General features: G+C 66.4%; 38 protein-coding genes, 6 tRNA genes, 3 rRNA genes and 8 pseudogenes (2 of these 55 only partly in view). 27 read left to right on the forward strand and 28 right to left on the reverse strand.

Going from position 1 to position 57,671, the window contains the following annotated elements:
• From gspF to gspG, 12 genes and pseudogenes are all read right to left on the reverse strand, one after another.
• Nucleotides 1-1,144, reverse strand: the 5' portion of a protein-coding gene (gene gspF / locus OJJOAM_RS10095) for a type II secretion system inner membrane protein GspF (RefSeq protein ID WP_422647884.1). The gene continues 77 nt to the left of window position 1, outside the view; 1,144 of the gene's 1,221 nt are visible here — the first part of the coding sequence; the start codon lies at nucleotides 1,142-1,144; its stop codon lies beyond the left edge, outside the window.
• Between the two features lie 171 nt (nucleotides 1,145-1,315).
• Nucleotides 1,316-2,803, reverse strand: coding sequence for a type II secretion system ATPase GspE (gene gspE / locus OJJOAM_RS10100; RefSeq protein WP_422649563.1), 1,488 nt, complete (start codon nucleotides 2,801-2,803; stop codon nucleotides 1,316-1,318).
• 179 nt (nucleotides 2,804-2,982) lie between these two features.
• Nucleotides 2,983-5,368: pseudogene (gene gspD, locus OJJOAM_RS10105) on the reverse strand (type II secretion system secretin GspD).
• A 52-nt stretch (nucleotides 5,369-5,420) separates the two neighbouring features.
• Nucleotides 5,421-6,251, reverse strand: a complete 831-nt coding sequence (locus tag OJJOAM_RS10110; protein WP_422647885.1) for a type II secretion system protein N — start codon at nucleotides 6,249-6,251, stop codon at nucleotides 5,421-5,423.
• Complete coding sequence (locus OJJOAM_RS10115; RefSeq protein ID WP_422647886.1) at nucleotides 6,251-6,877, reverse strand: type II secretion system protein M; 627 nt, start codon at nucleotides 6,875-6,877, stop codon at nucleotides 6,251-6,253. Before OJJOAM_RS10115 ends, OJJOAM_RS10110 begins: the two co-directional genes overlap by 1 nt.
• 157 nt (nucleotides 6,878-7,034) lie before the next feature.
• Nucleotides 7,035-8,538 (reverse strand): annotated as a pseudogene (gene gspL / locus OJJOAM_RS10120) (type II secretion system protein GspL).
• Nucleotides 8,535-8,930 carry a hypothetical protein gene (locus OJJOAM_RS10125; protein WP_422647887.1) on the reverse strand — a complete coding sequence of 132 codons (396 nt, stop codon included), beginning with the start codon at nucleotides 8,928-8,930 and terminating at the stop codon, nucleotides 8,535-8,537. The pseudogene gspL and the gene OJJOAM_RS10125 overlap by 4 nt, the downstream one beginning before the upstream one ends.
• Entirely contained in the window at nucleotides 8,927-9,946 is a 1,020-nt protein-coding gene (gene gspK / locus OJJOAM_RS10130; protein WP_422647888.1) for a type II secretion system minor pseudopilin GspK, read from the reverse strand. Before gspK ends, OJJOAM_RS10125 begins: the two co-directional genes overlap by 4 nt.
• A 7-nt stretch (nucleotides 9,947-9,953) precedes the next feature.
• Nucleotides 9,954-10,638 (reverse strand): annotated as a pseudogene (locus tag OJJOAM_RS10135) (PulJ/GspJ family protein).
• Nucleotides 10,616-10,975, reverse strand: coding sequence for a type II secretion system minor pseudopilin GspI (gspI, locus tag OJJOAM_RS10140; RefSeq protein ID WP_422649564.1), 360 nt, complete (start codon nucleotides 10,973-10,975; stop codon nucleotides 10,616-10,618). The pseudogene OJJOAM_RS10135 and the gene gspI overlap by 23 nt, the downstream one beginning before the upstream one ends.
• Before the next feature lie 63 nt (nucleotides 10,976-11,038).
• Nucleotides 11,039-11,578, reverse strand: a complete 540-nt coding sequence (locus OJJOAM_RS10145) for a prepilin-type N-terminal cleavage/methylation domain-containing protein (RefSeq protein WP_422647889.1) — start codon at nucleotides 11,576-11,578, stop codon at nucleotides 11,039-11,041.
• A gap of 33 nt (nucleotides 11,579-11,611) precedes the next feature.
• Nucleotides 11,612-12,100 carry a type II secretion system major pseudopilin GspG gene (gene gspG / locus OJJOAM_RS10150; RefSeq protein WP_149317569.1) on the reverse strand — a complete coding sequence of 163 codons (489 nt, stop codon included), beginning with the start codon at nucleotides 12,098-12,100 and terminating at the stop codon, nucleotides 11,612-11,614.
• 414 nt (nucleotides 12,101-12,514) lie between these two features.
• On the opposite strand from gspG, the gene OJJOAM_RS10155 reads away from it, so the two are divergent.
• The 3 genes from OJJOAM_RS10155 (at nucleotide 12,515) to OJJOAM_RS10165 (ending at nucleotide 15,077) form a co-directional block, all read left to right on the forward strand.
• A complete protein-coding gene (locus OJJOAM_RS10155) occupies nucleotides 12,515-13,330 on the forward strand; it encodes a hypothetical protein (RefSeq protein WP_422647890.1) in 816 nt (271 codons plus the stop codon).
• 235 nt (nucleotides 13,331-13,565) lie between these two features.
• Nucleotides 13,566-14,288: an EF-hand domain-containing protein gene (locus OJJOAM_RS10160; protein WP_422647891.1), complete on the forward strand. Its 723-nt coding sequence runs from the start codon at nucleotides 13,566-13,568 to the stop codon at nucleotides 14,286-14,288.
• Between the two features lie 297 nt (nucleotides 14,289-14,585).
• The gene (locus OJJOAM_RS10165) at nucleotides 14,586-15,077 is read left to right on the forward strand and encodes an Lrp/AsnC family transcriptional regulator (RefSeq protein WP_150082551.1); all 492 of its coding nucleotides are present in this window, start codon (nucleotides 14,586-14,588) and stop codon (nucleotides 15,075-15,077) included.
• A 198-nt stretch (nucleotides 15,078-15,275) separates the two neighbouring features.
• Here the strand turns inward: OJJOAM_RS10165 and OJJOAM_RS10170 are convergent, their stop codons facing one another.
• The gene (locus OJJOAM_RS10170; RefSeq protein WP_422647892.1) at nucleotides 15,276-15,974 is read right to left on the reverse strand and encodes a GNAT family N-acetyltransferase; all 699 of its coding nucleotides are present in this window, start codon (nucleotides 15,972-15,974) and stop codon (nucleotides 15,276-15,278) included.
• A gap of 334 nt (nucleotides 15,975-16,308) precedes the next feature.
• Between OJJOAM_RS10170 and OJJOAM_RS10175 the strand changes: the two genes are divergently transcribed.
• Nucleotides 16,309-16,911, forward strand: coding sequence for an NAD(P)H-dependent oxidoreductase (locus tag OJJOAM_RS10175; protein WP_422647893.1), 603 nt, complete (start codon nucleotides 16,309-16,311; stop codon nucleotides 16,909-16,911).
• On the forward strand, nucleotides 16,908-18,716 hold the full coding sequence (gene kefC / locus OJJOAM_RS10180; protein ID WP_422647894.1) for a glutathione-regulated potassium-efflux system protein KefC: 1,809 nt from the start codon (nucleotides 16,908-16,910) through the stop codon (nucleotides 18,714-18,716). The genes OJJOAM_RS10175 and kefC overlap by 4 nt, the downstream gene beginning before the upstream one ends.
• 93 nt (nucleotides 18,717-18,809) lie before the next feature.
• Here kefC and sugE read toward each other — a convergent pair whose 3' ends face one another.
• The 8 genes from sugE to paaA all read right to left on the reverse strand — a co-directional run bounded on the left by sugE (nucleotide 18,810) and on the right by paaA (nucleotide 25,113).
• Entirely contained in the window at nucleotides 18,810-19,124 is a 315-nt protein-coding gene (sugE, locus tag OJJOAM_RS10185; protein WP_006578904.1) for a quaternary ammonium compound efflux SMR transporter SugE, read from the reverse strand.
• Between the two features lie 148 nt (nucleotides 19,125-19,272).
• Nucleotides 19,273-19,884 carry a TetR/AcrR family transcriptional regulator gene (locus tag OJJOAM_RS10190; RefSeq protein ID WP_422647895.1) on the reverse strand — a complete coding sequence of 204 codons (612 nt, stop codon included), beginning with the start codon at nucleotides 19,882-19,884 and terminating at the stop codon, nucleotides 19,273-19,275.
• Nucleotides 19,884-20,675: a DUF1835 domain-containing protein gene (locus tag OJJOAM_RS10195; RefSeq protein ID WP_149317576.1), complete on the reverse strand. Its 792-nt coding sequence runs from the start codon at nucleotides 20,673-20,675 to the stop codon at nucleotides 19,884-19,886. Before OJJOAM_RS10195 ends, OJJOAM_RS10190 begins: the two co-directional genes overlap by 1 nt.
• A gap of 316 nt (nucleotides 20,676-20,991) precedes the next feature.
• On the reverse strand, nucleotides 20,992-22,080 hold the full coding sequence (gene paaE, locus OJJOAM_RS10200; RefSeq protein WP_422647896.1) for a 1,2-phenylacetyl-CoA epoxidase subunit PaaE: 1,089 nt from the start codon (nucleotides 22,078-22,080) through the stop codon (nucleotides 20,992-20,994).
• Between the two features lie 57 nt (nucleotides 22,081-22,137).
• Nucleotides 22,138-22,830 carry a 1,2-phenylacetyl-CoA epoxidase subunit PaaD gene (gene paaD / locus OJJOAM_RS10205; RefSeq protein WP_422647897.1) on the reverse strand — a complete coding sequence of 231 codons (693 nt, stop codon included), beginning with the start codon at nucleotides 22,828-22,830 and terminating at the stop codon, nucleotides 22,138-22,140.
• A 32-nt stretch (nucleotides 22,831-22,862) separates the two neighbouring features.
• Nucleotides 22,863-23,714, reverse strand: coding sequence for a 1,2-phenylacetyl-CoA epoxidase subunit PaaC (paaC, locus tag OJJOAM_RS10210; RefSeq protein WP_422647898.1), 852 nt, complete (start codon nucleotides 23,712-23,714; stop codon nucleotides 22,863-22,865).
• A gap of 12 nt (nucleotides 23,715-23,726) precedes the next feature.
• A complete protein-coding gene (paaB, locus tag OJJOAM_RS10215; RefSeq protein WP_006579224.1) occupies nucleotides 23,727-24,014 on the reverse strand; it encodes a 1,2-phenylacetyl-CoA epoxidase subunit PaaB in 288 nt (95 codons plus the stop codon).
• Between the two features lie 61 nt (nucleotides 24,015-24,075).
• The gene (gene paaA, locus OJJOAM_RS10220; protein ID WP_422647899.1) at nucleotides 24,076-25,113 is read right to left on the reverse strand and encodes a 1,2-phenylacetyl-CoA epoxidase subunit PaaA; all 1,038 of its coding nucleotides are present in this window, start codon (nucleotides 25,111-25,113) and stop codon (nucleotides 24,076-24,078) included.
• Nucleotides 25,114-25,568: 455 nt separating this feature from the next.
• Between paaA and OJJOAM_RS10225 the strand changes: the two are divergent.
• Nucleotides 25,569-26,503 (forward strand): annotated as a pseudogene (locus OJJOAM_RS10225) (MBL fold metallo-hydrolase).
• Nucleotides 26,504-26,656: 153 nt separating this feature from the next.
• Here the strand turns inward: OJJOAM_RS10225 and OJJOAM_RS10230 are convergent.
• Nucleotides 26,657-27,406, reverse strand: a complete 750-nt coding sequence (locus OJJOAM_RS10230) for an SDR family NAD(P)-dependent oxidoreductase (RefSeq protein WP_422647900.1) — start codon at nucleotides 27,404-27,406, stop codon at nucleotides 26,657-26,659.
• 104 nt (nucleotides 27,407-27,510) lie between these two features.
• On the opposite strand from OJJOAM_RS10230, the gene OJJOAM_RS10235 reads away from it, so the two are divergent.
• The gene (locus OJJOAM_RS10235; RefSeq protein ID WP_422647901.1) at nucleotides 27,511-28,425 is read left to right on the forward strand and encodes a LysR family transcriptional regulator; all 915 of its coding nucleotides are present in this window, start codon (nucleotides 27,511-27,513) and stop codon (nucleotides 28,423-28,425) included.
• Nucleotides 28,426-28,549: 124 nt separating this feature from the next.
• Here OJJOAM_RS10235 and OJJOAM_RS10240 read toward each other — a convergent pair whose 3' ends face one another.
• Nucleotides 28,550-29,380 (reverse strand): alpha/beta fold hydrolase, encoded by an 831-nt coding sequence (locus OJJOAM_RS10240; protein WP_422647902.1) that lies wholly within the window; start codon nucleotides 29,378-29,380, stop codon nucleotides 28,550-28,552.
• Here OJJOAM_RS10240 and OJJOAM_RS10245 point away from each other — a divergent pair.
• The gene (locus tag OJJOAM_RS10245; RefSeq protein WP_422647903.1) at nucleotides 29,379-29,597 is read left to right on the forward strand and encodes a hypothetical protein; all 219 of its coding nucleotides are present in this window, start codon (nucleotides 29,379-29,381) and stop codon (nucleotides 29,595-29,597) included. The genes OJJOAM_RS10240 and OJJOAM_RS10245 overlap by 2 nt on opposite strands.
• 522 nt (nucleotides 29,598-30,119) lie before the next feature.
• Here the strand turns inward: OJJOAM_RS10245 and OJJOAM_RS10250 are convergent.
• The 5 genes and pseudogenes from OJJOAM_RS10250 to OJJOAM_RS10270 all read right to left on the reverse strand — a co-directional run bounded on the left by OJJOAM_RS10250 (nucleotide 30,120) and on the right by OJJOAM_RS10270 (nucleotide 35,058).
• Nucleotides 30,120-30,404: a DUF1488 domain-containing protein gene (locus OJJOAM_RS10250; protein ID WP_053822693.1), complete on the reverse strand. Its 285-nt coding sequence runs from the start codon at nucleotides 30,402-30,404 to the stop codon at nucleotides 30,120-30,122.
• A 406-nt stretch (nucleotides 30,405-30,810) separates the two neighbouring features.
• The gene (locus OJJOAM_RS10255) at nucleotides 30,811-32,058 is read right to left on the reverse strand and encodes a nucleoside recognition domain-containing protein (RefSeq protein ID WP_422647904.1); all 1,248 of its coding nucleotides are present in this window, start codon (nucleotides 32,056-32,058) and stop codon (nucleotides 30,811-30,813) included.
• A gap of 397 nt (nucleotides 32,059-32,455) precedes the next feature.
• Nucleotides 32,456-32,852: pseudogene (locus tag OJJOAM_RS10260) on the reverse strand (DUF488 domain-containing protein).
• 92 nt (nucleotides 32,853-32,944) lie between these two features.
• Nucleotides 32,945-34,636, reverse strand: a complete 1,692-nt coding sequence (locus tag OJJOAM_RS10265; protein ID WP_422647905.1) for an AMP-binding protein — start codon at nucleotides 34,634-34,636, stop codon at nucleotides 32,945-32,947.
• A 185-nt stretch (nucleotides 34,637-34,821) separates the two neighbouring features.
• Nucleotides 34,822-35,058: a hypothetical protein gene (locus OJJOAM_RS10270; RefSeq protein WP_422647906.1), complete on the reverse strand. Its 237-nt coding sequence runs from the start codon at nucleotides 35,056-35,058 to the stop codon at nucleotides 34,822-34,824.
• Nucleotides 35,059-35,213: 155 nt separating this feature from the next.
• Between OJJOAM_RS10270 and OJJOAM_RS10275 the strand changes: the two genes are divergently transcribed.
• The 19 genes and pseudogenes from OJJOAM_RS10275 to recQ form a co-directional block, all read left to right on the forward strand.
• A 16S ribosomal RNA gene (locus OJJOAM_RS10275) occupies nucleotides 35,214-36,747 on the forward strand.
• A gap of 63 nt (nucleotides 36,748-36,810) precedes the next feature.
• Nucleotides 36,811-36,888, forward strand: a tRNA-Ile gene (locus OJJOAM_RS10280).
• A gap of 12 nt (nucleotides 36,889-36,900) precedes the next feature.
• Nucleotides 36,901-36,976, forward strand: a tRNA-Ala gene (locus OJJOAM_RS10285).
• 320 nt (nucleotides 36,977-37,296) lie between these two features.
• Nucleotides 37,297-40,180: ribosomal RNA gene (locus tag OJJOAM_RS10290) — 23S ribosomal RNA — on the forward strand.
• Nucleotides 40,181-40,294: 114 nt separating this feature from the next.
• Nucleotides 40,295-40,408 (forward strand): 5S ribosomal RNA (gene rrf, locus OJJOAM_RS10295).
• The 16S, 23S and 5S rRNA genes sit together here with 5 tRNA genes alongside, the layout of an rRNA operon.
• Nucleotides 40,409-40,720: 312 nt before the next feature.
• Nucleotides 40,721-40,807, forward strand: a tRNA-Tyr gene (locus OJJOAM_RS10300).
• A gap of 51 nt (nucleotides 40,808-40,858) precedes the next feature.
• Nucleotides 40,859-40,932: transfer RNA gene (locus OJJOAM_RS10305), tRNA-Gly, on the forward strand.
• Nucleotides 40,933-40,964: 32 nt separating this feature from the next.
• Nucleotides 40,965-41,039, forward strand: a tRNA-Thr gene (locus tag OJJOAM_RS10310).
• 43 nt (nucleotides 41,040-41,082) lie between these two features.
• Nucleotides 41,083-42,273, forward strand: a complete 1,191-nt coding sequence (gene tuf, locus OJJOAM_RS10315; RefSeq protein ID WP_238512233.1) for an elongation factor Tu — start codon at nucleotides 41,083-41,085, stop codon at nucleotides 42,271-42,273.
• Nucleotides 42,274-42,355: 82 nt separating this feature from the next.
• Nucleotides 42,356-42,431, forward strand: a tRNA-Trp gene (locus tag OJJOAM_RS10320).
• Nucleotides 42,432-42,501: 70 nt separating this feature from the next.
• Nucleotides 42,502-42,883 (forward strand): annotated as a pseudogene (gene secE, locus OJJOAM_RS10325) (preprotein translocase subunit SecE).
• A gap of 10 nt (nucleotides 42,884-42,893) precedes the next feature.
• Nucleotides 42,894-43,473 (forward strand): annotated as a pseudogene (gene nusG, locus OJJOAM_RS10330) (transcription termination/antitermination protein NusG).
• A 170-nt stretch (nucleotides 43,474-43,643) separates the two neighbouring features.
• Nucleotides 43,644-44,075, forward strand: coding sequence for a 50S ribosomal protein L11 (gene rplK, locus OJJOAM_RS10335; protein ID WP_053822688.1), 432 nt, complete (start codon nucleotides 43,644-43,646; stop codon nucleotides 44,073-44,075).
• Entirely contained in the window at nucleotides 44,076-44,771 is a 696-nt protein-coding gene (gene rplA / locus OJJOAM_RS10340; protein WP_422647907.1) for a 50S ribosomal protein L1, read from the forward strand.
• Between the two features lie 394 nt (nucleotides 44,772-45,165).
• Nucleotides 45,166-45,684, forward strand: a complete 519-nt coding sequence (gene rplJ / locus OJJOAM_RS10345; protein WP_023264956.1) for a 50S ribosomal protein L10 — start codon at nucleotides 45,166-45,168, stop codon at nucleotides 45,682-45,684.
• Between the two features lie 58 nt (nucleotides 45,685-45,742).
• The gene (gene rplL / locus OJJOAM_RS10350) at nucleotides 45,743-46,120 is read left to right on the forward strand and encodes a 50S ribosomal protein L7/L12 (RefSeq protein ID WP_149319753.1); all 378 of its coding nucleotides are present in this window, start codon (nucleotides 45,743-45,745) and stop codon (nucleotides 46,118-46,120) included.
• A 408-nt stretch (nucleotides 46,121-46,528) separates the two neighbouring features.
• A pseudogene (gene rpoB, locus OJJOAM_RS10355) lies at nucleotides 46,529-50,636 on the forward strand (DNA-directed RNA polymerase subunit beta).
• 105 nt (nucleotides 50,637-50,741) lie between these two features.
• Nucleotides 50,742-54,992 (forward strand): DNA-directed RNA polymerase subunit beta', encoded by a 4,251-nt coding sequence (gene rpoC / locus OJJOAM_RS10360; protein WP_149319751.1) that lies wholly within the window; start codon nucleotides 50,742-50,744, stop codon nucleotides 54,990-54,992.
• 1,082 nt (nucleotides 54,993-56,074) lie between these two features.
• On the forward strand, nucleotides 56,075-57,671 hold the 5' portion of the coding sequence (gene recQ, locus OJJOAM_RS10365; protein ID WP_422647908.1) for a DNA helicase RecQ. It continues 254 nt past the right edge of the window; only the first 1,597 of its 1,851 coding nucleotides appear in the window; the start codon lies at nucleotides 56,075-56,077; its stop codon lies off the right edge, out of view.

The following is a 57,671-nucleotide window of genomic DNA, read 5'->3' on the forward strand; positions in this document are numbered from 1 at the left end:
CCAGGATCAGCAGCGGTTCGAGCAGGCTGGTCAGGAACAGCGTGCGCCGTTCCAGTTCCTGCGCCTCGCCCTGCGCGGCGCGCTCCAGCATCGTCGGCAGATTGCCGGTGGCCTCGCCTGAACGGATCAGGTGCACCAGCACCGGCGGAAACTGGTTCTGCGCGGCCAGCGCGCGGGCCAGCGACGAGCCTTCGCGCACGCGCGTGGTGGCGTCCTCGACGTTGGCGCGCAGCGCCTCGTTGCCCAGTGTCTCGCCCGCGGCCTGCAGGCTGCGCAGGATCGGCACGCCGGCCGACACCAGGATCGCCAGCGTGCTGGCAAAGCGCGCGGTGTTGTAGCCGCGGATCAGCTTGCCGGCCAGCGGCGCGGTCAGCAGCCAGCGATGCCATTCGAGCCGCACGCCCGGCTGGCGCAGCAGCGCGCGGATCGCCATCACCGCCAGCGCCAGCACGATCAGCGCGGCCCACCACCATTGCCGCACGAAGTCCGACAGCGCCAGCATCACCACCGTCAGCATCGGCAGCTTCTGCTTGGTGTTGGCGAACACGCTGACGACCTGCGGCACCACGTACGACAGCAGGAAGATCACGATCGCGAACGCCACCACCGTGACGATGGCCGGATAGGTGAAGGCCAGCCGGATCTTGGCGGTCAGCGTGTTGCGGGTTTCGATATAGCCGGCCAGCCGCTCCAGCACCAGGCCCAGATGGCCCGAGTGCTCGCCGGCCGAGACCAGCGCGCGATAGATATCGGGAAAGTCGCGCGGATGCTGCATCAGCGCGACCGATAGCGAACTGCCGCCCATGACCTCGGCGCGCACGCCGGCCAGCAACTCGTGCACATAGGCGCGCTCGGCCTGGTCGGCCAGCGCCGCCAGTGCCTCGTCCAGCGGCAGGCCGGCGACGATCAGGCTGGCCAGCTGGCGCGTGAACAGCGCCAGCTCCTGCGTCGACAGCCGGCGGCCGAAGCCGACCGCGCTGCCGCCGCGCGCGGCCTGCGCCGCGCTGCCCAGCGCGTCGACGGTCAGCGGGGTCAGCCCGCGGGTGCGCAGATGCGTGCGGGCCTGCTTCGGGCTGTCGGCCTCGATCACGCCGCGGTCGGTCTTGCCGGCGGCGTCGACGGCTTCGTAGCGATAGGCTGGCATGGCTCAGGTCACGGGGCTCGGTGGCGCGGAGTCCGGCACGAAACTCGACGGCACGTGGATCGAGGGCACGGAGGTCGAAGGCAGGGGGGTCGAAGCCACGGAGGTCGAAGCACGGAGGTCGAAGGCACGGAACCCGGCACGGGGCGCGATCGCAAGCGTTCCATCCCGGCTTCAATCGCGGGTCACGCGCAGCACCTCTTCCAGCGAGGTCGCGCCGCTGTCGATCCAGCGCTGCGCATCGCCGCGCATCGTGTGCATGCCGTTGGCGAGCGCCGTCTGCTTGATTTCCGATTCGGGCGTCTGGCGATGGATCATCGTGCGGATGCGGTCGTCGACCACCAGCAGCTCGTAGACCCCCATCCGCCCCTGGTAGCCCGATTGCCCGCACTTGTCGCAGCCGACCGGGTGCCACAGCTTCTGCAGCGGCTTGCCCTCGGCCAGCAGTGTGTCGGCCTCGGCGGGTGTCACCGCGATGGTCTCCTCGCGCTTGCAGTGCGGGCACAGCCGGCGCACCAGCCGCTGCGCCAGCACGCCCAGCAGCGACGAGGACAGCAGGAACGGTTCGATCCCCATATCGACCAGGCGCGTGACCGCCGAGGCGGAGTCGTTGGTGTGCAGCGTCGCCAGCACCAGGTGGCCGGTCAGCGAGGCCTGCACCGCGATCTGCGCGGTCTCCAGGTCGCGGATTTCGCCGATCATCACCACGTCCGGGTCCTGCCGCAGGATCGCGCGCAGCGCCTTGGCGAAGGTCATGTCGATGCGCGCGTTGACCTGGGTCTGGCCGATGCCGTCGAGGTCGTACTCGATCGGGTCCTCGACCGTCATGATGTTGGTGGTGCGCGCATCGAGCCGCGACAGCGCCGCGTACAGCGTGGTGGTCTTGCCCGAGCCGGTCGGGCCGGTCACCAGCACGATGCCGTGCGGCTGGCGGATCAGGTCGTCGAACGCGGTCAGCGTGCCGGGCGCCATGCCGAGCTTGGCCAGGTCGAGCCGGCCGGCCTCCTTGTCGAGCAGACGCAGCACCGCGCGCTCGCCGTGGCCAGTCGGCAGCGTCGACACGCGCACGTCCACCGGCCGGCCGCCGACGCGCAGCGTGATGCGGCCATCCTGCGGCAGCCGCTTCTCGGCGATATCGAGCTGCGCCATGATCTTGATGCGCGAGATCAGCGCGCCATGCAGCGCCTTCTTCGGCCGCACCACGTCGCGCAGCGTGCCGTCGACGCGAAAGCGCACCACCGAGGCCGATTCGAACGGCTCGATGTGGATGTCGGAGGCGCCTTCGCGCGCGGCCTGCGTCAGCAGCGCGTTGATCATGCGGATGATCGGCGCGTCGTCTTCCGATTCGAGCAGGTCCTCGACCGCGGGGATGTCCTGCATCAGCCGTGACAGGTCGACCTCGCCCTCGACTTCGCCGACCACCTGCGCGGCGGTGCCGTCCTGGCGGTTGTACGCGTCGGACATCGCGTGTTCCAGCGCCTGCGGGTCGAGCACGCGCAGGTGCAGCGGCCCGTGCACGCGCGCCAGCTCGGCCAGCGCCGCCGGCGAGGTCGAACGGCTGACCCAGACCTCGAGCCCGTCGGCGCGCTGGTGCGCGACCAGCAGCTTGGCCTCGCGCGCGAAGCCGTAGGGCACCAGGCGCGCGGCGATCGGCGAGGACAGCGGCGCGTCGGCGACGGCAGCGGCACCCGCACCGGCACCGCCACCGGCTAGGCTGTCGCCGACCGTGCCGGCCGGGGGGCGCGCCGAGGATATCGGCGGTAGCTGCGCCGGAAGTTGCGCCGGGAGCGGAGGAGGGCAGCGTCGCCATCGTGGTTTGCCTCTGTGGTCGAGCCCGCCGCTCAGGCGCCCTCGCCCTGGTTGGGCGCGCGCGAGGTCGGGCCCGGCGGCGGCAGCGTCTGCTCGAGCGGCAGCGGACCGGGCACCGGGCCGTTGTTGCGCGGGTCGACGAACGGCGCGGTGGGCGCCTCGGCCGGCGGCAGCACCGGCGTCTGCGTGTCGCGCATCATCATGTTCGGCGAGACGAAGCCCTGCTGCTCGCCGCGGATATAGCCATAGCGGTCCTGCGTGATGCGGTCGGTCGCGCCGGAGGTGCGCATCACGTAGGGGCGCAGGAACACCAGCAGGTTGGTCTTCGCACGCGACTTGTTCTCGTAGCGGAACAGCCCGCCGATCCACGGCAGGTCGCCCAGGCCCGGCACCTTCTGCACGCCGTCGCCGTAGTTGTCCTCGATCAGGCCGCCCAGCACGATGATCTGCCCGTCATTGACCAGCACATTGGTCTCGATCGAACGCACATTGGTGGTCGGCCCCTGGATCAGGTTGGTCGTGCCCGGCACCACCGAAGACGACTCCTGGTAGATCTGCAGCTTGACCAGCCCGCCGTCGGTGATCTGCGGCTTGACCCGCAGCGTGATGCCGACATCCTTGCGGTCGAACGTGTTGAACGGCGTGCCGCCGCCGACCGCGTTGTTCTGCGCGTACGAGCCGGTGGTGATCGGAATGTTCTGGCCGATCAGGATCTTGGCTTCCTCGTTCTCCAGCGTGATCAGGTTCGGGGTCGACAGCAGGTTGACGCTGCCCTGGCTGCCCAGCGCGCGCAGCAGCGCGCCCAGGCCCAGCGCGCGGTTGACCACGCCCAGGTTCAGGCCGCCGATGTCGGGCACCAGTTGGGCCGCCCGTTCGATCCCCGCCGCGCCGTTCTGCGAGATGTCGTAGACCGCGCCGCTCAGGTTGATGATGTTGCTGCCGCCGGTGCCGAAGTTGGTGCCGGCGAAGAAGTTGTTGTTGCCGCCGGAGGAGCTGAGGATGCCTTGCCACTGGATGCCGAGCTCGGCCGCCTGGGTCGAGGTCACCTCGACGATCATCGATTCGATGTAGACCTGCGCGCGGCGCGCGTCGAGGTCGTCGATCACCGCGCGCAGGCTGCGGTAGACCGCCTCGCTGGCGGTGATGATCAGCGAATTGGTCGACGGATCGGCCTGGATGATGCCGCCGGTGGTCGGAATCTGGTTCGGCGCGAACGAGGCCGAGAAGGCCGAGCCGGTGCCGCCGGTGCCGCCGCCGAAGCCGCCGCCGGTGCTGCCGGTGCGGCCGTAGCCGCCCATGCCGGTGGTGCCGCCGGTGAACTGGCCGGTCGGCGCCGCGATGTTCTGCGCGCCGGCCATGCCCGCCGCGCCACCGGCCGCGCCGGCGATGCCGCCGATGCCGCCCTGGCCCTGCTGCGCGACATTGAAGCTGGCGTCGGCGGCGACGATCGCGCGCAGCGTCGGCGCCAGCTTGACCGCGTCGGCGTTCTTCAGCGGCACCACCCAGATGTTGCCGGGGCGCGCGTGGGGCTGGTCCAGCTTCTCGATCAGCTGGCGCGCCTGCTGCAGGCGCGCCCGGCTGGTGGCGCGCACCAGCAGCGCGTTGCTGCGCGGCTCGGCGACCACCGAGGTGCGCAGGCTGGCATCGACGGCGGGACCCGCCGCGCCGCCCGGCGCGCCGCCGGCCGCGCCCGGATCGAGCAGGCGCTGCAGCACCACCGCGGCGTCGCTCGCGATCGCGTACTTCAGCGGGATCAGCTCGACCTCGCCCGACGCGGGGGGCGTCGATCGCCGCGATGATCCGCGCGATGCGGCGCAGGTTGTCGGCATAGTCGGTGATCACCAGCGTGTTGTTGGCCGGATAGGCGGTGATGGTGTTGTTCGGCGCGATCATCGGGCGCAGCACCGGCACCAGTGCGTTGGCCGACTCGTAGTTCAGCCGGAACACCTGCGTCACCACCTGGCCGCCGCGGCTGGCGCCCGCGCCGACCACGGTCGGCGAGCCCTGCAGCTTGGCGTCGGCCTCGGGCACGACCTTGGTGAAGCCGTTGGCCTCGACCATCGCATAGCCCTGCATCCGCAGCACCGAGCCCAGCGTCTCGAGCGCCTGGGCGCGCGACACCGGGGCCTCGGTGACCAGGTTGACGGTGCCCTTGACGCGCGGGTCGATCACGAAGTTCTTGCCGGTGGCCTGGCCCACTGCGCGCACCACCGCCTCCAGATCGGCGTTGACGAAATTGAGCACGACCTGATCACGGTTGCGCGGCGTGACGTCGGGCGGCGCCGGCACGGCGGGGCTCGCCTGTCCGGGTGCCTGCGCCCAGAGCGGGGCCGGCGCCATCAGCGACAGGGCGCACAGCGCCGTGACGGCGCGCGCGCAGGCGTTGGGCAGGATGGGGCGTCGGTCTGTTGTCGTCATAAGCGTCGGTTGGTTGCGCGGTCCGGTGCTTGGCGCGGTGCCTTGCGCCGGATCAGAAGCGCAGCCTGGTCACATTGTTCTCACGTCTTCCCAGCAGGCTCAATAGGGAGGCCAACTGATTGGCGGCGTCCGGGTCCGCGTGGGCGGTGCCCTCGAAGCGCGCCTGGCGGCCGATCGGTCCGCCGCCCTCCAGGTGCAGCGGGCCCGCCACGGTCGACAGCCTGAGCATGCCGGTGGGGCCGGTCCAGTCGATTTCGGCGCGGTAGCTGCCGAGCGGCCGCAGCCGGCTGACGGCCGATGATACTTGGTCGATGCGAAGCGTCAGGTGGCCGTACATCCCCGCCGGCCGGCCGCCGTCGGACTTGTCCCCTCGAAAGCGGCCCTCCAGCGCGCTCCAGTCCAGCCGCATCGCGCCGTCCGGGCGCAGCGTGTTGAACGGCGCGCCGATGCCCTCGAGCAGCGAGGCCGGCAGCCGCATCGAGCCCGACTGGGCGCGCCAGCCGGACGGCGTCACGGTGACCGTGACCGGGGCGGGCATCGCCTCGGTGTGTTGCGCGACCAGCCGCAGCGAGCCGGTCAGCAGCGGCCAGAACGCGACCTGCCACTGCAGGCGCCCGGGCAGCACCGTGGCGGTGCGGCTGCCGGCGCCGGCTGACAGCGCCAGCGTGGCGCTGCCGCGCCAGAGCGAGCCGGCGGCATCGGCCAGCAGCACGCGGCCCTCGGTCCGGCTGGCGACGGTGTCGGCGATCCAGGCCGCCGGCAGCGCGGCGATTACCGTCACCGCGACCGTGGCCAGGCCGAGCAGCGCCCAGCGCAGCAAGCCGCGGCGGCGGGCGGGCCGCGGCTGGCGTCGCCGCAGGCGCAAGGCTTCCAGGCGCGCCATCAGCCACGTCCACCCGGACGTTCGGGCCCGGCGGCGGGTCCCTGCAAGGTGGCGGTGACGTTGACGACGGCGGTGGCGCCGACGTAGACGATGCGGGCGTCGGTGACCTTCAGCCGCTGCTGCTGCCGCACGTCCGAGAGCCAGGCGGCCACCGCGCCGAACGGCACCTTGTCGAGCTGGACCTGCACCGTGTTGTCGCCGGTCGGCGCGACCCGGCTGGCGGTCAGGCCATGCTGGGACAGGCCGTCGCGCAGCGCCTGCACCAGCGCCTCGCCGCGCAACGCCGGCGCGGGGCTTGCCGACAGGCCGCGCGCCTCCTGCGCCAGCGTTTCCATCTCGGCCAGCTCGGCGCGCAGTTGCGGCAGGCTCTTCTGCAGCCGCTCGCGGCCTTCGGCGGCCGGTTCCCACAGCACGCTGTAGCCGATCGTCAGCGCCAGCAGCGCGCCGCCGACCGCCAGCAGGGTCTGCTCGCGCGGATTGCGGGCGGTCCAGAAGGCCTCGGCCTGCTCGCGCCAGCGGGCGGGCACGCGCGGGCGCAGCTTGCCGAGCCGCGCGGCCAGGCCGGCGGCGGAGCGGGTCCGCGAGGCGGCGGCGGACGCGGGCCGATCGTGCGCGCGGTCGTTCATGGGGTTGCCTGGTGAGCGGACATGGTCGCCATGGCCGGGACGGCCGCCACGGCGCGGAGGCCGGGCAAGGCGCGGAGGCGGGACATGGCGCGGAGGGCGGCCATGGCGCGGAGGCCGGGCATGGCGGACATGGGAGGGAGGGAGCAAATGGCGCGCATCACGACAGCGCTCCCGGCTTGATGATCCAGCGCGAGCCGGCGGGCGCGGGGCCGCCGCCGGAGCGGCCCGTGTCGGCCGGCGCGCGGTCCTCTTCCATCGACAGTCCCGCCTGGCGCGCGGCCTGGCGCAGCGCATTGGTATCGGTGCCCGGCTTGAGCGTCGCGTGCAGCGCGCGGCCGCGGTATTCGAGCGCCAGCAGCGCGTCGGGCGGCAACTGGCGGCCGGCCTGGGCGAAACGGTCGGCCAGCGGCAGGAAATCGTCGGGCGTGCTGCGGCCGCTGGCCAGCCGCAGCTGTTCGACCTGGCGGCGCATCTGCAGCGGTGGGTCGACCACCACCGGCATGCGCGGGAAGGCGCTGCGCAGCAGCTGGGTCTGGGCCTGCTGCAGCCGCGCCTGTTCGCCGCGCAGCATCAGCCAGTGGATGTTCAGCGCGACCAGATGGACGACCAGCAGCGCGGCGGCCAGCGCCAGCGGCGCGCGCCAGGCGCGCAGGTTCCAGCGGTCGGCGCGGCCCTGCGCGAAGTCGAACTGCGCCAGATCGAGCGAGGGTTCGCGCAAGCTCGCCTGCGCCCCTTCGATCCAGACCGGCCAGCCGAGCGGGCGTACCGAGGTCAGCGTCGGCAAGGCGGCCGCCTCGCGGTCGCCGTACCAGATGCCGGCCGGCGCCAGCGCCTGCCACGCGGCCAGTGCGTCGTCGCTCAGCAGCAGGCCGTAGCCCTGATAGCGGTCGGTGCGGACGGTCAGTTGCCAGAACGGTGCGGCATGACCGGTGCCGGTGCCGGCGCTGGTGCTCATTTCCCCTTCGAGCAGCGGCGCGGCGGCGGCCAGCGCGCTGGAGGCGGCTTCGAGCGCCAGCGTGGCGGGCGGCTCGACCGGGGCGGCGGGTTCGGGCGCAGCCGAGGGTTCAGCTGGGCCCGAAGCGTGGGCCGGGATCGTCGTGCCCGCGCTCTCGGATTCGGACTCGCCCTCGGCCAGCGGCAGGCAGAACTGCGCAGGCAGCAGATGGCGGCGGCGATGGCGGTGTTCGGCAAAGGCGTCCAGCACCGCGCGCAGCCAGGCGCGCTCGGTCACCATCAGCAGGCGGCGGCGCGGACCGCGCGCCGCGGCGGCCGCGCTGGTGGCATCGGCACCGGCTTGCGGGGCCTCGGGCCCGACCGCGATATGGCAGGCCTGGGCATCGGCGGCCAGCGAATCCTCGACCAGGTTCGGCAGCGCCAGCTTGAGCCGGTTCGGCGCCAGCGGCGGCACCGCGGCGGTGGTCACCAGCACGTCGGCGGCGGCGACGATCAGCACCAGCCGGTCGGCCGGCGGCAGTTCCGCGATCGGTGCGTATCCCTCGCGCAACAGATGGCCCACAGGACCCGTCGCGGGCGCGCGCTCGCGTCGCCCGTGGGCGGCCACGGCATCGCGCACCAGCGCGAACGGCAGCGCCCCGAAGCGCCAGGGCTGCGGTTGATCGTGGGGGGCGATGCGGCAGGCGGACGAACAGGGTGGTGCTCAAGGTTTCCTTGGGGCTGCGCGGCAGTAAAGATGGACGGCGGAATCGTCGACGGCCCGGGGGCGCGTCTGCAAGCTGGTCCGGTTTGGTGCCAAGGCACGGGCCGGCCCGGTGTCGGCGGTGCCCGCTGTGCCGGCGACGATCGCCGTGCGCACAGCTGGGTGCCGGTAAATGCCTTTCCGCCAAGGCATCAGCATACCTTGCCTTTGTGGCGGATTCGCGTCAACCGTTTCGGCAGCGAGCGGCGGGCCGCCGTGCCGGCGGCGCGGGCGTTCCGGGCAAGGGATGTCGATCGGCGCCATCGCTTTCGTCGCCTTCATCGCCCCGGTCGCCGCCCCGGTCGCCGCCCCAGTCGTCGCCCTCATCGCGCTCATCGCCGTCATCATCGCCTTCATCTCAGCTCCGGCATCCGCTCGAGGTCGCGCGTCCAGACGATCTGGGTCGCCTGGGCGCTGCCCAGGACCGCCGCGCGCCGGACCAGCGAGACCTGCATCCGGATCGCCCGCTCGTGGCGGATCAACCCGTAGATCAGGAAGTAGTGCGAGCGCGTTTCCAGCGCGGTGCCGACGCTGGCGTCGGCCTGCGGCGCGATCGCGCGCAACTGGGTCTGCAGGTCGCCGACGTTGTTGAAATAGGCACGGTCGCGCTGGCGCACCAGTTCGCGGGCGCGGTCCAGCGGCAGCTTGTCGATGACCGCCGCCAGCACCTCGGGGTCGGCGGTGTTGGCGTTGACCGGGGTGCGGTCCGGCAGCAGGTCGACGAAGGGCTCGAGCACCGGCAGCATGTCGGGCTCATAGCCGGGGATGGCCATCAGGTCCGCCAGGCTGTCGAGGGGCCGGGGCGCGGCGCGGCCGGCGCCGGCGCGTTCGCTTTGCAGCAGATAGCGCGCGGTCGCCTCGGCCAGCCCCTGGTTCAGGCCCAGCACGCGCAGCAGGCGCCGATAGGCTGCGAGCCCGGCCGGGTCGATGGTCACCGAGATGCCGCCGTTGGCGCCGGCGGTGGTCGTGATCAGATTGCGCAGGTTGAAGCGGGCTTGTGCGTCGAGGATGCGGCCGGACAGGAAGGAGGTCTCGCCGGCGCGGTCGGTGCGCAGCGCGGCGCCGAGGAAGTCCGACAGCCGCGTCTCGGCGATCGGCACGGCCCACGGCTCGCCGAGATGGTCGACATTGGAGCGGCGCAGGTCGTCGCGCAGGATCAGCCGGGCCCAGTCGACCGCGGCGCGTTCGATCCAGGCTGCCTGCGCCACCAGGCGCTGGTTCTCGACCGAGCGGATCTGCACCTGCTGGCGCCACAGCAGGCCGGACACCACCACCACCGCCAGCGTGACGATCAGCAGCGCGGTGACCACCGCGGCGCCGCGCTGGCGGCCGGCTCGCCATCGAAGGAAAGGGAAGCGCGGGATGCGGTTCATGGCGCGCTCACTGGCCCGTCATGCACAGCTTGTCGAAGCGGCGCGGCGTGTCGCCGTCGCCCATTCGCGCCAGCACCACCAGCTCCAGCCCGCGCAGCGCGCCGGCCGGGACGCCGATCTGCGCATTGCTGGCCGGCACCGCGCTGGCCCCGCCGATCCGCAGCGCGGCGCGCAGCTCGCCGCTGGTATCGCGCCAGCCGCCGGGTTCGACCCAGGCGCGCGCGACCAGCCCTTCCGCGTTGGGCACCAGCGGCCGCACCAGCTCGCCGCCGCCGCCCGGCTGGCGCAGCGCGATCAGCGCCGCCTGCACGCCCTGGCGGTTGTCCAGCGGCGGGGGAGGCGGCGCGCACCACGGCGCCGTTCTCGACCCGGTAGGCCACCACCTGCCAGGCGCCCGGCAGCCCGGGCTCGCGGCGGTCGCGCACCAGCAGCAGTCGGCCGTCCTCGAGCTCGACGGGGCTTTGCTGCAGCGCCTCCGGTCGGGCCAGGTTCTCGCAATCGGTCTGGAACTGGCCGTACAGCAGCTTCAGCGCATCGAGCCGCTGGTCGTGGTCGACCAGGCGCTCGCGGCCGCGCGTCATCGCATCGAGGCCGCGCCAGCCCATCACCGCCATCACCGCGAGCAGCGTGATGGCGACCAGCATCTCGATCAGCGTGAAGCCACGCGCTTCAGAGCAGGTTGCGCGTTTCATTGGGGACAATGGTGACCAGCCAGGCGAGCCGCACCGAGCGGTCCTCGGCGGAGGGATAGACCGCGATCTCGACGCGGCGGAAGGCGGGGTTCGGCGTCGGCGCGACAGTCTGCTCGCAATAGAGGACGATGCCGCCCTGCGGGCAGGGCGCGCCGCGCGTGCCCGGCTCGGGCCACGCCTTGGTCAGGCGCAGCGCGACGAGTTGGTTGTCGGCGCTCCAGCCGGCCAGCATGCGCTGCTGCAGCGAGCCGCCGGCCTCGATCATCGAGCCCATCGCGCGCATGGCCGCGGTCAGCGCGACCGCCAGGATGGTCAGCGCGACCAGTACCTCGATCAGCGTGAAGCCGCGCGGGCGGCGGCTGGGCGTTCCCGCGCGGGGGGCGGGCGCGGCGGTGCGGACTCATTGCGCGCTGGCGAAATAGCGGCCGGTACCGTCGCCGGTCACCTCGACGCGGATATTGCCGCGTACCAGCACCAGCTGCCGCGGCGCGTCGATCCACTCGCGGCCGAATACCAGCCGGGCGCCGCCCTGGCCGGCGGCGCCGGCGGTCACCGCGACCTGGTCCAGCGGCAGCCGCCACTGGCCCGGCGCGAAGACGTCGTCGAGCAGCGGCATCCAGCCGGACGGCGTGGCCTCGAGGAAGCGCCAGCCCTGCGGGTCGGCTTCCCAGGCCAGCGGCCGGGCGCGCAGCTGCGCCTCTTCCTGCGCCAGTTCGAACAGGCGGGCGACCTTCTGGCCGTCGTCGAGGATGCGGCCGCGCTCATTGGGCGTGGCGTTGATCGCCACCATCGACACCACGATGCCGGCCAGCACCATCACGACCAGCAGCTCGAGCAGCGTGAAGCCGCGCGAGCGCTTTCCCGATGCACGCGATGCACGCGGCGCGCACGGCGGGTGCGATGGATGCGATGGATGCAAGCGGTGCGCGCCGGTGGCCATGATGAAGACGGGCGTCGGCCGGCGGCGGGACGCTTAGTCCCAGTTGCCGATATCGGCGTCGTTGCCGTTGCCGCCGGCCTGGCCGTCGGCACCGAAGCTGAACACGTCGATCTCGCCGCGCACGCCGGGGTTCAGGTACTGGTACGGCTGGCCCCAGGGATCGCGCGGCAGCTTTTCGAGATAACCGCCGCCCTTCCAGTTGTTGGGGATCGGCTCGGTGGTCGGGCGGGTGACCAGCGCCGCCAGGCCCTGCTCGGTGGTCGGGTAGCGGCTGTTGTCGAGGCGGTACAGCTTCAGCGCCTGCATGATCGACGAGATGTCCTGGCGGGCCGCCACGATGCGCGCTTCGTCCGGGCGGCTCATGATCTTGGGCACGACCAGTGCCGCGAGCACGCCGAGAATCACGATCACCACCATGATCTCGATCAGCGTGAAGCCGGCACGGCGGCGGCGCAGACGGGCGGCGCCGGCGGGTTGGCTGGGTCGGGCGAGGGCGGAGCTGGACGGAGTGTTTCTGCGCATCGGGTTTTCAGGCCTAGGTTGTCGACGGAGTCGAAGCCGGCGCGGCGACCGCGTCGCGCACCGGTGGATGGTCGTCCAGTATACCCGCGGCTTGTGACGCCTCGGTACCGGACGAGCACCGACATCGCGGCCTCGTCGGCGGCCTCGTCGGCGGCCACGTTCGTTGCCGTGTCGGCTGCTACGTGGACTGCTACGTCGTTGCGCGCGGGCGGCCACGTCGGTTGCTACGTCGTTGCGGCGTTGGCTGTCACGTTGGCTGCTACGTCGTTGCCGCGCTCGTTGCCATGTTGGTTGCCGCGCAGGCCGCGACCGCCGCTGTCATGCGGGCCGCAAGACAATCGCCATGACGCTCTGTTACGCTTGCCGCCATCGACAACCTGCGGCGGCCCATCCCGGCCCGCCCGACGCGACCTCGTGCCACTGTCCCTGCCATCCGCTTTCCGTTTCGATGCCGGCGCCGCCTGGCTGCCGCGCATCGCCACGCTGCTGCTGTTCGTCGCGCTGTGCGCGCTGGCGACGCGATGGGTGCTGACCTTCAGCGCGATGGACACGATCCCCGTGCCGAAGACCGCGCGCGTGGCGCAGACCGAGGCGGTCGAGACCGGCGCCATCGCGACGCTGTTCGGCGGCAGTCCGCAGGCCGGCGTGCGCGACGTGCAGCTGCTCGGCGTGATCGCCGACCCGTTGGGCGGCGGCGCGGCGGTGGTATCGATCGACAACGGTCCGCCGAAGGCGCTGCGCGCCGGGGCCGCGCTGTCGCCGCAGATCCGGCTGGTCGAGATCCGCGACCGCGCGGTGGTGATCGAGCGCGACGGCGCGCGCCAGACCATCGCCTTGCCGGCGCGGCCGTTGGCGGCGCGCGGTACCCTGCCGTCCGCGACGCCCGCGCCGTTGGCGACCCCGCCGTCCGGCGCCGCGGCCCCGCTGTCGACACCGGCCACGCCGCCGATGCCGAACCCCGCGGTGAATCCCCCCGCCACCGCCGCGGCTCCCGCGGCGACCCAGCCGCGGCCGTCCGGCATGGCGCCGACGCCGGGCATGGCGGGGCAGGTTCCGCCGCAGCAGGCGCCCAATCCCGGCTTCAATCCCGGCGCCAACCCCGGCTATAACCCGGGCGCCAATCCTGGCGTGAATCCCGGCATGAACCCCGCGGTGAATCCGGGCATGAACCCCGGCATGAACCCCGGCATGGACCAGGGCGACGACGGGGCGATGATGTCCAAAGGCTGAATGCGCGAACGCGCGAGGCGAACCGGCTGCCGGCGTCCTGCATCGCTTTCGTACCGTCCCCGTATTGCTCCCGAATTGGTCCTGTATTGCTCCCGTATTGCGGCCGTTTTACAGCCCGGGGCCGTTTCTGTGAGCCGCGTAACATCCTATTAATCCGGCCAACTTCCCGCCATCGTCTGCGTTCTAATCGGTACATGGTCAATCCGACCAGTCGACCGAAACAAGGAAAACAGACATGTCACGAAACACCATCAAGCCGCGCCCTGTTCACCAGTTCCTGGCCGCTTCGGCGGTGTTCCTGGCGATCGGCGGCAGCGCGATCGCGCAGACTCAGGCACCGGCCCCCGCCACCCAGGGCGTGCCGCAAGCCACCGCCTCGGCCTCCGCGGCTGAAGGCAAGCCGGCGCACAAGGGTCACCGCGCCGACGGCCACCACCACCGTCATCATCGCCACCACGGCCACCACGGCGGCATGTCGCTGCGCGCGGCCGATACCGACCGCGATGGGGCGATCTCGAAGGCCGAGGCCGATGCGATGTTCGCGCGCGTCGATGCCAACAAGGACGGCAAGATCGACCGGGACGAGATGCGCGCCTTCCACAAGGCCCAGCACGAGCAGCACCGCCAGCAGATGCGCGAGCGCTTCGATGCGCGCTTCAAGGCCGCCGACAAGGATGGCGACGGCGCGCTGAGCAAGCAGGAGGCCGAGGCCGGCATGCCGCGCATGGCCGGCCACTATGACCGTCTCGATGCCAACAAGGACGGCAAGCTGACGCGCGACGAGATCGGTGCCGGCATGCGCCAGGCGCATCAGCAGCGGATGGAGCGGATGCACCGCCACCACCACGGCATGAAGGGCGCACCCGGCGCGCCGGGTGCACCGGGAACCGCGGGCAATGCCGGCACCCCGCCGACGCAGCCGAACAACCCTGCGGTGCCGTCGACCGAGGGCGGTTGAGCGGTCATTCCCTGGAGCTCCCTCGGCGTCCCGCGGCAGAGCGGGTGAGGCCGATACAGCGGCAATAGAAAGCGCGCGGTCCGAAAGGCCGCGCGCTTTGTCTTTGGCGTTCGCCGGCGGGCGTACTCGGCCGAGCCGCGGCGTGCTTGGCCGAGCCGCGCATTCGTCCGGCCGTCGCGGAATGGCCGGCTCGGCGCCGGAGGACACGTCATCTCACAAAAAATTGCAACCTTGTGCCCGTCTTGCTAAATTTGCGCAAAAAAATTGCTGGCTGTCTTATTGCGGAGCAACAATATCGTGAGCAAGGTGGAGCTGGACAAGATCGACCGGAAGATCCTCGAGGTCCTGCAGACCAACGGGCGGTTGACCAATCTCGAAGTCGCGGAGCGCGTCAGCCTGTCGCCGAGCCCATGCCTGCGGCGCATCCGCCGGCTGGAGGAGATCGGCGTGATCCGGCAGTACGCGGCGCTGCTGGAGCCCGGCAAGATCGGGCTGGGGCTGCTGGCCTACATCAACGTACGCCTGGAGAAGCACGGCGGCGCGCCCAAGGGCAAGGCGCCGCTGGATCTGTTTCGCGCCGCCATCGCCATCTGGCCGGAGGTTGCCGCCTGCCATGCAATGACCGGCGAGATGGACCTGCTGCTGAAGGTCTACGTCGAGGACATGGACCACTTCGCCCGCTTCATGAAGGACCAGCTGCTGGCCCATCCGGCGGTAATCGATGTGCGCTCGAGTTTCGCGCTCGAATCGATCAAGGACACCACGGCGCTGCCGGTGGTTGGCGGCTGAGCGGCTGAGCGACCGAGCGACCGAGCGGCCGAGCGGCCGAGCGAGCGGCGGACACACCGAGCGGCACGCCCCCGGGCAGCCAAGCGGCGGAGCGCCTTGACGACCGACCGGCCCGGCGGCGTTCCCCTGGCAGCCCCCAAACGAAAAACGGCGCGCCAGTCGGCGCGCCGTTTCCCTGTCGGCGGCTTTCGATGCCGATCAGGCCGTGCTCTTCTGCGGCATGATCGAGCGCCAGAAGCGCTGGCCGAAGCGGCGCGCGTCGCGCAGATTGCGGCGCACCACATAGTCGAGGTCAGCGACCTGTTCGTCGATCGCCTCGGTCAGCCGGCTGACCGTGTCCGCCGGCGGCAGCTCCAGGTAGGCGTCGGCCTCGCCGTAGGCGTACTGGACCTTCATGCCGGCCTTCTTGGCGATGTGCATCATCGCGGCGTTGCGCGACAGGCAGTGCATGTACAGCGTGCGCACGTGGGTGTTGCGGCCGTGGATCGCGGCGCGCTCGAACAGCGCGCTGCCGATGCCGCGCCCGCGCGCGCTCTGCGACACCGACACGCCGAACTCCGCCACGCGGCCCTGGGCGTTGTCGCGCAGGTTGGCGAAGTGGCCAACGCCGACCAGCTCGATATGCTCGTCGTAGACGCCGAACACCGTGTCGTGGTCGAAGTCGATGCTGTCGACATAGGCTTCGATCACATGGTCGCCCACCGACTGGCCGAAGCGGAGCAGGCGATCTTCCTCGCCGAGGGCGAGAAAATGCTTCAGCAGGCGCGAGCGATGCTGGGCCCCCAGCTCGCGCACCAGAGTGGTCGGGCGCTGGGCGGCCTGCGAGGCTGCGGCTGCTTTGCGAAGATCTTCGTCGGTGAAGGCACCGACCGCCTTGCTCAGTTCGAGCGGATTCACTTTCTGTTCCTTGGGCGATTCAGGGTATAAACGTCACATCGCGGCAAGCAGACTTGTCAAAGTAGACCATCAGAATGCAATTTCCTAATGGATGGGGCAAATCCTATCTTGCGGCAACGCGAAAAGTATTGTAGCGCATTTGTCAGTTTGGCGTAAGCATGGTGCGTCGCAGAGCGCGCCTCGGCCGAGCTGACATTCTTCGGATTCCTTATAAATCAATAACTTGTTTGCTGATTCGGCGACTTCTTGGTGTGGAAATGTTGCAACGCCGCAGTCTGTTGCAGCTCTCCTCGCCATCCCGTCCTGCCGGTGAAAGTAACGCCTGCTACACACCATGCCCGCCCGACCCATCGTTGTGATCTATGCCAATGCGCGCGCCCGGCGCTCGCATGTGAACCGGCCGCTGGCCGAGGCGCTTGCCGCGCTGCCCGATGTCGACGTGCGCGATCTCTATGCGCGCTATCCCGATTACGACATCGACGTGGTGGCCGAGCAGCGCGCGCTGTCGTGCGCCGACACCGTGGTGCTGCAGTTTCCGACCTTCTGGTTCAGCGTGCCGCCGCTGCTGAAGCTGTGGATGGACGAGGTGCTCGAGCGGGGCTGGGCCCATGGCCCGGGCGGCACCGCGCTGCGCGGCAAGTCCTGCCTGGTGGTGGCCAGCACGCGCGGGACCGAGGACGGCTACTCGGAGGAGGGCGTGCACCGGCATCCGCTGTCCTCGTTCCTGTTGCCGCTGGAGCAGATGGCGCTGGAATGCGGCATGACGTGGCGCGCGCCGATCGCGATTCACGACGCCTACCGGCTGGACGAGGCGGGCGTACAGCGCGTGATCGCCGAGGTCATGGCCGCGCTCGGCCACGGCGGCGAAGGCAGCCCGACCAAGGCGGCCACCGCGGCCAGCGCCGCCAGTGCGGCCACCCGGCTGGAGCTCGCATGAGTCCGCATGATGCGCTGCGCGTGGTGCTGGTGTTCCTGGTCGCCGCGGTGGTGGCGGTGCCGCTGGCGCGCCGTTTCGGCCTGGGAGCGGTGCTCGGCTATCTGCTCGCCGGCGCGGCGATCGGGCCGTGGGCGCTGCGGGTGGTCACCGACGTCGAATCGATCCTGAGCTTCTCGGAATTCGGCGTCGTGCTGATGCTGTTCGTGATCGGCCTGGAGCTGGCGCCCACCAAGCTGTGGGCGCTGCGCCAGACCATCTTCGGCTATGGCGCCCTGCAGATGGCCGGCTGCGCGTTGCTGATCGGCGCGTTGGCCGCGGCGCTGGGCGCCAGCTGGCAGGTCGCGCTGGTGGCCGGGCTCGGCCTGGCGCTGTCGTCGACCGCGATCGCGCTGGCGACGCTGGGCGAGCGCAATCTGTTCGCCACGCCGGCCGGCAAGGCCAGCTTCGGCATCCTGCTGTTCCAGGACATCGCCGCGATCCCGATGATCGCGTTGCTGCCGATGCTGACGTTCGACGGTTCGCAGCCGGCCGACGGCCACGCCTGGATCGGCGCGGCCAAGGCGGTGGCGGTGATCGCCGCGGTGGTGGTCGGCGGGCGCTATCTGGTCCGGCCGGCGCTGCGTTTCATCGCCCGCACCGGCATGCGCGAGATGTTCACCGCCTTCGCGCTGCTGCTGGTGGTCGGCATCGCCGCGATGATGGAGGCGGTCGGCATGTCGATGGCGCTCGGCACCTTCCTCGCCGGCGTGCTGCTGGCCGACTCGGAATACCGCCACGCGCTCGAGGCCGACATCGAGCCCTTCAAGGGCCTGCTGCTGGGGCTGTTCTTCATGGCGGTCGGCATGTCGATCGACTTCGGCGTGATGGCGCAGCAGCCGTGGCAGGTGCTGGGGCTGGTCGCCGCGGTGGTCGGCGCCAAGGTGCTGGTGCTGCGCCTGCTGGCGCCGCGCTTCGAGATCGCGCGCGGCCAGCGCCTGCTGTTCGCGCTGCTGATCTCGCAGGCCGGCGAGTTCGCCTTCGTCGTGTTCGGCGTGGCGCGCTCCGCCGGGCTGCTGCCCGAGGACATCGCCGCGCTGCTGGTGCTGGTGGTGGCGCTGTCGATGGTGAGCACGCCCTTGCTGCTGCTGGCCTACGACCAGATCGTCGCGCCGCGGGCCGGCAAGCTGCGCCAGCGGGCGGACGAGACCATCGAGCCGCAGGACAACCCGGTGCTGATCGCCGGCTTCGGCCGCTTCGGCCAGATCGTCGGCCGCCTGCTGTATGCGCAGGGCATCGGCGTGACGGTGCTCGACCACGACCCCGATCAGATCGATTTCCTGCGGCAGTTCGGCTTCAAGGTCTTCTATGGCGATGCCACGCGCATGGACCTGCTCGAAGCCGCGGGCGCGGCGAAGGCCAGGATCCTGGTGGTCGCGGTCGACGGCATGGACGAGAGCCTGGCGCTGATCGACCGCGTGCGCCAGCGCTTTCCGCATCTGCGCATCTACGCCCGCGCCCGCCATGTGTCGCACGTCTATCTGCTGAAGGACCGCGGCGTCGAGCTGTTCGAGCGCGAGATGTTCGAGGGCTCGCTGATGCTGGGCCGCCGCGTGCTCGAAGGGCTGGGGCTGGACCCGGCCGAGGCCCGCGCCGCCGCGATGAAATTCCGTCGCCACAACATCGCCGCGATCGACCGCTTCTATCCGCACTACACCGACCAGAAGACGATGGTGTCGCTGGCGCGCCAGGCGCGCGACGAGCTCGAGGAGATGTTCAGGCAGGACCGCGAGCAGCGGCGCCGGCGCGAGGAGGCCGAGTGGTCGTGACCCGCGCCGGGGTCGCCGTCCTCGTCGGCGCCCTCGTTGGCACCCTCGCCGCCGCGCGTGTCTCTGCCCCCGCCGCCGCGGTCGCGCGCGCGGCTACGACGACAGCTTCAGGCCGACGATGCCGGCCAGGACCAGGCCGGCGCTGAACAGCCGCCAGAAGCTGGCCGATTCGCCGAACAGCAGGATGCCGACCGCGAACGAGCCGACCGCGCCGATGCCGGTCCAGACCGCATAGGCGGTGCCGAGCGGCAGCGCGCGCATGGCGAGCGACAGCAGCCAGAAGCTGACCACCATCGTCACGATGGTGAAGGCCGATGGCCACAGGCGGGAAAAACCTTCGGAGTATTTGAGGCCGGTGGCCCAGGCGATTTCGGTGAGGCCGGCGAGCAGAACGTAGATCCAGGGCATGGTGGGCTGCGATGGTGTCGAGGCATCGGGGCCGTCCCCGGTTGGTCGGGCGCCGCTGGATCGAATCTCGAAGCCGGAACGGCTTGCCGCGGCGGCGCGGGGGTCGTCCCCGGCGCAGGCGGCATTCTATCGCGGGAGCGCCGCGGCGTCAGGCGCGCGCGTGTCCGGGCAGGCCGCCCGCCAGCAGGTCGATCACCATCTCGGCGAAGTCGGCGTAGGACAGCTTGCCGCCCGGCTTGAGCCAGGTGAAGGTCCAGTTGATCATGCCGAACACCGTCATCGTCAGCGCGGTCTGGTTCTCGCGCGTGACCCGTTCCGGATAGGCCCGCCGCAACTGGCGCGAGAAGGCCGCGACCACATCGCGCTCGCGCTTCAGGATGATGTCCCGCTGCTCGGGCGCGAGGAACTTGACGTCGTTGATCAGCGCGATATGCCGGGTCTGCGAGGTCTCGTACTCGGCCAGGAAGGCGCGGATCAGGTTGGCGAAGCTGTCGCGCTCGCTGTGGCCCCGGCGCTCGGCCTCCGCCTCGACCTCGGTGACGATCAGCATCAGCCGGCGCGTATAGCGATCGAGCAGGTCGAACAGGATCGCTTCCTTGCTCTCGTAATAGTGGTACAGCCGCGCTTTCGAGGTGCCGCAGGCCGCGGCCAGGTCGGCCATCGACGTGCTCGGATAGCTGCTGGCGGCAAACGCCGCCGCGGCCAGCTCGAGGATCTGTTCGCGTTGGGCCTCGAAGTCGGGCGCCTTGGTACGGGCCATCAGGAATCGGCCGTCAGATTGCGCCGCAGCTCGCAGGTCTGCAGCGAATCGGCATTGCCACGCAGCACCATCTGGCCCGCGCCGATCAGTTCGCGGCAGCGCCAGAACACGAACCAGTCGCTGGCCAGCAGCCCCTCGATCGCGCCCATCACGCTGCCGACCACCTGGGCCGCGGGCGTCCATTCGAGCGGGGCGCGTTCCAGGATCACCTCGTCGACGGAGTGGTAGGCCGCGGGCACCAGCGTATTGCCCTTCCACAGCCGCACGTCGGCGTTTTCCTTGACGTTCTGCTGCCACTCGTAGCCGAGCCGGCCCAGCCGCAGCACCGAGACCGGTGCGATGGTGGAGAAGCGGCGCGCCAGCCGGGCGGCCGGATACATGCCGATCGCGGTCAGGTTGCCCTGGGTGGTGCCGTCGAGCTCGCGGCTGTCCATCGCGACCTCGTTGATCCGCTGCGGGCTCTGATACAGGTGGAACACGACCCGGCGCAGCATCAGCTGGTCGGAGGCGCTCTGGCCGTGCCAGATCGCGACCTCGGGCTCGCTCTGGCGCAGGCCCTGCAACTGGTCCAGCGCCTGGCGCATCTCGGCGGCGAAGTCGATCTCGCTGTGCGGGGCCACGCGCTGCCAGAAGCCGGAGCGGATCAGGCCGCTGCTGTCCACGTCGGCGATCGGGCCGACGGCCAGGTCGTCGCGCAGCACGACGACGGGGTCCGGACGGGCAGCTTGCGCCAGTGCCTGGCGCAGCGTGTTGCCCGCCATGTCACCGTTGACGACGTGGATGTATTGCATGGCCGTGATTGTATATGGATAAGACGGCTCAACAGCACCGCGCGGGCGGCGGGCGGCGCCGTATCCGGCCGTATTCGGGCCGTAGTCGGTCCGTAGTCGGGCCGTGGCGGCGCGGCATCGGCGCGGTGGCGCCCGGGCGCCCGGTTTCAGGCAGCGGCCATTTTAACCATGCATCGCGGCGGGGCGGCGGCGGTGCGTGCGCCGCCGCGCGTTCGGCTCGGGTCCGGTCGCGGGTTTCGTCGCGCGCTGCATCCCGCGTTCGGCCGTGTTGGGTCACGGGTTCGGCCGCGGCGCGGTCCCGCAGTCCTCTTCCGGCCTATCGCTCGTCGTAGCTGACCACCACTCGCTCGGTCAGCGGCCGGGCCTGGCAGGTCAGCACGAAGCCCTTGTCCATCTCCCACGGCTCGAGCGTGTAGTTCTTCTCCATCTCGACCTTGCCCTCGAGCACCTTGGCGCGGCAGGTGCAGCAGACCCCGCCCTTGCAGGCATAGGGCAGGTCCAGCCCGGCGGCCAGCGCGGTGTCGAGCACGTTGGCGTCCTGCAGCGGAATGCGCATCGCGTGCTGCTTGCCGTCGAGCACCACCACCAGTTGCGCGGTGCCGGCCTCGTCCGTGGTGACCTTGGCGGGCTGGCGGCGCGGCTGGGCCAGCGGCACGCCAAAGCGCTCGGCGTGGATCTTGTGCGGGTCCAGGCCGGCGTCCTTCAGCGCGGCCTCGACGTCGTCGATCATGGAGGCCGGGCCGCAGACGAAGGCCGCATCGATGTCTTCGACGGGGATCAGCGTCTCGAGGAAGGCCTGCACCCGCGCGCGGTCCAGCCGGCCATGCAGCAGGTCGACCTCCTGCGGCTGGCGCGACAGCACGTGGTACAGCGTCAGCCGCGACAGGTACTGGTTCTTCAGGTCGTCCAGCGCCTCGGCGAAGATGATGCTGTCGACATTGCGGTTGCCGTACACCAGCGTGAAGCGGCTGTTCGGCTCGACCGCCAGCGTGGTCCGGATCAGCGACATCACCGGCGTGATGCCGCTGCCTGCGGCGAAGGCGACGTAGTGGCGCGCCGCCTCGGGGTCGAGCGGCACATGGAAGCGGCCGTCCGGCGTCATCACGTCGATGGTGTGGCCCGGCACCACCGCATCGTGCAGGAAGTTCGAGAACAGCCCGTCGTCGACCCGCTTGACTGCGACGCGCAGCTCGCCGTGTTCGTCGTAGTCCTGCACGCCGCAGCAGATCGAATACGAACGCCGTACCTCCTGGCCGTCGATCGACGTGCGCAGCGTCAGGAACTGGCCCTGCCTGAAGCGGTAGGCGTCGCGCAGCGCGGGCGGGACCTCGAAGGCGACCGAGACGGTGTCGGCGGTTTCGGGGCGGACCTGCGCCACGCGCAGCGGATGGAACTGAGGGGTCATGGCGGCGTGGGGACGGTGGGCCGCGGCGCGAGCCGGGCGGCCTGGCTGGTACGGTGGCTAGTACGGCTTGAAGTAGTCGAACGGTTCGCGGCAGGCGCGGCAGCGGTAGAGCGCCTTGCACGCGGTCGAGCCGAACTGCGACAGCGGCTCGGTGTCGGCGCTGCCGCAGTGCGGGCAGGTGACGTTGTCGGTGACCCTGGCGCCCGTGGCACCGGCGGCGGTCGCGGCGCTCGTAGCGACCCGAGCGCCCGTAGCGCCGGTGGCGTGGTGGCGCGGCACAAAGCGCAGCGGCCGGCTTGGCGCACCATGGTCTGCGCAGCGCGCCGGGGGCGCGATGCCGTAGGCCCGCAGCTTGTCGCGGCCCTCGGCGGTAATCCAGTCGGTGGTCCACGCCGGCGCCAGCACGGTGCGGATCTTCCACGGGCCAAGATCCGCCTGGTCGAGCGCGCGGCCGATGTCCTCGGCGATCTCCGCCATCGCGGGGCAGCCCGAATAGGTGGGCGTGATCACGATCTCCAGCGCGCCGTCGTCGGCAATCGCCACCTCGCGCAGGATGCCCAGGTCGCGGATCGACACCACCGGGATCTCGGGATCGGGCACCGCGTCGAGCACCGTCCAGGCGCGGGCCACGCGGGCCTGCGCGTCGGCATCGGCGTGGGGCGCCTGCACGCGGGTGTCCGGGTGCTTGTCAGCGTGCGGGTGCGCGTGCGTGTCCGGGTGCGTGCGCGGGAGGGTCAAGGTGGCTGGCATGGGATCGGCCTCGATGTGCGCGGCGTCCGGCGTTACCAGTGCGCGCCGGGATGGGCGCGCGCCAGGCTCTGCATCTGCGCCAGCAGGTAGCTCATATGCTCCGAGTGCAGGCCCTGCTTGCCGGTCGACACGAAGCCGGTCGCGGCGGGCAGCGTCAGCGTGGCCTCGGCCACGGTCTGCTCGACGGTCGCCTGCCAGGCCGGCCGCAGTTCCGCGGTCGGCACCGCGATACCCTGCGCGGCCGCTTCCTGCTCGACCGGGTCCGGCGCGAAGCATTCGTTCATATAGGGCAGCAGATGGTCCAGCGCGCGCTGCGTGCGTTCGTGCGACAGCTCGGTGCCGTCGCCCAGCCGCACCAGCCAGTCGGCGCCGTGATGCAGGTGATAGCGCGCTTCCTTGATCGACTTCGAGGCGATCGCGGCCAGGCCCGCGTCGCGGCTGCCTTCGAGCGCGCTCCACAGCTCGACCATCAGCGCGCTGTACAGGAAGTTGCGCACGATGGTGACGGCGTAGTCGCGGTCCGACGAGGCGGTGCCGGCCAGCGGCCCGCTGTGCGGCAGTTCCAGCAGCGTCCAGTTGCGGAATTCGCGCTCGCCGCGCCAGTAGGCGTAGTCGTCCTCGTGGCGGGCGCGGCCGGTCAGCTCGGCCTCCAGTTCGCCGGCGCGCGCATAGAGCAGGCGCGCCTGGCCGATCAGGTCCAGGCTGATATTGGCCAGCGCGATGTCTTCTTCCAGCACGGGGCCGTGGCCGCACCACTCGGCGTTGCGCTGGCCGAGGATCAGCGCGTTGTCGGCGAGGCGCAGCACATACTGCCAGCCGGCGGTGCGCGCCAGCGGCAGGTTGGACAGCAGCGGCGAAGGCGTGGGACTGAGCGTGGCGGTCATGCGCGGCCCTTCTTACATATGGTTGACTTCATCGGGCAGCTGATAAAAGGTCGGATGCCGGTAGATCTTGTCGGCCATCGGGTCAAACAGCTCCGCCTTCTCGTCGGGCACGCTGGCGGTGATCGCCGACGACGGCACCACCCAGATCGACACGCCTTCCTGGCGTCGCGTATAGACGTCGCGCGCCATGCGCAGCGCCTGGTGCGCGTCGGCCGCGTGCAGGCTGCCGCAATGCTTGTGTTCGAGGCCCTGCTTGCTGCGGACGAACACTTCCCACAGCGGCCATTCCTTTTGCGTCATCTTGCTGTCTCCTGTTGGCGGCTTGCGGTGGCTTGCGGTGGCTTGCCCGGGCGGTCGCGGCTCAGGCCGCGGCGCGCGCTTGCGCCGCTTCCCGCTGCGCCACCTTGGCGGCGTGGGCCAGCGCGGCCTCGCGTACCCAGGCGCCGTCTTCGTGCGCCTTGACGCGCGTCGCCAGCCGTTCGCGGTTGCACGGGCCGTCGCCGTTGATGACCCGCCAGAACTCGTCCCAGTCCAGCGGGCTGTAGTCGTAGTGGCCGCGTTCCTCGTTCCAGCGCAGGCCCGGGTCGGGCAGCGTGACGCCGAGCACCTTGGCCTGCTCCACCGTCGCATCGACGAATTTCTGGCGCAGGTCGTCGTTCGAGATGCGCTTGATGCCCCACGCCATGGTCTGCGCGCTGTTGGTCGACGCCGCATCGGGCGGGCCGAACATCATCAGCACCGGAAACCACCAGCGATTGACCGCGTCCTGCACCATCTCGCGCTGGGCATCGGTGCCGCGCATCATCGCCAGCAGCGCGTCGAAACCCTGGCGCTGGTGGAACGACTCTTCCTTGCAGATGCGGATCATCGCCCGTGCATACGGACCGTAGGAGCAGCGGCACAGCGGAATCTGGTTCATGATCGCCGCGCCGTCTACCAGCCAGCCGATCACGCCGACATCGGCCCAGGTCAGCGTCGGGTAATTGAAGATCGACGAATACTTGGCCTTGCCGCGATGCAGGGCGTCGACCATCTCGTCGCGCGAGGTGCCCAGCGTCTCGGCCGCCGAATAGAGATAGAGGCCGTGGCCGCCTTCGTCCTGCACCTTCGCCAGCAGGATCGCCTTGCGCTTGAGCGACGGCGCGCGCGTGATCCAGTTGCCCTCGGGCAGCATGCCGATGATCTCGGAATGGGCGTGCTGGGAAATCTGGCGGACCAGCGTCTTGCGGTAGGCCGCCGGCATCCAGTCCTGCGGCTCGATCTTGCCGTCCTCGGCCAGGCGGGAATCGAACGCGGCCTGCGCGTGGGCGTCGTCGGCTGCATTGGCGCCTTCGTTGGCGGCGCGCTGCGTGTCGGCCGGCAGGGACTGTTGGGGCAGGTCCAGGCTTTGGGTGTACATAGCGCCTCCTCTGGCGGGTCCCGGCCATGCGTGGGCCGGGCGGTAGGAAGCATTATATATAAACCGACCGTTCGGTCAATTAATTCCCCGACGTGTCCGGGCAGCGGCCGGCGCTTGCCACGAGATCGACCGAAGCAACCGCCCGCCAATCGCTCGCAGCGGGCTTCCGTCACGACGAAGCGACCCGGTCTCTCCGCTATTGAGCCGCGTTGCCCCATGCCATCCTTCAACGGAAAGATTGCTTGCGCGTGTCGTCGCCCGCCGGAGATTGTTGTCGTTCGATCAACATACTGAAGGCCCCCGCGAATCTACTGCCGGTCGCCCCTCCTGCCTACACTCCGTTGCGACGATGGTTGCACACAGCGTGCGACGGTTGAGGAAGATGTCCGCACAACGAAACGGACGTCGCCTGCCGCATGGCGCGGCTTACCCACCAATTGACAGGAGTACAGAAAATGAGCGAAACGACCCGCAATGTGCAGCCGGTGACCGCCAACCTTGGCAAGGCAGGTGCTGGCGAACTGGTTCCCTCGCGCTACGCCGTGCGCGTGGGGGGACGTCGACGTCGTGCTGATCAGCGATGGCATCCTTCCGCTTCCGACCAGCACCATGTCGACCAACGTGAGCCAATCGGACCGCAACGCATGGTTCGACAGCCGCTTCCTGCAACGTGACATGTTCGACTGGGCGCTGAACGTCGCGCTCGTGCGCAGCGGCGAACGCCTGATCCTGATCGATTCGGGCGTCGGCGACGGATTCGAATACTTCTCGCGCGCCGGTCGGTCGGTGATGCGGCTGGAATCGGCCGGTATCGATCTGGCTGCGATCACCGATATCGTCATCACCCATATGCACATGGATCACGTCGGTGGGCTGAACGTGGATGGGGTCAAGGCCAGGCTGCGCCCGGACGTACGCATTCACGTAGCGGCCGCGGAAGTCGAGTTCTGGAAGGATCCGGACTTCAGCAGGACCGTCATGCCGGAAGCGGTTCCTCCCGCCCTGCGCAAGGCGGCCGCCAGGTTCGTCGAGCTCTACAGCAAGAACCTCGTGCTGTTCGATCGGACCGTGGAAGTCGCCGCGGGCGTGTCGGCGCGAGTGACGGGGGGGACATACCCCGGGGCATTGTGTGGTGGACGTTGCATCGAAGGGCGAGAAGCTGACCTTCGTAGGCGACGCCATCTTCGAAGTCGGCTTCGACAATCCCCGTTGGCAGAATGGCTTCGAGCACGAGCCGGAAGTCGCTACGGACGTGCGCATCGCGCTGCTTAACGAAGCCGCCGAGACCGGCGCGCTAGTGGCCGCGGCGCATGTCGCATTCCCGTCCATCGGCCACATTGCAAGGAACGGCGAGAATTTCCGCTTCGTTCCGGTGCAGTGGGATTACTGATTGATATTCGACGAACGACCGTCATCGCATCGATCGCGACGATGATGGCGAGAACAGCGCCGGGGTCCAAAAGACCCGCGGCGCTTTTCTTCCATCTACGGCAGCAGCGTTGCTGGCCGGCCCAAGCCGCCGGGCCATGTGCAGTCAGCCATATCAGGCCAGCGCGATCCCGCCATCGACGCGCAGGTTCACGCCGGTGATGAAGCTGCCTTCACCACTGGCCAGCATCAGCGCCGCAGAGGCAATCTCGTCGGCACGCCCAAGGCGACCGAGCGGAATGGCACTTGCCACGCCTGCCTCGAAAGCGGGCCGGTCATGCTCCGTAACGCCGAGCTTGGCCAGGATCGGCGTATCGACGGGGCCTGGGCTGATGACGTTCACCCGAATGCCACGCGCCTTGAACTCGAGCGCCCAGCTCTGCGCGAACGCTTCAATCGCTGCTTTGGTACCGGCATAGACGGCGTGTCCATCGAGTACCTTGGCGCTGGCAATCGAACTGACAAGGAGAATGGAGCCGCCGTCGCGTAACACCGGCACGATCTTCTGCACGCCGAAGAACACCCCTCGCGTGTTGGTGGCGAACTGTGCGTCGTACTCGTCGACGTCGACCTGGCCGGACGGCCTGATCTGGTTCATGCCCGCGTTGGCCACGTAGATGTCGGCCCCGCCGAACCGCTTGGTGACCTCCGCCGAGACACGATCGTGCGTGGACAGATCGGCGATATCGCCTGTCAGGCCAATTGCACGGGGCCCCAGTTCGGCCACCGCCGCGTCGACGGCGTCACCGCGCCGGCCAACGATGAGCACCTGGGCCCCCTCGTTGACGAACCGCTTTGCCATCGCCAATCCGATACCGCTGTTGCCACCCGTGATGACCGCGACCTTTCCTTCAAGCTTGCTCACCGTGTACCTCGACGTTCCTGTTGGATGAGCTTGAAAATCTAAAGGATCCGTCGCAAGGGGGGCAGCCCTGCATTGGACGTATGACTTGTGCCAAATTGTCTTCCATGTCGATAGAACGTCTCCATGGCCTTTCCGCCTTTGTCCGTGCGGTGGAAACCGGTTCGTTTACCAGTGCCGCGAGGCTCCTCGGCACTACGCCTTCGGCCGTTTCGAAGAGCGTGTCGCGCCTTGAAGCCAGGTTGGGCGTGAAGCTATTTCACCGATCTACCCGCGCCTTCGCCTTGACCGACGAAGGGACCGTCTTCTACCGGCGGGTCGCGCCGCTGGTACGGGGGCTCGAAGAAGCAAGCGCGGGCTTGGTGGCGCCGTCGGAGACGGCGGTGGCGGGTCATCTTCGCATCAGCATGCCGGGCGATCTGGGTGCGACATTGCTGGCCGCGATCACGGCGAAACTGATGCCGCGCCATCCGCGTCTGTCGCTGGACGTCAGCTTCAGCGACCAGCACGCCGATCTGATCCGCGAGGGGTTCGACCTCGCCTTTCGCGCCGGTCACGCGGCTGACAGCGGCCTGCATGCACGGCACCTGACAAACCTTCCTGTGGTGCTCGTGGCGTCGCCGGCGTACCTGGAACGTGGCGGGGAGCCTCGCACGGCGGCGGACCTGCTGCACCATCGCCACGTGCGTTATCGGCTGGCCGGACAAGCCATGCCGATCACGCTGGCGGACGGCACGCGGCTGCAGACGGAGGGATCGTTCGATGCCGACAATGGCGCTGCGATGCGCACGGCGGCGCTCAACGGCCTGGGTATCGCCCAGCTGCTGCAGGTCGCCGTGCAGGCTGACCTCGATGCCGGGCGGCTGCGGCGCGTAGTGCCCGACTTGGCGCTGCGCGCGGTACCGCTGCAGGTGCTGCACGGATTCGGTCGACGGATGCCGGCGCGCGCCAGCGTATTGGTGGATTTTGTCGCAGCGGAACTCGCCGGCCAGGCCGAAGGCGCGCATGCGATGCGAGCGTGAGCCGATGCGAGCGCTGATAGGGGGCAATGTACCGATGCGTTCGATCACGCTCCGGCATCGGCCAAGGGGGCAACGACTGCCGGTCCGCTTCGAAGCGGACCGGGCAGTTATCTTCTTCGGCCGCTCAGGCCTTCAGGAAATCCAAGAGATCAGCGTTGATGACCTCCGCCTGCGTCGTCGGCATTCCATGCGGGAAGCCTTTGTACGTCTTCAGGATGCCTTTCTTCAAGAGCTTGGCCGACAAGGGTCCGGATTCCGAGTAGGGCACGATTTGATCGTCATCGCCGTGCATCACCAGCACGGGCAAATTGATCTTCTTCAGATCCTCGGTGAAGTCGGTCTGCGAGAACGCCACGATGCCGTCGTAATGCGCCTTCGCGCTGCCCATCATGGCTTGCCGCCACCAATTCTGGATCAGGCCTTCCTGAGGCTTTGCGCCCGGCCGGTTGAAACCATAGAACGGCCCCGCGGGAAGGTCCCGGAAAAACTGCGCCCGATTGGTCGCCGTCTGCAATTGCAGGCCGTCAAACACCTCCTTCGGCAGACCGCCCGGATGGGATGACGTCTTGACCATCAGCGGCGGAACCGCGGCGATCAGGCAGGCCTTCGAGGCCCGCTTCTCGCCGTGCCGCGCCAGGTAGCGCACGACTTCGCCCCCGCCCGTGGAGTGGCCCACGTGGATGGCGCCCTTGAGATCAAGATGCGTTACCACTGCTGCCAGGTCGTCGGCGTAGTGGTCCATGTCGTGTCCTTCCCAAACCTGCGACGAGCGGCCATGGCCGCGCCGATCATGGGCAATGACGCGATAGCCCTTGGCCAGAAAGAACATCATCTGGGCATCCCAATCGTCGGAACTCAGCGGCCATCCGTGAGAGAAGACGATCGGCGTCGCATCGGCGGGACCCCAGTCCTTGAAGAAGATCTGGACACCGTCCTTGGTAGTGACAAAGTTCATGGCGAAATTCCTCTGTGAGGTTGCCGCGGTGATCCGCGCGGTGGACGTCGTCGAAGCGGCCGTAGCCGCGATGGGCAAGGACGCAGCTACTGCGGCACCCGTTCCGAGTGACAGCAGTTGGCGGCGGGTGATTCCCCCAGAGACGGACGGCGATGTAGAAGCGAGTTTCATGGCATCAAGGCTTTTGTTGGATCGTGCAAACGGAATAAACGGATAAGCTCCGACGAAGATTCCTCGTCTTCCACTGGAGGAATGATTGGCGAAGTGAGGGGGGTCAAGAAAATGGGGTGGCATCGCACCCGCCGCCATCGCAAGGGATCGATGTATCGGTACTTGACGGGTTGCGTTGAATCCTAGCCGTCATGTTTTTCAGGCACTAGGCGCGTGTGAAGAAACAGCATGTTGTTCGCGCGGCGCCAATCCTTTCGCCTGATTGCGAAACTCGTCGAATGCCAGAATTTGGCTCGCCTGAGTGGACGCGTGGCAGTACCTGCGGAATTTGGCTCGCCTGAGTGGGCGCGCGGCAGTCCCCGCGGAATTTCGCGACAACAGCAAGCGACGCGGAGGCTTGGACAAGGACCCGGGCGGCGGGCGTTTGCAGGTCCCTGATCTTGCGGCGGAGGTTTCAGCGCCCGGCCACGGAGTCACGAGCTCCTTCCATCCCTCGATGCGCTGAGGTTCGACTTCGCGTACCGACCTCAGCCCTGGTGAAGGGATTGGGCTAGTAGCCGGCGGGGGATCAGGATTCTGGAACGAAGCGGACGTGCCCGCTGCGCAGCACGATATTGCGCGAACGGGTCATCTCGAACAGCGACTGCGCGATGCTTTCGATGCGCGGCCGGTGGTCGGTGAAGGCGCGTACCAGGTCTTCCTCCCGGGGCGAGCGCGCGCCGAAATGCGACTCGAGCGCTTCGGCGGTGATCGAATAGCGGGACGGTTGGCCGTTGACGGTGGCGGGGCACGACAGCGTCAGGCTGGCTGCGCAGTAAGTGGGGACGCTGCTGGGAAACAGGATCTCAGGCATGGCGTGCCTCGGCCGGAAAGGGACGGGAGTCACGACCATTCTAGGATATCGGGCGGCACACGCCAGCCGGCAGGCGTCGGGTCGGATCTGGCCCCGCTTTGCTTGGGGCCCTGCGTTCGATTGCGAGTGCTCGCTTACTTCACGGGCGCGATTGTGCTGCGATGCAGCAATCACTCTGGGCCCCAAACGCGCTGCTTTCGTCACCTAGCGGCCAAATGTGGACGAAAAAAACCCGCGCAGGTTGTGCGCGGGCTGGAATCCACCGAGGTGGTGGAGGAGACAGACTTCACTATACGCGGCTTGTTGCGACGCACCAAGGTCCGCGTATCAAAAAGCCGTAATCGGTACGATTTCGTTGCGTCGGTGCAACAGTTATCTGTCCCTCTAAGCCGCCAGCCCAGTCCCGTCAATGGAAGAAGAGATAGGCAATGCCGATGGCCGCGACCAGCCCGACCGCATCGGCGAACAGCGCGCAACCCAGCGCGTGCCGGGTACGACGCACATTGACGCTGCCGAAGTAGACCGCCAGCACATAGAAAGTGGTCTCGGTCGACCCCTGGATGATCGCGGCCAGCTTGCCTTGGAAGGAATCGACGCCGTAGGTCGTCATGACGTCGACCATCAGCCCGCGCGCGCCGGCGCCGGACAGTACCTTCATCAGGCCGACCGGCAGCGCCGGCACGAAGTCGGTATTCAGTCCGAGGCTGGCAACGGCCGCCGCCAGGCCCTGCATCAGCCAGTCCATGCCGCCGCTGGCGCGGAATAGCCCGATCGCCACCAGGATCGCCACCAGGTAGGGGATGATCTGCACCGCAACGCCGAAGCCTTCCTTGGCGCCGTCGACGAAGGCCTCGTAGACGTTGACCCGCCGCACCGCGCCGCACAGCAGGAACAGCACAATCAGGCCCAGGATAAAGAGGCTGCCGGCCAGCGCGGTCACGGTGTCGACCTGCGGGGCCGGCGCGTGGCGCAGCCAGACGGCCAGACCGCCGAGCGCGGCCACGATCGCCACCAGCGTGCCGAGGATGGCGGGCTTGAACAGATTGAGCCGCTGCGTCCATGCCACCGCGACGAGCCCGGCGAGGCACGACACGCCGGTCGCCAGCAGCGTCGGCAGGAAGATGTCCGCGGCGTTGAAGCCCACGAGGCCCTGTTTCAGCGCGACCGCCTGCCGCATCGCGATCACCGAGGTCGGAATCAGCGTCAAACCGGCAGTATTGAGCACGATGAACATGATCTGCGCATCGGTCGCGGTGTCGGGCTTGTCGTTCAGCGTCTGCAGCTCGCGCATCGCGTTCAGGCCCAGCGGCGTCGCGGCATTGTCGAGCCCCAGCATATTGGCCGAGACGTTCATCATCATCGCGCCCTGGGCGGGATGGCCTTGCGGCACGCCGGGGAACAGGTGCCGCAGCACCGGATTGACCGCGCGCGCGAAGCCCTGCACCACGCCGCCGCGCTCGCCGATCCGCATGATGCCCAGCCACAGCGCCATGATGCCGGCCAGGCTCAACGAGATCTCGAAGGCGGTGCGGGCGCTGTCGAACAGGCTCGCCAGCATGGCCGGAAAGATGGCGGCATCGCCATGTGCCAGCCGCACGCAGCCGATGGCGAAGGCGGACAGGAAAAAGGACAGCCAGACCAGGTTCAATGCCATGGGCGTAGCGGGAAGTAAGCGGGCAAATAAGCGGGGCGGATCAACGGGCGGATCCGCGGGAACTGCGGGCGCAGCCCGCATGGCGAGCTGCAAAGACCGGCGTGGTGCGCAAGGCGCCTATCATAGCGTGGCCGCTGGCCGCGGCTCCCTGGGGCTGCCCGCCGTCACCGCGGTCCGCGGGGGAGTGCCGCCGCTCTCGCCGCTTACCGCGGTCCCCGCCGCTCCGCACCGGCTCGGCCACTCCGCACCGGCTCGGCCACTCCGCGCCGGCTCCGCCACTCCGCGCCGGCTCGGCCACTCCGCGCCGGCTCCGCCACTCCGCGCCGGCTCCGCCACTCCGCCCCGGCTCCGCCGCTTTGGCGTCGCGGTCCCGCCATCGCCCTACTGCAGGACCGACCTAGGCGAACGCCGCGCCGCGCTTGGCCAGCAGCTTGCGCAGGATCGACCGGTGGCAGCGCTGCTCGTCCTCGCAATAGCAGCCGATCGCGAAATTGGTCTGGTGCGACAGCGCGGCCAGCAGGTCGAGCGTGCGGCTGGCCTCCGGCTCGGCCATCTCGGTCTGGAAGCGGCGCTCGAAATGGCGCCAGGCCTTGTCGTCTCCCCTCTTCCTGGGCGTGCTTGGCTTCGGCGACCAGCTCCGGGGAGGGCGACAGCAGCGGGAACCAGACATCGTAGAAGTCGCGGCTCGCGTATTCGCTGCGCGGCACGCCGCGGGGCGGCCGGCGCACCGTGCCGATGCGCAGGCCTTCGCCGGCGCTGCGCGGGGTTCCGAGCCTGACGATGTGGACGGCCATGACGGGCGCTCCTGTCTACGGTGGGGGGCGGTGTGGGCGGCGTGGGCCTCGGCGGCCGACGCCGAAGCGCCGGCCGTCACAGCGGAGGACGGTCAGGCGGTCGCTGCCGGCTCGAGTCCCAGTTCGCGAATCATCGTTTCCCGCATCACGAACTTCTGCACCTTGCCGGTGACCGTCATCGGCATGTCGTCGACGAAACGAACATAACGCGGGATCTTGTAGTGCGCAATCTGATCCCGGCAGAACTCCCGGATCTCCTCCTCGGTCGCGCTCTGCCCGGGTTTGAGCACGATCCACGCGCACAACTCCTCGCCATACTTCGGATCGGGCACGCCGAATACCTGCACTGCCTGCACCTTCGGATGGCGGAACAGGAATTCCTCGATCTCGCGCGGATACAGGTTCTCGCCACCGCGGATCACCATGTCCTTGACCCGGCCGACGATATTGCAATAGCCCTGCTCGTCGATCGTGGCCAGGTCGCCGGTATGCATCCAGCCGTCGCGGATCGCCTCGCGCGTGCGGTCCTCGTCCTCCCAGTAGCCCAGCATCACCGAATAGCCGCGGGTGCACAGCTCCCCGGTGGCGCCGACCGGCACGACCTGCCCGGTTTCGTCGACGATCTTGCACTGCAGATGCGGCTGGACCCGGCCGACCGTCGCCACGCGCTTTTCCAGCGGATCGTCGGTCGCGCTCTGGAAGGAGACCGGGCTGGTTTCGGTCATGCCATAGGCGATCGTCACCTCTGCCATGTGCATGTCCTTGATGACCCGCTTCATCACCTCGATCGGGCAGGGCGCGCCGGCCATGATGCCGGTGCGCAGCGAGGTGAAGTCGAATTTCGCGAACTCGGGGTGGTCGAGCTGGGCGATGAACATGGTCGGCACGCCGTGCAGGGCGGTGCAGCGCTCCTCGTGCACGGCCTGCATGGTCGCCAGCGGTTCGAAGGCCTCGCCGGGGAAGATCATGCGCGCGCCGACGCTGACGCAGGCCAGCACCGACAGCACCATGCCGAAGCAGTGGTATAGCGGCACGGGGATGCACAGCGAATCGCGGTCGGTCAGCCGCATCGCCATCGCCACGAAGCGGCCGTTGTTGACCACGTTATGGTGCGTCAGCGTGGCGCCCTTGGGGTTGCCGGTGGTACCGCTGGTGAACTGGATATTGATCGGATCGTGCGGGCCGAGCGCCGAACCGGTGGCGTCCAGCACAGCGGGATCGGGCCGGGACAGCAGGTCGGCATAGCGCAGCATGCCGGCGGTGTCCTCCTCACCCATGCGCACGACCCATTGCAGCGTGGGCAGTCGAGCCGCCCGCAGCGCGCCCGGCCGGCTGTCGGCCAACTCCGGCGCCAGCTTCTGCAGCATCTCGATATAGTTGCTCGACTTGAAGCGCGCGGCCGTGATCAGCATCCGGACGCCGGCCTTGTTCAGCGCGTACTCCAGCTCTGCCAACCGGTAGGCCGGGTTGATATTGACCAGGATGGCGCCGATGCGGGCAGTGGCGAACTGGGTCACCAGCCACTCCTGCCGGTTCGGCGACCAGATGCCGACGCGGTCGCCGCGCGCGATGCCGCGCGCCAGCAAGCCGGTGGCCAGGCGGTCGACCTGCTCGCTGAACTGGCGCCAAGTCCAGCGGATTGCCTGCTCGCGGAAGACGACGGCTTCCGCGTCCGGGTGGGCCGCCGCCGTGGCGGCCAGCAATTCGGCGATGGTCTGGTCCGAAAGCGGCACGTCGGTGGCGCCAGTGACCAGCGACAGGCCGGCGTTCGGGATCAGCGTCATGGTTGTCTCCTTCGACTGATTGACTGAATCGTAGTCAGGGGTGCTTCTCTTATAGGTATGGGGCGCCAGCTTAGGCGAAGCGTTCCACCGAAGCTGTCACCGGTGCGACATTTGTTGACTTTGAAGCACTTCAAGGCCGAATTCGGGTTTTTACTTAATTTGCTTGCCTTCGGGTGCGCCGTCCCTTAATATTCGCCCCCTCGCAGCCGAACGGCGGCGGGGTTGGCGGGGAAGGCGAAGGCGCTGCGGTGCTGGAGCCGCAGCAAAAAAGTGCTGACAACCTGTTGACGAGAAGCGAAATGTTCTGCATAATCTCGTTTCTCTGCTGCTGACAACGCAGCGACGCGAACGGCAAAGCCGGCGCGTGAGTTCTTTAACAAACGAACAACCGATAAGTGTGGGCGCTCGATAGCGGCAGTCACAGCCGATTCTTCGGGATCGGCGGCAGCTCAAAAGTTATCAAGTGCTCGCACAGCAAAACGTGGCTTCATCGGCGTCAAGACGATGGAGCCAGTCAGTTTTCTGAGAGTGAGCGACCGCTCGAAAGAGCGAGGTGCTTCGGCACCACAAGGGATTTGAACTGAAGAGTTTGATCCTGGCTCAGATTGAACGCTGGCGGCATGCCTTACACATGCAAGTCGAACGGCAGCGCGGGCTTCGGCCTGGCGGCGAGTGGCGAACGGGTGAGTAATACATCGGAACGTGCCCTGTTGTGGGGGATAACTAGTCGAAAGATTAGCTAATACCGCATACGACCTGAGGGTGAAAGCGGGGGACCGTAAGGCCTCGCGCAATAGGAGCGGCCGATGTCTGATTAGCTAGTTGGTGGGGTAAAGGCCTACCAAGGCGACGATCAGTAGCTGGTCTGAGAGGACGATCAGCCACACTGGGACTGAGACACGGCCCAGACTCCTACGGGAGGCAGCAGTGGGGAATTTTGGACAATGGGGGCAACCCTGATCCAGCAATGCCGCGTGTGTGAAGAAGGCCTTCGGGTTGTAAAGCACTTTTGTCCGGAAAGAAATCGCGCTGGCTAATACCTGGCGTGGATGACGGTACCGGAAGAATAAGCACCGGCTAACTACGTGCCAGCAGCCGCGGTAATACGTAGGGTGCGAGCGTTAATCGGAATTACTGGGCGTAAAGCGTGCGCAGGCGGTTTTGTAAGACAGGCGTGAAATCCCCGGGCTCAACCTGGGAATGGCGCTTGTGACTGCAAGGCTAGAGTGCGTCAGAGGGGGGGTAGAATTCCACGTGTAGCAGTGAAATGCGTAGAGATGTGGAGGAATACCGATGGCGAAGGCAGCCCCCTGGGACGAGACTGACGCTCATGCACGAAAGCGTGGGGAGCAAACAGGATTAGATACCCTGGTAGTCCACGCCCTAAACGATGTCAACTAGTTGTTGGGGATTCATTTCCTCAGTAACGTAGCTAACGCGTGAAGTTGACCGCCTGGGGAGTACGGTCGCAAGATTAAAACTCAAAGGAATTGACGGGGACCCGCACAAGCGGTGGATGATGTGGATTAATTCGATGCAACGCGAAAAACCTTACCTACCCTTGACATGCCACTAACGAAGCAGAGATGCATTAGGTGCCCGAAAGGGAAAGTGGACACAGGTGCTGCATGGCTGTCGTCAGCTCGTGTCGTGAGATGTTGGGTTAAGTCCCGCAACGAGCGCAACCCTTGTCTCTAGTTGCTACGCAAGGGCACTCTAGAGAGACTGCCGGTGACAAACCGGAGGAAGGTGGGGATGACGTCAAGTCCTCATGGCCCTTATGGGTAGGGCTTCACACGTCATACAATGGTGCGTACAGAGGGTTGCCAACCCGCGAGGGGGGAGCTAATCCCAGAAAACGCATCGTAGTCCGGATCGTAGTCTGCAACTCGACTACGTGAAGCTGGAATCGCTAGTAATCGCGGATCAGCATGCCGCGGTGAATACGTTCCCGGGTCTTGTACACACCGCCCGTCACACCATGGGAGTGGGTTTTGCCAGAAGTAGTTAGCCTAACCGCAAGGAGGGCGATTACCACGGCAGGGTTCATGACTGGGGTGAAGTCGTAACAAGGTAGCCGTATCGGAAGGTGCGGCTGGATCACCTCCTTTCCGAGCACGACTTGCTCAAGTCGAGCGTTCACACTTATCGGTTGGTTCGAGTGTTACAGCCAAGGGTCTGTAGCTCAGGTGGTTAGAGCACCGTCTTGATAAGGCGGGGGGTCGTAGGTTCAAGTCCTACCAGACCCACCAGTCTTAGATGAGGGGGGATTAGCTCAGCTGGGAGAGCACCTGCTTTGCAAGCAGGGGGTCGTCGGTTCGATCCCGTCATCCTCCACCACCCGCCTGACAGCAAGCATTGCTGTCGGTGCGAGCAAGACCGGGCAGTTGTCAAAGGCAAGCGCTTCGCATGAGCGTTTGCCTTTGGCATTGGCCAAGACGATGTGCGCATGCACGTTGGCTGTTCTTTAACAAAATGGGATGTAGTAAAGGTGTCGCGACGCGTTGATGAGGCGCGTGGACGATCGAGACTGATCGCGCGATACCGGGTTGTGATTGTATCAACCAAAGTATTTAAGTGATCGAAAGATGACTTGGAATACGGCACAAATGCGAGAACTCAACCTGTAGCGGGGCGCGTCGTAGACGCACTCGTTATAGGGTCAAGCGAACAAGTGCATGTGGTGGATGCCTTGGCGATCACAGGCGATGAAGGACGCGGTAGCCTGCGAAAAGCTTCGGGGAGCTGGCAAACGAGCTTTGATCCGGAGATGTCCGAATGGGGGAAACCCGGCCCGTATGGGTCATCCCACACTGAATCCATAGGTGTGGGAAGCGAACGCGGCGAACTGAAACATCTAAGTAGCTGCAGGAACAGAAATCAACCGAGATTCCCAAAGTAGTGGCGAACGAAATGGGATGAGCCTTGTACTTTTTAGCAGTGTGGTTAGCAAAACGGGATGGAAAGCCCGGCCATAGCAGGTGATAGCCCTGTATGCGAAAACCGCGTTGTGGAACTAGGGGTACGACAAGTAGGGCGGGACACGTGAAATCCTGTCTGAAGATGGGGGGACCATCCTCCAAGGCTAAATACTCGTGATCGACCGATAGTGAACCAGTACCGTGAGGGAAAGGCGAAAAGAACCCCCGGGAGGGGAGTGAAATAGATCCTGAAACCGCATGCATACAAACAGTCGGAGCCTGGAAACGGGTGACGGCGTACCTTTTGTATAATGGGTCAGCGACTTACATTCAGTGGCAAGCTTAACCGGTTAGGGAAGGCGTAGCGAAAGCGAGTCCGAATAGGGCGATTGAGTCGCTGGGTGTAGACCCGAAACCAGACGATCTATCCATGGCCAGGTTGAAGGTGCGGTAACACGTACTGGAGGACCGAACCCACTAACGTTGAAAAGTTAGGGGATGAGCTGTGGATAGGGGTGAAAGGCTAAACAAGTCTGGAAATAGCTGGTTCTCTCCGAAAACTATTTAGGTAGTGCCTCGTGTCTCACCTTCGGGGGTAGAGCACTGTCATGGTTGGGGGGTCTATTGCTGATTACCCCGCCATAGCAAACTCCGAATACCGAAGAGTGCAATCACGGGAGACAGACATCGGGTGCTAACGTCCGGTGTCAAGAGGGAAACAACCCAGACCGCCAGCTAAGGTCCCCAAGATTGGCTAAGTGGGAAACGAAGTGGGAAGGCTAAAACAGTCAGGAGGTTGGCTTAGAAGCAGCCACCCTTTAAAGAAAGCGTAATAGCTCACTGATCGAGTCGTCCTGCGCGGAAGATGTAACGGGGCTAAGCCAGTCACCGAAGCTGCGGACGCGCCTTGTGCGCGTGGTAGGAGAGCGTTCCGTAAGCCTGTGAAGGTGTCTTGTAAAGGATGCTGGAGGTATCGGAAGTGCGAATGCTGACATGAGTAGCGATAAAGGGGGTGAAAGGCCCCCTCGCCGTAAGCCCAAGGTTTCCTACGCAACGTTCATCGGCGTAGGGTGAGTCGGCCCCTAAGGCGAGGCAGAGATGCGTAGCTGATGGGAAGCAGGTTAATATTCCTGCACCGTCGTATGATGCGATGGGGGGGACGGATCGCGGAAGGTTGTCCGGGTGTTGGAAGTCCCGGTCCCTGCATTGGAGAAGGCGCTTAGGCAAATCCGGGCGCGGAATTCAAGGATGTGGGGCGAGCGGCCTAGTGCTGCGAAGCAATCGGAAGGGGTCCCAAGAAAAGCCTCTAAGCTTCAGTCATACGAGACCGTACCGCAAACCGACACAGGTGGGCGAGATGAGTATTCTAAGGCGCTTGAGAGAACTCGGGAGAAGGAACTCGGCAAATTGGTACCGTAACTTCGGGATAAGGTACGCCCTGGTAGCTTGACTGGCCTGCGCCAGAAGGGTGACGGGGTTGCAATAAAATGGTGGCTGCGACTGTTTAATAAAAACACAGCACTCTGCAAACACGAAAGTGGACGTATAGGGTGTGACGCCTGCCCGGTGCCGGAAGATTAAATGATGGGGTGCAAGCTCTTGATTGAAGTCCCGGTAAACGGCGGCCGTAACTATAACGGTCCTAAGGTAGCGAAATTCCTTGTCGGGTAAGTTCCGACCTGCACGAATGGCGTAACGATGGCCACACTGTCTCCTCCCGAGACTCAGCGAAGTTGAAGTGTTTGTGATGATGCAATCTCCCCGCGGCTAGACGGAAAGACCCCATGAACCTTTACTGCAGCTTTGCATTGGACTTTGAACCGATCTGTGTAGGATAGGTGGGAGGCTTTGAAGCGAGGACGCCAGTTCTCGTGGAGCCGTCCTTGAAATACCACCCTGGTTTGTTTGAGGTTCTAACCTAGGCCCGTGAATCCGGGTCGGGGACAGTGCATGGTAGGCAGTTTGACTGGGGCGGTCTCCTCCCAAAGTGTAACGGAGGAGTTCGAAGGTACGCTTGGTACGGTCGGACATCGTACCTAAAGTGCAATGGCAAAAGCGTGCTTAACTGCGAGACCGACAAGTCGAGCAGGTGCGAAAGCAGGACATAGTGATCCGGTGGTTCTGAATGGAAGGGCCATCGCTCAACGGATAAAAGGTACTCTGGGGATAACAGGCTGATACCGCCCAAGAGTTCATATCGACGGCGGTGTTTGGCACCTCGATGTCGGCTCATCTCATCCTGGGGCTGTAGCCGGTCCCAAGGGTATGGCTGTTCGCCATTTAAAGAGGTACGTGAGCTGGGTTTAAAACGTCGTGAGACAGTTTGGTCCCTATCTGCCGTGGGCGTTGGAATCTTGACGGGGGCTGCTCCTAGTACGAGAGGACCGGAGTGGACGTACCGCTGGTGTACCTGTTGTCTCGCCAGAGGCATCGCAGGGTAGCTATGTACGGAAGAGATAACCGCTGAAAGCATCTAAGCGGGAAACTCGCCTGAAGATGAGGATTCCCTGGAGCCTTGAGCTCCTTGAAGGGTCGTTCAAGACCAGGACGTTGATAGGCTGGGTGTGGAAGCGCAGTAATGCGTTAAGCTAACCAGTACTAATTGCCCGTAAGGCTTGATCCTATAACCAGTGCGTTTAGATCCGCTGGTGTTGCCGCATACGTGCCATACAGCACAACCCGACGCTACATCCCAATACGCCAGATTGGCCTCAAGCCAGTCCGGCAACCCTTTATGCCTGGTGACCATAGCAAGTCGGAACCACCCCTTCCCATCCCGAACAGGACCGTGAAACGACTTCGCGCCGATGATAGTGCGGACTACCCGTGTGAAAGTAGGTCATCGCCAGGCTCTCCATCCCCAAGACACCCCAGATCTCCCAAGGTCTGGGGTGTTTTGCTTTGCGGCCGCGGAAAGCGGGCCAGTCCACCGCACTCCCAGGTTGCTCGACCGCCATATCCCGGCCGCTGCAGCCGCGTTCCAGGCCGTTTTGCGGGCCCCTATAGGGTGAGAGGACATCGTTTCCGGTGTCCGCGAAGATGGTTCGCCACGGGCCGCCGCAGCCCGTTTCCGCCGACGATCGAACAAGCCGTTTTCCTGGCAAAGCAGAGGGAAAGCGCTTGACAGGCGGGGGCGATTACACCATAATCGCAAGTTCTCTGCGGAGAGGTGCCCGAGTGGCTAAAGGGGGGCAGACTGTAAATCTGTTGGCTTACGCCTACGTTGGTTCGAATCCAACCCTCTCCACCAGAATGCAATGCAGCAGCAGTCCGGCAATGTCGGTGAAGTGAAGTAACCCGGGCGGGTGTAGCTCAATGGTAGAGCAGAAGCCTTCCAAGCTTACGACGAGGGTTCGATTCCCTTCACCCGCTCCAGCAGGATTGCTGCAACGCAGTCATCAAGTTTCGCCCATGTGGCTCAGTGGTAGAGCACTCCCTTGGTAAGGGAGAGGTCGGCAGTTCGATCCTGCCCATGGGCACCAAATACCGCACTGGCAATATCGCTACCGAGACAGGAGTCGCGAAATGGCAAAGGAAAAGTTCGAGCGGACCAAGCCGCACGTGAACGTTGGTACGATTGGTCACGTTGACCACGGCAAGACGACGCTGACGGCGGCGATTGCGACGGTGCTGGCTGCGAAGTTCGGCGGTGCCGCGAAGAAGTACGACGAAATCGATGCGGCGCCGGAAGAGAAGGCACGCGGTATTACCATCAACACCGCGCACGTCGAGTACGAGACGGCCAACCGCCACTACGCGCACGTTGACTGCCCGGGCCACGCCGACTACGTCAAGAACATGATCACCGGCGCTGCCCAGATGGACGGCGCGATCCTGGTGTGCTCGGCCGCTGACGGCCCGATGCCGCAGACGCGCGAGCACATCCTGCTGGCCCGCCAGGTCGGCGTGCCGTACATCATCGTGTTCCTGAACAAGTGCGACATGGTGGACGACGCCGAGCTGCTCGAGCTGGTGGAAATGGAAGTGCGCGAGCTGCTGTCGAAGTACGAGTTCCCCGGCGACGACACCCCGATCATCAAGGGTTCGGCCAAGCTGGCGCTCGAAGGCGACAAGGGCGACCTGGGCGAAGAGGCGATCATGCGCCTGGCCGAGGCACTGGACACCTACATCCCGACGCCGGAGCGCGCCGTGGACGGCACGTTCCTGATGCCGGTCGAAGACGTGTTCTCGATCTCGGGCCGCGGTACCGTGGTGACCGGCCGTATCGAGCGTGGCGTGATCAAGGTCGGCGAGGAAATCGAAATCGTCGGTATCCGCCCGACGGTCAAGACCACCTGCACCGGCGTGGAAATGTTCCGCAAGCTGCTGGACCAGGGCCAGGCTGGCGACAACGTCGGTCTGCTGCTGCGCGGCACCAAGCGTGAAGACGTCGAGCGCGGCCAGGTGCTGTGCAAGCCGGGTTCGATCAAGCCGCATACGCACTTCACCGGCGAGGTCTACATCCTGTCGAAGGACGAAGGCGGCCGTCACACCCCGTTCTTCAACAACTACCGTCCGCAGTTCTATTTCCGTACGACCGACGTGACCGGCTCGATCGAGCTGCCGAAGGACAAGGAAATGGTCATGCCGGGCGACAACGTGTCGATCACCGTCAAGCTGATCGCCCCGATCGCGATGGAAGAAGGCCTGCGCTTCGCCATCCGTGAAGGCGGCCGCACCGTCGGCGCCGGCGTCGTCGCCAAGATCCTGGACTAAGCAGTCACGACAGCAAACGCGGCACCAACCGGCCGCGTTTGCCGCCAGTGGGGTTGGCTCCAGCCGACCCCAAAGTTGTTTTAGGGGTATAGCTCAACTGGCAGAGCGTCGGTCTCCAAAACCGAAGGTTGGGGGTTCGATTCCCTCTGCCCCTGCCAATTCAATCAGCCGCGTCGGGCGGATCCACAGAGGATCCATCGTGACGCGGCTTAGTCTCGTTTGCGAAACATGGCCAATCCCAACGTTGAAACCGTCAACACCTCCAGCGGCAAGTGGCTGCTGGGCGTGGCCGTGCTGCTTGTGGTGGCCGGCGTGATCGGTTTCTACGCGCTGGCGCAGCAGCCTGCCTACGTGCGCGGCGCCGCGCTGTTCGCGGGCATCGTGCTCGGCGTGATCGTCGCGCTGGTGTCCGCGCCGGGCAAGGGAATTCGTGGGATTCGCCAGGGAATCGTACCGGGAAGTCCGCAAGGTGGTGTGGCCGACCCGCAAGGAAGCCGGACAGATGACGGGCCTGGTGTTCGTCTTCGTCGTCGTGATGGCGCTGTTCTTGTGGTCTGCCGACAAACTGATCGAGTGGGTGATCTTCTCCCTCGTGCTGGGCTGGAAATAAGGGAAAGGACATGACGGACGACGCAAAGCAGGAATCCACTCCTACGCAGCCGCCTTCGAAGAAGCGCTGGTACGTGGTCCACGCTTACTCCGGCATGGAGAAGAGCGTGCAGCGCGCCTTGCAGGAACGCATCGAGCGCGCGGAGATGCAGGACAAGTTCGGACGCATCCTGGTGCCTTCCGAGGAAGTGATCGAAATGAAGGGCGGTCAGCGTTCGGTGACCGAGCGGCGCTTCTTCCCGGGCTATGTGCTCGTGGAAATGGAGATGACCGACGAGACGTGGCACCTGGTGAAGAACACCAGCAAGGTGACCGGCTTCGTCGGCGGCGCGCGCAACCGTCCGAGTCCGATTTCCCAGAAGGAAGTCGACAAGATCATGACGCAGATGCAGGAAGGCGTCGAAAAGCCGCGGCCCAAGACGCTGTTCGAGGTGGGCGAAATGGTGCGCGTCAAGGACGGCCCGTTCACCGACTTCAACGGCAACGTGGAAGAGGTCAACTACGAGAAGTCGCGCCTGCGCGTCTCGGTGACCATCTTCGGTCGCGCCACCCCCGGTCGAGCTCGAGTTCGGGCAGGTCGAGAAGGTCTGATCGTCACAGGATTCGCAGGGTCGCGCGGCCTTCGGCAGTGCGACCGGCGACGCCCCGCAAGGGGCACAAGAGGAGCGTGAGGCCAGGTCCGCCACCGGCGGCCGGCGACAGCGCGTTACGACTCAACAGGATCGACTGCCTGACGTGCAGCGGTCCGGATTGGAGTAAAGATGGCCAAGAAGATTATTGGCTTTATCAAGCTGCAGATCCCGGCTGGTAAAGCGAACCCCTCCCCGCCCGTGGGCCCGGCACTGGGTCAGCGCGGCCTGAATATCATGGAGTTCTGCAAGGCGTTCAACGCGCAGACCCAGGGTATGGAACCCGGCCTGCCGGTGCCGGTGGTGATCACCGCCTACGCCGACAAGAGCTTCACCTTCGTGATGAAGTCGCCGCCGGCCACCGTGCTGATCAAGAAGGCTGCCGGCATCACCAAGGGTTCGGCCAAGCCGCACACCGACAAGGTTGGCAAGATCACCCGCGCCCAGGCTGAAGACATCGCCAAGGCCAAGAACGCCGACCTGACCGCCGCCGATCTGGACGCGGCAGTGCGCACCATCGCGGGTTCGGCCCGTTCGATGGGTATCACCGTGGAGGGTCTGTAAATGGCTAAGGTTTCGAAGCGCGTAGCGGCCAACAAGGCCAAGATCGAGCGCACCAAGTTCTACCCGATCGACGAGGCGCTGGGCCTGGTCAAGGAATGCGCGTCGGCCAAGTTCGACGAGTCGATCGACGTCGCCGTGCAGCTGGGCATCGACGCCAAGAAGTCGGACCAGGTGGTCCGTGGCTCGGTGGTGCTGCCCGCCGGTACCGGCAAGTCGGTCCGCGTGGCGGTGTTCGCCCAGGGCGAGAAGGCTGAAGCGGCCAAGGCCGCCGGCGCCGACGTGGTCGGCATGGAAGACCTGGCCGAGCAAGTCAAGGCCGGCAACCTGAACTTCGACGTCGTGATCGCTTCGCCGGACACGATGCGTATCGTCGGTACGCTGGGCCAGATCCTCGGTCCGCGCGGCCTGATGCCGAACCCGAAGGTCGGTACCGTGACCCCCGACGTCGCCCAGGCCGTGAAGAACGCCAAGGCCGGTCAGGTCCAGTTCCGTGTCGACAAGGCCGGTATCATCCACGCGACCATCGGCCGCCGTTCGTTCGAAGACGCCGCGCTGAAGACCAACCTGTCGGCGCTGATCGACGCGCTGGTCAAGGCCAAGCCGGCCACCAGCAAGGGCGTCTACCTGCGCAAGATCGCGGTCTCCTCGACGATGGGCGTGGGCGTTCGCGTCGACCAGACCTCGCTGGCCGCCTAAGCGGCTGGCCGATCGCGGTCAATCGGCCGACCGGACCCGATAACACCGGTCGGCGAAGCATTCAAGGTTTCGGCACTGCGCCGGGACCGGCCCGTCAGGGCGGGCCAGAGAAAGGCTTTGGGCAGTGGTGCCGGCGCCAGCCGCCGGTCCCGCTGGTTATCAAAGACCGCTGGCGGTCATGTTCGCGCTTCGGTGCGGCATGGCCTTAATTGGTGGGACCGTACACGGCAACAAGGTGACGGCACCCTGCCCGCCAGCGTAGATGGCGAACCCGAAGGTTGGAATGGTCCGGGGCGAGATCCCCGGGTGATTCGGGCCAATCGGACGCCGTTCGTTTGGACTGATGCAAGGTCCTCCGTCGCCGGAGCACCGCGCATCGTTTTGGAGCTTAACCGTGCCACTCAATATTGAAGATAAGAAGGCCGTCGTTGCTGAGGTGTCGGCGCAAGTCGCCAAAGCCCAGACCATCGTCGTGGCCGAATATCGCGGCATCACGGTTGGCGATCTGACCAAGCTGCGTGCCACCGCCCGCGAGCAAGGCGTCTACCTGCGCGTTCTGAAGAACACGCTGGCTCGCCGCGCCGTGGAAGGTACGCCGTTTGCCGCGCTCGCGGAGCAATTGACCGGTCCGCTGATCTACGGGATTTCCGAAGATGCAGTGGCCTCGGCCAAGGTTCTGAACGACTTCGCCAAGACCAACGACAAGCTGGTCCTGCGCGCCGGGTCGTTCGACGGCAAGGTGCTCGACGTCAACGCCGTCAAGGCGCTGGCCTCGATCCCGAGCCGCGACCAACTGATTGCTCAGCTGCTTGGCGTCATGCAAGCGCCGGTGTCGGGCTTTGCCCGCCTGCTGGCCGCGCTGGCCGAGAAGAAGAGCGAAGGTGCCCCCGCCGAGGAAGGCGCCGCGGCCTAAGGCCAGGCTCGTCCCGATCGCAATACCGATACCGAATCAAATCTAGGAGTATTTCCAAATGGCAATCACCAAAGACGACATCCTCGAAGCCGTTGGCGCGATGTCCGTGATGGAACTGAACGACCTGGTCAAGGCGTTCGAAGAGAAGTTTGGCGTGTCCGCCGCCGCGATGGCCGTGGCTGCCGCTCCGGGCGCTGCTGGCGCTGGCGCTGCCGCCGAAGAGAAGACCGAGTTCAACGTCGTGCTGGCTGAAGTCGGCGCGAACAAGGTCGGCGTCATCAAGGCCGTTCGCGAAATCACCGGCCTGGGCCTGAAGGAAGCCAAGGACCTGGTCGATGGCGCACCGAAGCCCGTCAAGGAAGGCGTGGACAAGGCTGCTGCCGACGAGGCCAAGAAGAAGCTGGAAGACGCCGGCGCGAAGGTCGAAATCAAGTAAGCAGTTTTCGCGTGCCCTCCGGCACGCGAGTGGGGCTGGCAAAGGGGAAATCCCGGCGCCAGCCTTTTTTGCGCTTCTGTGATGTGTGTTTTATTGGACACTCATCCGCGCAATAAGTGATGCATTGCCTACTCGGCGTCGGGGTGAACCTCCGGGCCGCAGCAGAGGCCAAACATCAGTGGCACACTAAGCGGTTGCTGCTGATGTTTGTCTTCTGAACCGACTGCAGAAGACAAGTTTGGTCGGGTGTTCCCCGGACCGGCGCGCGTGGATGATGGCGCCGGTTCGCAGCGTGCGGACACCGTCAGCCAGAGGTTGGTAGCGGCCAACCGCCAAATCCCCTCCCAGTCGCTGAACACCTCAGGCGCCGGTCAGGTCCAGCCAGCCCTGCGATGATTCGGAGATCCCATGGCGTACAGCTTCACCGAAAAGAAGCGCATTCGCAAAAGCTTTGCGAAGCGCGCGACGGTTCACCAGGTTCCATTCCTGCTAGCCACCCAGATCGAATCGTACACCCAGTTCTTGCAAGCGGATACGCCACCCGCGCGTCGCAAGAGCGAAGGCCTGCAAGCGGCCTTCAACGCAATTTTCCCCATCGTCTCCCATAACGGGCTCGCTCGTATGGAGTTCGTGTCGTATCACCTGTCCAACCCGCCGTTCGACGTCAAGGAATGTCAGCAGCGCGGGCTGACCTTCCATTCGGCCCTGCGCGCCAAGGTTCGCCTGATCATCAACGATCGCGAGAATCCGGGCAAGGTCAAGGAGGTCAAGGAGCAGGGAAGTCTACATGGGCGAGATTCCGCTCATGACCTCGACCGGCTCGTTCGTGATCAACGGCACCGAGCGCGTGATCGTTTCGCAGCTGCACCGTTCGCCGGGCGTGTTCTTCGAGCACGACAAGGGCAAGACGCACAGCTCGGGCAAGCTGCTGTTCTCGGCACGGATCATTCCGTACCGCGGCTCGTGGCTGGACTTCGAGTTCGACCCGAAGGACATCCTGTACTTCCGCGTCGACCGCCGGCGCAAGATGCCGGTGACGATCCTGCTGAAGTCGATCGGCCTGACGCCGGAACAGATCCTCGCGCACTTCTTCGTGTTCGACAACTTCACGCTGCAGGCCGAAGGCGCGCAGCTGGAGTTCGTGCCCGAGCGCCTGCGCGGCGAAGTCGCGCGCTTCGACATCGCCGACAAGAACGGCCGTGTCGTGGTCGAGAAGGACAAGCGGATCAACGCCAAGCACATCCGTGACCTGGAGTCCGCCGGCACCAAGCTGATCAGCGTGCCGGAAGACTATCTGCTGGGCCGCGTGCTGGCCAAGAACATCATCGACCCGGATACCGGCGAGGTGATCGCCAACGCCAACGATGAACTGACCGAAACGCTGCTCGAGTCGCTGCGCGAAGCCGGCGTCAAGCAGATCCAGACGCTGTACACCAACGATCTGGACCAGGGTCCGTACATCTCGCAGACCCTGCGCACCGACGACACCGCCGACCAAACCGCGGCCCGTATCGCGATCTACCGGATGATGCGCCCGGGCGAGCCGCCTACCGAAGACGCCGTCGAAGCGCTGTTCCAGCGCCTGTTCTACAGCGAAGAGTCGTACGACCTGTCGCGCGTGGGCCGCATGAAGGTCAACAGCCGCCTGGGCCGCCCGAGCGGCGAGGGCAGCATGGTGCTGCAGGACGAGGACATCCTCGAGACCATCAAGATCCTGGTCAACCTGCGCAACGGCAAGGGCGAAGTCGACGACATCGACCACCTGGGCAATCGCCGCGTGCGTTGCGTCGGCGAACTGGCCGAGAACCAGTTCCGCGCCGGCCTGTCGCGCGTGGAGCGCGCCGTCAAGGAACGTCTGGGCCAGGCCGAGACCGAGAACCTGATGCCGCACGACCTGATCAACTCGAAGCCGATCTCGTCGGCGATCCGCGAGTTCTTCGGTTCGTCGCAGCTGTCGCAGTTCATGGACCAGACCAACCCGCTGTCCGAGATCACGCACAAGCGTCGCGTGTCCGCTCTGGGCCCGGGCGGTCTGACGCGCGAGCGCGCGGGCTTCGAAGTCCGCGACGTGCACCCGACCCACTATGGCCGCGTGTGCCCGATCGAAACGCCGGAAGGTCCGAACATCGGTCTGATCAACTCGCTGGCGCTGTACGCCCGCCTGAACGAGTACGGCTTCCTCGAAACGCCGTACCGCAAGGTCGAGAACGGCAAGCTGACCGACCAGGTCGACTACCTGTCGGCGATCGAGGAAGGCAAGTACGTGGTGGCGCAGGCCAACGCGACGGTCGACGCCGAAGGCAACCTGATCGACGAACTGGTGTCGGCGCGCGAAGGCAGCGAGCGCGAGACCCGCATGGTCACGCCGGACCGCGTGCAGTACATCGACGTGGCGCCGTCGCAGATCGTGTCGGCGGCGGCCTCGCTGGTACCGTTCCTCGAGCACGATGACGCAAACCGTGCACTGATGGGCGCGAACATGCAGCGTCAGGCCGTGCCTTGCCTGCGTCCGGACAAGCCGCTGGTCGGCACCGGCATCGAGCGCACCGTCGCGGTCGACTCGGGCACCGCCGTGCAGGCGACCCGTGGCGGCGTGGTCGACTATGTCGACGCGAACCGTATCGTGATCCGCGTCAACGACGACGAAGCCGTGGCCGGCGAAGTCGGCGTGGACATCTACAACCTGATCAAGTACACGCGTTCGAACCAGAACACGAACATCAACCAGCGTCCGATGGTCAAGGTGGGCGACCACGTCGCCCGCGGCGACGTGATCGCCGATGGCGCCTCGACCGACCTGGGCGAGCTCGCGCTCGGCCAGAACATGCTGGTCGCGTTCATGCCCTGGAACGGCTACAACTTCGAAGACTCGATCCTGATCTCGGAGCGCGTCGTTGCCGAAGACCGCTACACCTCGATCCACATCGAGGAGCTGTCGGTCGTCGCCCGCGACACCAAGCTCGGACCCGAGGAAATCACGCGCGACATCTCGAACCTGGCCGAAGCGCAACTGGCCCGTCTGGACGAATCCGGCATCACCTACATCGGTGCCGAGGTCGAGGCCGGCGACGTGCTGGTCGGCAAGGTCACGCCCAAGGGCGAGACCCAGCTGACGCCGGAAGAGAAGCTGCTGCGCGCGATCTTCGGCGAGAAGGCGTCCGACGTGAAGGACACCTCGCTGCGCGTGCCCTCGGGCATGAGCGGCATCGTGATCGACGTGCAGGTCTTCACCCGTGAAGGCGTGACCCGCGACAAGCGCGCGCAGTCGATCATCGACGACGAGCTCAAGCGCTACCGCCTGGACCTGAACGACCAGCTGCGTATCGTCGAGGGCGATGCCTTCCAGCGTCTGGAGCGCCTGCTGATCGACAAGACCGTCAACGGCGGTCCGAAGAAGCTGGCCAAGGGCGCGAAGCTGACCAAGGAGTACCTGGACGATCTGGACAAGTACCACTGGTTCGACATCCGTCCGGCGGACGAGGAAGTCGCGGCCCAGCTCGAGGCGGTCAAGGAAGCCATCGAGCAGAAGCGCCACGAGTTCGACCTGGCCTTCGAGGAAAAGCGCAAGAAGCTGACCCAGGGCGACGAGCTGCCCCCGGGCGTGATCAAGATGGTCAAGGTCTACCTGGCCGTCAAGCGCCGCCTGCAGCCTGGCGACAAGATGGCCGGCCGTCACGGCAACAAGGGCGTGGTGTCGAAGATCGTGCCGATCGAGGACATGCCCTACATGGCCGACGGCACGCCTGCCGACATCGTGCTGAACCCGCTCGGCGTGCCGTCGCGGATGAACGTGGGTCAGATTCTCGAGACCCACCTGGGCTGGGCCGCGCGCGGTCTGGGCCAGCGCATCGGCGACATGCTCAAGGCACAGGCCAAGGCGCAGGAACTGCGCACCCTGCTCGCTCAGATCTACAACGAGAGCGGCAAGGCCGAAGACCTCGACAGCCTGACGGATGCCGAAGTGCTGGAGCTGGCGAACAACCTCAAGAAGGGCGTGCCCTTCGCGACTCCGGTGTTCGATGGCGCGCATGAAGCCGAAATCCGCCGCATGCTGGATCTGGCCTATCCGGACGAAGTGGCCAAGGAGAAGGGCCTGACGGCATCGAAGCAGCAGGTCACGCTGTACGACGGCCGCACCGGCGAGGCGTTCGAGCGTCCGGTCACGCTGGGTGTGATGCACATGCTGAAGCTGCACCACCTGGTCGACGACAAGATGCACGCCCGTTCGACCGGTCCGTACTCGCTCGTCACCCAGCAGCCGCTGGGCGGCAAGGCGCAGTTCGGCGGCCAGCGTTTCGGCGAGATGGAAGTGTGGGCGCTGGAAGCGTACGGCGCCTCCTACGTGCTGCAGGAAATGCTGACGGTCAAGTCCGACGACGTGAACGGCCGTACCAAGGTGTACGAGAACATCGTCAAGGGCGAGCACTCGATCGATGCCGGCATGCCGGAGTCGTTCAACGTGCTGGTGAAGGAAATCCGCTCGCTGGGTATCGATATCGACCTGGATCGCTATTGATCGACAGGTCGAAACGGGGACGGCAGTGAAGCCGTCTCCGGCGGATTTCCCACAGGATGAATGCCGGCGGCCCGTGACGGGCCGGCGGCGAAACAAGGAGTTGCAATGAAAGCATTGCTCGATCTCTTTAAGCAGGTACAGCAGGAAGAGCAGTTCGACGCGATCAAGATCGGGCTGGCCTCGCCCGAGAAGATCCGTTCGTGGTCGTACGGCGAAGTCAAGAAGCCGGAAACCATCAACTACCGGACGTTCAAGCCGGAGCGCGACGGTCTGTTCTGCGCCAAGATCTTCGGTCCGATCAAGGACTACGAGTGCCTGTGCGGCAAGTACAAGCGCCTGAAGCACCGTGGCGTGATCTGCGAGAAGTGCGGCGTCGAAGTGACGCTGGCGAAGGTGCGCCGCGAGCGCATGGGCCATATCGAACTGGCCGCGCCGACCGCGCACATCTGGTTCCTGAAGTCGCTGCCGTCGCGTCTGGGCATGGTGCTCGACATGACGCTGCGCGACATCGAGCGCGTGCTGTATTTCGAAGCGTTCGTGGTGCTCGAGCCCGGCATGACCCCGCTCAAGAAGAGCCAGATCATGTCCGAGGACGACTACATCGCGAAGTGCGAGGAGTACGGCGAGGGCGAATTCGTGGCGATGATGGGTGCCGAGGGCATCCGTGAACTGCTGCGCGGCATCGACATCGAGAAGCAGATCGAACAGATCCGCGCCGAGCTGCAGGCCACCGGTTCCGAAGCCAAGATCAAGAAGTACGCCAAGCGCCTGAAGGTGCTCGAGGCCTTCCAGCGTTCGGGCATCAAGCCCGAGTGGATGATCCTCGAAGTGCTGCCGGTGCTGCCGCCCGAGCTGCGTCCGCTGGTGCCGCTGGACGGCGGCCGCTTCGCGACCTCGGACCTGAACGACCTGTATCGCCGCGTGATCAACCGCAACAACCGGTTGAAGCGCCTGCTCGAGCTGAAGGCCCCTGAAATCATCGTGCGCAACGAAAAGCGCATGCTGCAGGAAGCGGTCGACTCGCTGCTGGACAACGGCCGTCGCGGCAAGGCGATGACCGGCGCCAACAAGCGTCCGCTGAAGTCGCTGGCCGAGATGATCAAGGGCAAGGGCGGTCGTTTCCGTCAGAACCTGCTGGGCAAGCGCGTCGACTACTCGGGCCGTTCGGTCATCGTGGTCGGCCCGACGCTGAAGCTGCACCAGTGCGGCCTGCCCAAGCTGATGGCGCTGGAGCTGTTCAAGCCCTTCATCTTCCACAAGCTGGAAACGATGGGCATCGCCACCACCATCAAGGCGGCCAAGAAGGAAGTCGAAAGCCAGACCCCGGTCGTGTGGGACATCCTCGAAGAGGTGATCCGCGAGCACCCGGTGATGCTGAACCGCGCGCCGACGCTGCACCGCCTGGGCATCCAGGCCTTCGAACCGGTGCTGATCGAAGGCAAGGCGATCCAGCTGCATCCGCTCGTCTGCGCGGCGTTCAACGCCGACTTCGACGGTGACCAGATGGCCGTCCACGTGCCGCTGTCGCTGGAAGCGCAGATGGAAGCCCGCACGCTGATGCTGGCCTCCAACAACGTGCTGTTCCCGGCCAACGGCGATCCGTCGATCGTGCCGTCGCAGGACGTGGTGCTGGGCCTGTACTACACCACCCGCGACAAGATCAACGGCAAGGGCGAGGGTATGACCTTCGCCGACGTCAGCGAAGTGATCCGCGCCTACGAGAACAAGGAAGTCGAACTGGCTTCGCGCGTGAACGTGCGCATCACCGAGTATGAGCTGGTCGACAAGGACGCCGAGGGCGACGCGCGCTTCGCGCCGAAGATCACGCTGCAGGCCACCACGGTCGGCCGCGCGATCCTGTCCGAGATCCTGCCGAAGGGCCTGCCGTTCTCGGTGCTGAACAAGCCGCTGAAGAAGAAGGAAATCTCGCGCCTGATCAACACCGCGTTCCGCAAGTGCGGCCTGCGCGAGACGGTGATCTTCGCCGACAAGCTGCTGCAGTCGGGCTTCCGCCTGGCCACGCGCGCCGGTATCTCGATCGCGATCGACGACATGCTGGTGCCGCCGCAGAAGGAAAAGATCATCGCCGACGCCGCGGCCAAGGTGAAGGAATACGACAAGCAGTACATGTCGGGTCTGGTGACGGACCAGGAGCGCTACAACAACGTCGTGGACATCTGGGGCGCCGCCGGCGACCAGGTCGGCAAGGCGATGATGGAGCAGCTGCAGCACGAGGACGTGGTCGACCGCAACGGCAACACCGTCAAGCAGGAGTCGTTCAACTCCATCTACATGATGGCCGACTCGGGCGCACGGGGTTCCGCGGCGCAGATCCGTCAGCTGGCCGGCATGCGTGGCCTGATGGCCAAGCCGGACGGCTCGATCATCGAGACGCCGATTACCGCGAACTTCCGCGAAGGCCTGAACGTTCTGCAGTACTTCATCTCGACCCACGGCGCGCGTAAGGGCCTGGCCGATACCGCGCTGAAGACCGCGAACTCGGGTTACCTGACCCGTCGTCTGGTCGACGTGACGCAGGATCTGGTGGTGGTCGAGGAGGATTGCGGCACCACCAACGGCGTTGCGATGAAGGCGCTGGTGGAAGGCGGTGAAGTCATCGAAGCGCTGCGCGACCGTATCCTTGGCCGCGTGACGGTGTCGGACGTCGTCAACCCCGAGACGCAGGAAACCGCGATCGAGGCCGGCACGCTGCTGGACGAAGACCTGGTCGACCTGATCGACCAGATCGGCGTGGACGAGGTCAAGGTCCGCACCCCGCTGTCGTGCGACACGCGCTACGGCCTGTGCGCCAAGTGCTATGGCCGCGATCTGGGCCGCGGCACGCTGGTCAACACCGGCGAAGCGGTCGGCGTGATCGCCGCGCAGTCGATCGGCGAGCCGGGCACGCAGCTGACGATGCGGACGTTCCACATCGGCGGTGCGGCATCGCGTGCGGCGGTCGCCTCGAGCGTCGAAGCGAAGGCCACCGGTACGGTGCGCTTCACCGCGACGATGCGCTACGTGACCAACGCCAAGGGCGAACTGATCGTGATCTCGCGTTCGGGCGAGGCGCTGATCACCGACGACCACGGCCGCGAGCGCGAGCGCCACAAGATCCCGTACGGCGCCACGCTGCTGGTGCAGGACGGTCAGGCGATCAAGGCGGGCACGCAACTGGCCACCTGGGATGCGCTGACGCGCCCGATCGTGTCGGAGTACTCGGGCACGATCAAGTTCGAGAACGTCGAAGAAGGCGTGACCGTCGCCAAGCAGATGGACGAGGTCACCGGTCTGTCGACGCTGGTCGTGATCGACGCCAAGCGCCGTACGGCTGCCACCAAGGGCCTGCGCCCGCAGGTGAAGCTGCTCGACGCCAACGGCCAGGAAGTCAAGATTCCGGGCACGGACCACTCCGTGACCATCGGCTTCCAGGTCGGCGCGCTGATCACCGTCAAGGACGGCCAGCAGGTGCACGTCGGTGAAGTGCTGGCGCGTATCCCGACCGAGTCGCAGAAGACCCGCGACATTACCGGTGGTCTGCCGCGCGTGGCCGAGCTGTTCGAAGCGCGTTCGCCGAAGGACGCCGCCGTGCTGGCGGAAGTCACCGGTACCGTGTCGTTCGGCAAGGACACCAAGGGCAAGCAGCGTCTGGTCATCACCGACCTCGACGGCAATGCGCACGAGTTCCTGATCGCCAAGGAAAAGCAGGTGCTGGTCCACGACGGTCAGGTGGTGAACAAGGGCGAGATGATCGTCGAGGGTCCGGCGGATCCGCACGACATCCTGCGCCTGAAGGGCATCGAGGAGCTGGCGCACTACATCGTCGACGAGGTGCAGGACGTCTACCGTCTGCAGGGCGTGAAGATCAACGACAAGCACATCGAAGTGATCGTGCGTCAGATGCTGCGCCGCGTGCAGATCGTCGATGTCGGCGACACCAAGTTCATCCCGGGTGAACAGGTGGAGCGCTCGGAGCTGCTGGACGAAAACGACCGCGTGATCGCGGAAGGCAAGCGTCCGGCAACCTACGAGAACCTGCTGCTCGGTATCACCAAGGCGTCGCTGTCGACCGACAGCTTCATCTCGGCGGCATCGTTCCAGGAAACGACGCGCGTGCTGACCGAAGCCGCGATCATGGGCAAGACCGACGACCTGCGTGGTCTGAAGGAAAACGTGATCGTGGGTCGCCTGATCCCGGCCGGTACGGGCCTGGCCTACCACCGCGCCCGCAAGGCGCGCGAGGCAGCCGAGCGCGAACGCGCCCAGGCGATCTCCGAAGAAGAGCAGTCGCTCTTCATGGAGCCGTCGGAGGTGCATGCCACCACCGAGAACGGCGGCGATACGCCGGCGGTCTGAGACTGATGCGGTAACGCTGCGGCAAAGAGACTGCAGCGAGGCCGCTGTAGTACGGTCGCTGTAGTACGGCCGCTGTAGTACGGCCGCAGCAGCAAGCCAGTAGTGAAAAAGCCCGGTGCGAGAAATCGCACCGGGCTTTTTTGGCCGCCTGACGTTGGAGTCAACGCCAGGACCAAACACGCGATGCCGCTTACACGTAGGCGCGCGCCGCGACGCTGACCGCCGCCGACTGCGCGGGGGACCGCGTTGCCAGCGGCGAAGCCACCCTGCTTCTCCAGCGTCTTCATGATCAGGTCGGACAGCACGCCGAACTCGCGCGAGCCCAGCTTCTGGCCATATTGCTTCAGGAAGGCGTCGATCGGCACGCCGGCACTGCGCAGCGACTTGATCTCCGAATCGCTCAGCGTCGCGGTTTCGTAGTTGCCGCTCTGCTGCGACAGCTTGGCCAGTTCATTGGCCTTTTCGCGGTAGAGCTTGGCGGCGGCGAACAGGTCCAGGTCGCCGCCGGCGCTGACGGCAGCCGCCTCGGCGGCGCCGACGAGGTTCGACTCCTGCGCCGAGGTCGCGAGCGGCTGGACCGGGTGTTGGGGGGTGGGAAACGGGCGAGACAAGCATGGGAAAGCTCCAGGAAACTCCAAAAGACCGCGTCCAAAAGACTGCGATGGTTCTGATGGTCGTCATCGTTGCTTGCACAACGATTGGACGAGGCAGATCTTCCTCGCCACCACGGGGCGCTGTCTTACGGTTTCCGGAGCCGACTTGGGTTTCTCGCATCCATCGTCGTCCGCCGCGCAAGGACTGGACGAAATTCGAAAATCGGCGACGTTGGGGTGTGATACGGCCAAGACCTGATTCCGCCAGCCGCGTCCGCGTGGCAGTCGAGGTACGCGGCAGGGCGGGGGCGGCAGGCGGGCGTGGCAGGCGGAATGCGACGCCGCGATGGCGGGCGAGGGCGGACGAGGGCGGACGAGGGCGGACGAGGGCGGACGAGGGCGGGCGCCGTCACGATTCGAAGCGATCGGAAGCCGGTGCGGTGGTATGGTTACGCCTTTCCGACACCTTGCCCCGTTTCCGCAGTTGCTATGTCCCTTGCCCTGGCGATTCTGAAGGATGTTTTCGGCTATCACGCCTTCCGCGGCCGCCAGGCGGAAATCATCGAGCACGTGGCCGAGGGCGGCGATTGCCTGGTGCTGATGCCGACCGGCGGCGGCAAGTCGCTTTGCTACCAGATTCCGGCGCTGCTGCGCCAGCGTGCCGGCCACGGCGTCGGCATCGTCGTGTCGCCGTTGATCGCGCTGATGCAGGACCAGGTCGCCGCGCTGACCGAAGCCGGCGTGCGCGCCGCGGTGCTGAACTCCACGCTGACCGGCGCGGAGGCCTCGGCGGTCGAGCGCGACCTGCTGGCCGGGCGCCTCGAGATCCTGTACGTCGCGCCGGAACGGCTGATGACGCCGCGCTTCCAGGACCTGCTCGACCGCACCCGCGTGGGCCTGTTCGCGATCGACGAGGCGCACTGCGTGTCGCAGTGGGGCCACGACTTCCGGCCGGAATACATCCAGCTGTCGGTGCTGCACGAGCGCTTCCCGCAGGTGCCGCGCATCGCGCTGACCGCGACGGCGGATGACGTGACGCGGCAGGAGATCGTCGAGCGCCTGGCGCTGGACGATGCGCGCGTCTTCCTGTCGAGCTTCGATCGTCCCAATATCCGCTATCGCATCGTCGAGAAGGACAACGCCCGCCAGCAGCTGCTGGCCTTCATCAAGGCCGAGCACATGGCCGCGGACGGCACGCACGACAGCGGCATCGTCTACTGCCTGTCGCGCCGCAAGGTCGAGGAGACCGCCGACTGGCTGCGCGGCCACGGCATCAATGCGCTGCCGTACCACGCCGGCATGGAGGCCGCCGTGCGGCAGCAGCACCAGGCGCGCTTCCGCGACGAGGAAGGGCTGGTGATGGTGGCCACGATCGCCTTCGGCATGGGCATCGACAAGCCGGACGTCCGCTTCGTCGCCCACCTCGACCTGCCCAAGAGCATGGAGGGCTATTACCAGGAGACCGGCCGGGCCGGGCGCGACGGCCTGCCGGCCAATGCCTGGATGGCCTATGGCCTCGGCGACGTGGTGCAGCAGAAGCGGATGATCGACGAATCGGAGGCCGACGAAGCGCACAAGCGCGTGTCGTCGGCCAAGCTCGACGCCTTGCTGGGCCTGTGCGAGACCGCCGGCTGCCGGCGCGTGCGCATCCTCGCGTATTTCGGCGAGGCGAGCGAGCCCTGCGGCAACTGCGATACCTGCCTGGAGCCGCCGGCCACGTGGGACGGCACGCGCGAGGCGCAGATGGCGCTGTCCTGCGTCTACCGCACCGCCCAGGCCAGCCGCGTGCACTTCGGCGCCACCCATCTGATCGACGTGCTGCGCGGCAACGCCACCGAGAAGATCCGCCAGTGGGGGCACGACAAGGTGTCGACCTTCGGCATCGGTGCCGACCGGTCGGTGTCCGAATGGCATGCCATCTTCCGCCAGCTGATCGCGCATGGCCTGCTGGTGATCGACCATGGCGGCCACGGGGCCCTGCTGCTGGGCGAATCGGCGCGCGCGGTGCTCAAGGGCGAGACCAGCATCACGCTGCGCCGCCAGGTCAGCAAGCCAGCCCGGGGCGAGCGCGGCAGCGCCGGGCGCG

It is taken from the genome of Cupriavidus sp. H18C1, from assembly GCF_049311595.1.
Classification (GTDB): Bacteria; Pseudomonadota; Gammaproteobacteria; order Burkholderiales; family Burkholderiaceae; genus Cupriavidus; species Cupriavidus cauae.

Coding starts and splice junctions, on each gene's coding strand:
- OJJOAM_RS10190 (WP_422647895.1), bottom strand. CDS start 19,884: ATGGCCCGTACCAAGGCGCCCGACTTCGAGGCCCAACGCGAACAGATC.
- paaD (WP_422647897.1), bottom strand. CDS start 22,830: ATGCCAGCCACCTTGACCCTCCCGCGCACGCACCCGGACACGCACGCG.
- OJJOAM_RS10245 (WP_422647903.1), top strand. CDS start 29,379: ATGGCGAAATTCCTCTGTGAGGTTGCCGCGGTGATCCGCGCGGTGGAC.
- OJJOAM_RS10250 (WP_053822693.1), bottom strand. CDS start 30,404: ATGCCTGAGATCCTGTTTCCCAGCAGCGTCCCCACTTACTGCGCAGCC.
- paaA (WP_422647899.1), bottom strand. CDS start 25,113: ATGTACACCCAAAGCCTGGACCTGCCCCAACAGTCCCTGCCGGCCGAC.
- tuf (WP_238512233.1), top strand. CDS start 41,083: ATGGCAAAGGAAAAGTTCGAGCGGACCAAGCCGCACGTGAACGTTGGT.
- rplK (WP_053822688.1), top strand. CDS start 43,644: ATGGCCAAGAAGATTATTGGCTTTATCAAGCTGCAGATCCCGGCTGGT.
- OJJOAM_RS10175 (WP_422647893.1), top strand. CDS start 16,309: ATGCCCGCCCGACCCATCGTTGTGATCTATGCCAATGCGCGCGCCCGG.
- sugE (WP_006578904.1), bottom strand. CDS start 19,124: ATGCCCTGGATCTACGTTCTGCTCGCCGGCCTCACCGAAATCGCCTGG.
- OJJOAM_RS10115 (WP_422647886.1), bottom strand. CDS start 6,877: ATGAACGACCGCGCGCACGATCGGCCCGCGTCCGCCGCCGCCTCGCGG.
- OJJOAM_RS10240 (WP_422647902.1), bottom strand. CDS start 29,380: ATGAACTTTGTCACTACCAAGGACGGTGTCCAGATCTTCTTCAAGGAC.
- gspG (WP_149317569.1), bottom strand. CDS start 12,100: ATGCGCAGAAACACTCCGTCCAGCTCCGCCCTCGCCCGACCCAGCCAA.
- rplA (WP_422647907.1), top strand. CDS start 44,076: ATGGCTAAGGTTTCGAAGCGCGTAGCGGCCAACAAGGCCAAGATCGAG.
- kefC (WP_422647894.1), top strand. CDS start 16,908: ATGAGTCCGCATGATGCGCTGCGCGTGGTGCTGGTGTTCCTGGTCGCC.
- OJJOAM_RS10235 (WP_422647901.1), top strand. CDS start 27,511: ATGTCGATAGAACGTCTCCATGGCCTTTCCGCCTTTGTCCGTGCGGTG.
- rpoC (WP_149319751.1), top strand. CDS start 50,742: ATGAAAGCATTGCTCGATCTCTTTAAGCAGGTACAGCAGGAAGAGCAG.
- OJJOAM_RS10265 (WP_422647905.1), bottom strand. CDS start 34,636: ATGACGCTGATCCCGAACGCCGGCCTGTCGCTGGTCACTGGCGCCACC.
- OJJOAM_RS10195 (WP_149317576.1), bottom strand. CDS start 20,675: ATGCAATACATCCACGTCGTCAACGGTGACATGGCGGGCAACACGCTG.
- gspK (WP_422647888.1), bottom strand. CDS start 9,946: ATGAACCGCATCCCGCGCTTCCCTTTCCTTCGATGGCGAGCCGGCCGC.
- rplL (WP_149319753.1), top strand. CDS start 45,743: ATGGCAATCACCAAAGACGACATCCTCGAAGCCGTTGGCGCGATGTCC.
- paaC (WP_422647898.1), bottom strand. CDS start 23,714: ATGACCGCCACGCTCAGTCCCACGCCTTCGCCGCTGCTGTCCAACCTG.
- OJJOAM_RS10145 (WP_422647889.1), bottom strand. CDS start 11,578: ATGGCCACCGGCGCGCACCGCTTGCATCCATCGCATCCATCGCACCCG.
- OJJOAM_RS10110 (WP_422647885.1), bottom strand. CDS start 6,251: ATGGCGCGCCTGGAAGCCTTGCGCCTGCGGCGACGCCAGCCGCGGCCC.
- paaE (WP_422647896.1), bottom strand. CDS start 22,080: ATGACCCCTCAGTTCCATCCGCTGCGCGTGGCGCAGGTCCGCCCCGAA.
- OJJOAM_RS10125 (WP_422647887.1), bottom strand. CDS start 8,930: ATGAAGGCGATGATGACGGCGATGAGCGCGATGAGGGCGACGACTGGG.
- OJJOAM_RS10160 (WP_422647891.1), top strand. CDS start 13,566: ATGTCACGAAACACCATCAAGCCGCGCCCTGTTCACCAGTTCCTGGCC.
- paaB (WP_006579224.1), bottom strand. CDS start 24,014: ATGACGCAAAAGGAATGGCCGCTGTGGGAAGTGTTCGTCCGCAGCAAG.
- OJJOAM_RS10255 (WP_422647904.1), bottom strand. CDS start 32,058: ATGGCATTGAACCTGGTCTGGCTGTCCTTTTTCCTGTCCGCCTTCGCC.